General features: G+C 52.6%; 48 protein-coding genes, 3 pseudogenes and 1 riboswitch (1 of these 52 running past the window's edge). Of the genes and pseudogenes, 15 read left to right on the forward strand and 36 right to left on the reverse strand.

Translation table 11 applies throughout. The annotated features are described in order from the left end of the window. The 6 genes and pseudogenes from KYE_RS07170 to KYE_RS07195 all read left to right on the forward strand — a co-directional run. The coding region (locus tag KYE_RS07170; RefSeq protein WP_008171875.1) for a tetratricopeptide repeat protein at positions 1-733 on the forward strand (733 nt) is incomplete at its 5' end. A 194-nt stretch (positions 734-927) separates the two neighbouring features. Next, a riboswitch (cyclic di-GMP riboswitch) is annotated at positions 928-1,010 on the forward strand. Between the two features lie 41 nt (positions 1,011-1,051). After that, the gene (locus tag KYE_RS07175; protein WP_008171877.1) at positions 1,052-1,819 is read left to right on the forward strand and encodes a DUF4114 domain-containing protein; all 768 of its coding nucleotides are present in this window, start codon (positions 1,052-1,054) and stop codon (positions 1,817-1,819) included. A gap of 117 nt (positions 1,820-1,936) precedes the next feature. Next, positions 1,937-3,370 (forward strand): exosortase/archaeosortase family protein, encoded by a 1,434-nt coding sequence (locus KYE_RS07180; protein WP_039881909.1) that lies wholly within the window; start codon positions 1,937-1,939, stop codon positions 3,368-3,370. A gap of 166 nt (positions 3,371-3,536) precedes the next feature. After that, positions 3,537-4,136, forward strand: coding sequence for a PEP-CTERM sorting domain-containing protein (locus KYE_RS07185; RefSeq protein WP_202945856.1), 600 nt, complete (start codon positions 3,537-3,539; stop codon positions 4,134-4,136). A gap of 646 nt (positions 4,137-4,782) precedes the next feature. Continuing rightward, positions 4,783-4,875: pseudogene (locus tag KYE_RS22310) on the forward strand (PEP-CTERM sorting domain-containing protein); the annotation flags it as partial. 135 nt (positions 4,876-5,010) lie between these two features. Continuing rightward, positions 5,011-6,123 (forward strand): glycosyltransferase, encoded by a 1,113-nt coding sequence (locus tag KYE_RS07195; protein WP_039881910.1) that lies wholly within the window; start codon positions 5,011-5,013, stop codon positions 6,121-6,123. Positions 6,124-6,152: 29 nt separating this feature from the next. On the opposite strand, the gene KYE_RS07200 is transcribed toward KYE_RS07195, so the two are convergent. Further along, positions 6,153-7,265 carry a right-handed parallel beta-helix repeat-containing protein gene (locus tag KYE_RS07200; protein ID WP_081467511.1) on the reverse strand — a complete coding sequence of 371 codons (1,113 nt, stop codon included), beginning with the start codon at positions 7,263-7,265 and terminating at the stop codon, positions 6,153-6,155. Positions 7,266-7,401: 136 nt separating this feature from the next. Between KYE_RS07200 and KYE_RS21915 the strand changes: the two are divergent. Together KYE_RS21915 and KYE_RS07210 are read left to right on the forward strand one after the other, a co-directional pair. Beyond that, positions 7,402-8,805: pseudogene (locus KYE_RS21915) on the forward strand (DUF2264 domain-containing protein). Positions 8,806-8,908: 103 nt separating this feature from the next. Further along, a complete protein-coding gene (locus tag KYE_RS07210) occupies positions 8,909-9,820 on the forward strand; it encodes a glycosyltransferase (RefSeq protein ID WP_008171891.1) in 912 nt (303 codons plus the stop codon). A gap of 136 nt (positions 9,821-9,956) precedes the next feature. Here the strand turns inward: KYE_RS07210 and KYE_RS07215 are convergent, their stop codons facing one another. From KYE_RS07215 to KYE_RS07315, 21 genes are all read right to left on the reverse strand, one after another. Further along, on the reverse strand, positions 9,957-11,405 hold the full coding sequence (locus tag KYE_RS07215; RefSeq protein WP_008171892.1) for an oligosaccharide flippase family protein: 1,449 nt from the start codon (positions 11,403-11,405) through the stop codon (positions 9,957-9,959). A 727-nt stretch (positions 11,406-12,132) separates the two neighbouring features. Next, positions 12,133-13,374, reverse strand: a complete 1,242-nt coding sequence (locus tag KYE_RS07220) for a hypothetical protein (protein WP_008171893.1) — start codon at positions 13,372-13,374, stop codon at positions 12,133-12,135. A gap of 271 nt (positions 13,375-13,645) precedes the next feature. Further along, positions 13,646-14,932 (reverse strand): O-antigen ligase family protein, encoded by a 1,287-nt coding sequence (locus tag KYE_RS07225; protein WP_008171894.1) that lies wholly within the window; start codon positions 14,930-14,932, stop codon positions 13,646-13,648. 9 nt (positions 14,933-14,941) lie between these two features. Then, positions 14,942-16,003 carry a glycosyltransferase family A protein gene (locus KYE_RS20870; RefSeq protein ID WP_008171896.1) on the reverse strand — a complete coding sequence of 354 codons (1,062 nt, stop codon included), beginning with the start codon at positions 16,001-16,003 and terminating at the stop codon, positions 14,942-14,944. Next, positions 16,000-17,112, reverse strand: coding sequence for a glycosyltransferase family 4 protein (locus KYE_RS07235; protein WP_008171897.1), 1,113 nt, complete (start codon positions 17,110-17,112; stop codon positions 16,000-16,002). The genes KYE_RS20870 and KYE_RS07235 overlap by 4 nt, the downstream gene beginning before the upstream one ends. Next, positions 17,109-17,984 (reverse strand): glycosyltransferase family A protein, encoded by an 876-nt coding sequence (locus tag KYE_RS07240; RefSeq protein ID WP_008171898.1) that lies wholly within the window; start codon positions 17,982-17,984, stop codon positions 17,109-17,111. The genes KYE_RS07235 and KYE_RS07240 overlap by 4 nt, the downstream gene beginning before the upstream one ends. Further along, on the reverse strand, positions 17,981-19,147 hold the full coding sequence (locus tag KYE_RS07245) for a glycosyltransferase family 4 protein (RefSeq protein WP_008171899.1): 1,167 nt from the start codon (positions 19,145-19,147) through the stop codon (positions 17,981-17,983). The genes KYE_RS07240 and KYE_RS07245 overlap by 4 nt, the downstream gene beginning before the upstream one ends. 24 nt (positions 19,148-19,171) lie before the next feature. Next, a complete protein-coding gene (gene asnB / locus KYE_RS07250; protein WP_039881907.1) occupies positions 19,172-21,103 on the reverse strand; it encodes an asparagine synthase (glutamine-hydrolyzing) in 1,932 nt (643 codons plus the stop codon). 11 nt (positions 21,104-21,114) lie between these two features. Beyond that, on the reverse strand, positions 21,115-22,167 hold the full coding sequence (locus tag KYE_RS07255; RefSeq protein ID WP_008171901.1) for a FemAB family XrtA/PEP-CTERM system-associated protein: 1,053 nt from the start codon (positions 22,165-22,167) through the stop codon (positions 21,115-21,117). Further along, on the reverse strand, positions 22,160-23,143 hold the full coding sequence (locus KYE_RS07260) for a hypothetical protein (protein WP_008171902.1): 984 nt from the start codon (positions 23,141-23,143) through the stop codon (positions 22,160-22,162). The genes KYE_RS07255 and KYE_RS07260 overlap by 8 nt, the downstream gene beginning before the upstream one ends. Beyond that, positions 23,136-24,263, reverse strand: coding sequence for a glycosyltransferase (locus KYE_RS07265; RefSeq protein ID WP_008171903.1), 1,128 nt, complete (start codon positions 24,261-24,263; stop codon positions 23,136-23,138). Before KYE_RS07265 ends, KYE_RS07260 begins: the two co-directional genes overlap by 8 nt. Next, positions 24,260-25,204, reverse strand: coding sequence for a glycosyltransferase (locus KYE_RS07270; RefSeq protein WP_008171904.1), 945 nt, complete (start codon positions 25,202-25,204; stop codon positions 24,260-24,262). Before KYE_RS07270 ends, KYE_RS07265 begins: the two co-directional genes overlap by 4 nt. A 9-nt stretch (positions 25,205-25,213) precedes the next feature. Continuing rightward, positions 25,214-27,679 carry a hypothetical protein gene (locus tag KYE_RS07275; protein WP_008171906.1) on the reverse strand — a complete coding sequence of 822 codons (2,466 nt, stop codon included), beginning with the start codon at positions 27,677-27,679 and terminating at the stop codon, positions 25,214-25,216. After that, positions 27,679-28,296, reverse strand: a complete 618-nt coding sequence (locus KYE_RS07280) for an acyltransferase (protein WP_227497782.1) — start codon at positions 28,294-28,296, stop codon at positions 27,679-27,681. The genes KYE_RS07275 and KYE_RS07280 overlap by 1 nt, the downstream gene beginning before the upstream one ends. Next, complete coding sequence (locus tag KYE_RS07285) at positions 28,293-29,513, reverse strand: TIGR03087 family PEP-CTERM/XrtA system glycosyltransferase (protein ID WP_008171910.1); 1,221 nt, start codon at positions 29,511-29,513, stop codon at positions 28,293-28,295. The genes KYE_RS07280 and KYE_RS07285 overlap by 4 nt, the downstream gene beginning before the upstream one ends. Further along, positions 29,510-30,622: a GNAT family N-acetyltransferase gene (locus KYE_RS07290; RefSeq protein WP_008171912.1), complete on the reverse strand. Its 1,113-nt coding sequence runs from the start codon at positions 30,620-30,622 to the stop codon at positions 29,510-29,512. The genes KYE_RS07285 and KYE_RS07290 overlap by 4 nt, the downstream gene beginning before the upstream one ends. Positions 30,623-30,647: 25 nt before the next feature. Further along, positions 30,648-31,997 (reverse strand): hypothetical protein, encoded by a 1,350-nt coding sequence (locus KYE_RS07295; RefSeq protein WP_008171913.1) that lies wholly within the window; start codon positions 31,995-31,997, stop codon positions 30,648-30,650. 4 nt (positions 31,998-32,001) lie between these two features. Beyond that, on the reverse strand, positions 32,002-32,877 hold the full coding sequence (locus KYE_RS07300) for a hypothetical protein (RefSeq protein ID WP_008171915.1): 876 nt from the start codon (positions 32,875-32,877) through the stop codon (positions 32,002-32,004). Further along, positions 32,877-34,448, reverse strand: coding sequence for an XrtA system polysaccharide chain length determinant (locus KYE_RS07305; RefSeq protein ID WP_008171917.1), 1,572 nt, complete (start codon positions 34,446-34,448; stop codon positions 32,877-32,879). Before KYE_RS07305 ends, KYE_RS07300 begins: the two co-directional genes overlap by 1 nt. Beyond that, positions 34,448-35,086 (reverse strand): XrtA/PEP-CTERM system exopolysaccharide export protein, encoded by a 639-nt coding sequence (locus KYE_RS07310; RefSeq protein ID WP_008171919.1) that lies wholly within the window; start codon positions 35,084-35,086, stop codon positions 34,448-34,450. The genes KYE_RS07305 and KYE_RS07310 overlap by 1 nt, the downstream gene beginning before the upstream one ends. 38 nt (positions 35,087-35,124) lie before the next feature. Beyond that, positions 35,125-36,531: a TIGR03013 family XrtA/PEP-CTERM system glycosyltransferase gene (locus KYE_RS07315; RefSeq protein WP_008171921.1), complete on the reverse strand. Its 1,407-nt coding sequence runs from the start codon at positions 36,529-36,531 to the stop codon at positions 35,125-35,127. 268 nt (positions 36,532-36,799) lie between these two features. On the opposite strand from KYE_RS07315, the gene KYE_RS07320 reads away from it, so the two are divergent. Together KYE_RS07320 and KYE_RS07325 are read left to right on the forward strand one after the other, a co-directional pair. Then, positions 36,800-37,708 (forward strand): XrtA system polysaccharide deacetylase, encoded by a 909-nt coding sequence (locus KYE_RS07320; RefSeq protein WP_050898276.1) that lies wholly within the window; start codon positions 36,800-36,802, stop codon positions 37,706-37,708. 20 nt (positions 37,709-37,728) lie between these two features. Further along, positions 37,729-38,769, forward strand: coding sequence for an AAA family ATPase (locus KYE_RS07325; RefSeq protein WP_008171924.1), 1,041 nt, complete (start codon positions 37,729-37,731; stop codon positions 38,767-38,769). 206 nt (positions 38,770-38,975) lie between these two features. On the opposite strand, the gene prpD is transcribed toward KYE_RS07325, so the two are convergent. The 9 genes from prpD to KYE_RS07370 form a co-directional block, all read right to left on the reverse strand. Then, positions 38,976-40,460, reverse strand: coding sequence for a 2-methylcitrate dehydratase (gene prpD, locus KYE_RS07330; protein WP_008171927.1), 1,485 nt, complete (start codon positions 40,458-40,460; stop codon positions 38,976-38,978). A gap of 149 nt (positions 40,461-40,609) precedes the next feature. Continuing rightward, entirely contained in the window at positions 40,610-40,987 is a 378-nt protein-coding gene (locus KYE_RS07335; RefSeq protein ID WP_008171931.1) for a helix-turn-helix domain-containing protein, read from the reverse strand. Next, positions 40,984-41,241, reverse strand: coding sequence for a type II toxin-antitoxin system RelE family toxin (locus KYE_RS07340; RefSeq protein WP_008171934.1), 258 nt, complete (start codon positions 41,239-41,241; stop codon positions 40,984-40,986). The genes KYE_RS07335 and KYE_RS07340 overlap by 4 nt, the downstream gene beginning before the upstream one ends. A 147-nt stretch (positions 41,242-41,388) precedes the next feature. Then, on the reverse strand, positions 41,389-42,567 hold the full coding sequence (gene prpF, locus KYE_RS07345) for a 2-methylaconitate cis-trans isomerase PrpF (RefSeq protein ID WP_008171936.1): 1,179 nt from the start codon (positions 42,565-42,567) through the stop codon (positions 41,389-41,391). Then, complete coding sequence (gene acnD, locus KYE_RS07350; RefSeq protein WP_008171939.1) at positions 42,564-45,176, reverse strand: Fe/S-dependent 2-methylisocitrate dehydratase AcnD; 2,613 nt, start codon at positions 45,174-45,176, stop codon at positions 42,564-42,566. The genes prpF and acnD overlap by 4 nt, the downstream gene beginning before the upstream one ends. Then, complete coding sequence (gene prpC, locus KYE_RS07355) at positions 45,173-46,303, reverse strand: 2-methylcitrate synthase (RefSeq protein WP_008171942.1); 1,131 nt, start codon at positions 46,301-46,303, stop codon at positions 45,173-45,175. The genes acnD and prpC overlap by 4 nt, the downstream gene beginning before the upstream one ends. Before the next feature lie 188 nt (positions 46,304-46,491). Then, positions 46,492-47,379 carry a methylisocitrate lyase gene (gene prpB, locus KYE_RS07360; RefSeq protein WP_008171943.1) on the reverse strand — a complete coding sequence of 296 codons (888 nt, stop codon included), beginning with the start codon at positions 47,377-47,379 and terminating at the stop codon, positions 46,492-46,494. Between the two features lie 17 nt (positions 47,380-47,396). Further along, positions 47,397-48,077 carry a GntR family transcriptional regulator gene (locus KYE_RS07365; protein ID WP_008171945.1) on the reverse strand — a complete coding sequence of 227 codons (681 nt, stop codon included), beginning with the start codon at positions 48,075-48,077 and terminating at the stop codon, positions 47,397-47,399. A gap of 111 nt (positions 48,078-48,188) precedes the next feature. Next, complete coding sequence (locus KYE_RS07370) at positions 48,189-49,775, reverse strand: glucan biosynthesis protein (protein WP_008171947.1); 1,587 nt, start codon at positions 49,773-49,775, stop codon at positions 48,189-48,191. A 383-nt stretch (positions 49,776-50,158) separates the two neighbouring features. Between KYE_RS07370 and galU the strand changes: the two genes are divergently transcribed. After that, complete coding sequence (galU, locus tag KYE_RS07375) at positions 50,159-50,995, forward strand: UTP--glucose-1-phosphate uridylyltransferase GalU (protein WP_008171948.1); 837 nt, start codon at positions 50,159-50,161, stop codon at positions 50,993-50,995. Between the two features lie 16 nt (positions 50,996-51,011). Here galU and KYE_RS07380 read toward each other — a convergent pair whose 3' ends face one another. Continuing rightward, positions 51,012-51,254, reverse strand: a complete 243-nt coding sequence (locus tag KYE_RS07380; protein WP_100169470.1) for a hypothetical protein — start codon at positions 51,252-51,254, stop codon at positions 51,012-51,014. Positions 51,255-51,700: 446 nt separating this feature from the next. On the opposite strand from KYE_RS07380, the pseudogene KYE_RS07385 reads away from it, so the two are divergent. Together KYE_RS07385 and KYE_RS22150 are read left to right on the forward strand one after the other, a co-directional pair. After that, a pseudogene (locus KYE_RS07385) lies at positions 51,701-52,284 on the forward strand (RibD family protein); the annotation flags it as partial. Positions 52,285-52,296: 12 nt separating this feature from the next. Further along, positions 52,297-52,434 carry a hypothetical protein gene (locus KYE_RS22150; protein ID WP_264622579.1) on the forward strand — a complete coding sequence of 46 codons (138 nt, stop codon included), beginning with the start codon at positions 52,297-52,299 and terminating at the stop codon, positions 52,432-52,434. On the opposite strand, the gene KYE_RS07390 is transcribed toward KYE_RS22150, so the two are convergent. The 4 genes from KYE_RS07390 to KYE_RS07405 are packed head-to-tail and all read right to left on the reverse strand — an operon-like array spanning position 52,418 to position 56,701. After that, entirely contained in the window at positions 52,418-53,341 is a 924-nt protein-coding gene (locus tag KYE_RS07390; protein ID WP_008171952.1) for a lysylphosphatidylglycerol synthase transmembrane domain-containing protein, read from the reverse strand. The two genes, KYE_RS22150 and KYE_RS07390, sit on opposite strands and share 17 nt — an antisense overlap. Further along, positions 53,338-55,278, reverse strand: a complete 1,941-nt coding sequence (locus KYE_RS07395; RefSeq protein ID WP_008171954.1) for a glycosyltransferase — start codon at positions 55,276-55,278, stop codon at positions 53,338-53,340. The genes KYE_RS07390 and KYE_RS07395 overlap by 4 nt, the downstream gene beginning before the upstream one ends. Next, a complete protein-coding gene (locus KYE_RS07400; RefSeq protein WP_008171956.1) occupies positions 55,265-55,663 on the reverse strand; it encodes a 6-pyruvoyl trahydropterin synthase family protein in 399 nt (132 codons plus the stop codon). The genes KYE_RS07395 and KYE_RS07400 overlap by 14 nt, the downstream gene beginning before the upstream one ends. A 30-nt stretch (positions 55,664-55,693) precedes the next feature. Continuing rightward, positions 55,694-56,701: a zinc-dependent alcohol dehydrogenase gene (locus KYE_RS07405; protein WP_008171958.1), complete on the reverse strand. Its 1,008-nt coding sequence runs from the start codon at positions 56,699-56,701 to the stop codon at positions 55,694-55,696. Between the two features lie 176 nt (positions 56,702-56,877). Here KYE_RS07405 and KYE_RS07410 point away from each other — a divergent pair, with 176 nt between their 5' ends. Both KYE_RS07410 and KYE_RS07415 read left to right on the forward strand, forming a co-directional pair. Next, on the forward strand, positions 56,878-57,612 hold the full coding sequence (locus tag KYE_RS07410; RefSeq protein ID WP_008171960.1) for a CDP-alcohol phosphatidyltransferase family protein: 735 nt from the start codon (positions 56,878-56,880) through the stop codon (positions 57,610-57,612). After that, positions 57,599-57,671, forward strand: the 5' end (the start) of a protein-coding gene (locus KYE_RS07415; RefSeq protein ID WP_008171961.1) for a YceI family protein. The gene runs 545 nt beyond the window's last position; 73 of the gene's 618 nt are visible here — the first part of the coding sequence; the start codon lies at positions 57,599-57,601; the stop codon falls past the right edge of the window. The genes KYE_RS07410 and KYE_RS07415 overlap by 14 nt, the downstream gene beginning before the upstream one ends.

Below are 57,671 nucleotides of genomic sequence, written 5' to 3' on the forward strand. Positions count from 1 at the left end.
AGAGGCTCAGGCCGCATTGCGCTCCGGGGATTATGCAACCGCCCGCGCTAAAGCTGCCGAGGCCATTGCATTGGAGCCGGAAAACCTCGGATACGCGTTGATGCCAGCTGGTATCGCGCAAAGAGAAGGCAAACACGAGGAGGCACTCACTGCATTGGAGGCAGTGGAAGAGACGTTCGGTAATCAACCCGCCATTGTTCTCTCAAGGGCTTCGGTTTTGAATGATACCGAAGGTGCTTCCGCCGCCCATGACTACCTGCGCGAACAATGGGAAACCTCCGGTAATACTCGTATTCTGGCCCCATTGATCAGGTTGGCCAGTACTGAAGATCCGGAGTCCATTAACGGGCTCACCAACGACTGGCTGGAAGCTGAGCCGGACAGTGTGGCAGCGCACATGGCCAGAGCTGACTGGCTGATGGCCAACAATCAGGAGATTGTAGCCGCCACCCACTATGAGCAGGTTCTGGCCCGTCAGCCCAACAATATTGCGGCACTCAACAACCTGGCCTGGCTGTTAAGGGAAGATGACTCGAGCCGTGCTCTCGGGTACGCCAGCCAGGCTCGCGAGCTTGCACCCAATAACGCGGCAGTACTCGACACCTATGGCTGGATTCTTCACCTGCAAGGCAATCACGAAGATGCCCTCGCCCTGATAGAACAGGCACTGTCACTGGCGCCGGACAATGCAGACATCCAGTCTCATTTGGAAACAGTCAAAGGAGCGATGTAAAAGACTCCGACACCACAGCACAATCTTCGCAATTTAAAAGGCCGGGACGAGCAGTCTTTCCGGCCTTTCTCATCTAGATGTCGGAAACTTTTACACTAAACCTACGCGAATCCATTTTTCGTTATATTTTTCAAGAAGTTAAATTAGTGGCATGATTCTGGCTTGCATAAAGCATAGGATCGGGTACGTAGTTCCCGTTCGGGAGCCAAACCATTCGCGAGGATGGGACGGAAAGCCAAGGATCTCTAGAAGAATAAGAGACAGCCTGGTTGCAAAGCACACTACAGGGACTTAGAGCTAAACAACCGGAGAATACCCATGAAACTTAAACTCATTGCTGCTGCAGTTGCTTTGTCCGCCTGGACAGCTTCGGCTGGTGCAGTTGTAGTAAATAATGATGGCGCTGATGGTGCAGGTACAGGGCTCCAGAGCGTCCTCGATAACATCACAATCGCCCCAAGCCCAACCCCAGGCGCCTCATCTGTAGACGTAAATGCAGATCAGTTGGATGACGGATTGGATAGCTATTGGGACATTACCGCCACTGGCGGCAGTGTAACGACATTCATTATGGAAATCGCTGGTCAGTCTGGCACGAATACGTTCGGCATTTATGATCGCCTTAACCCGATGAATTACGTGGAAATCTTTTCGGGCGCTGATTCCTTCAATCAGGGCTTTAACAGCCAAAAAACTGTAGCCATCTTGAGTGATGGTTCTGTTGGGATTAATGGTGCTGACTCAAATGTTGACTTCGGCAGCGGAGTTTTCGGCTATTACCTTGGCACAGCCAACGGCCCAGTCTTTTATTCTGATAGCTCATTGAATACGAACGGTGCCGACCAGATGGTTGCCTATCAGGGCACCAATACCGACACTATCCAAATACAGGGCTTTGATGAAGGCCTCTGGACAGACAATGAGTTTGTCTTAGGTTGGGAAGATGTACTTGGAGGCGATCAAGACTTCAATGACTTGGTAGTAATGGTCGAATCTGTAATCCCTGTTCCAGAGCCGGGCACCCTGGCCCTCCTCGGCCTCGGCCTTGCAGGCCTCGGTGCAGCCCGTCGTCGTCAGAGAGCCTGATTTCGATAGGGTGCCAAAAGCCAGCTTCGGCTGGCTTTTTTCGTGCTTTGATTTGTCTTTTACCGGAGTAGCAATCACGGTATTCTTCCAAAGACCAAGTAGTCCGGCGGAAAAATGATGTTAAGGAAGACATTCGACAACCTCCCCAATTCCCTCCCCTTTCTGGTTGTTTCAGCAGTTGCCGTCGTACTTTTCTATCCAACCTGGTTTAGGCTTGGCACCATTTGGCTCGAGTTCGAGCAGGTTTTGGCTCATGGCCTTGCCACCGCCGTCATTTTCCTGGGCATGCTAATGATTCATCCGCCCAGGCCCGCAGGCGGTACAAGCGGCTTGCTCTTGAAACCATACCACCTGCTCGGCGGTATCGCGCTAATTGGGGTTACTCTCGTGTGGCTCCTGCTTGAGTTGGTGCGTATTGATACCCTCGCCTACCTGATGCTGCCAGCAGGTGTAATGGCCGTCTCCTGGACATTGCTGGGTTTGAAAAAAGCGCTTAGCTTTCTGCCCTACGTTGCCCTACTGTCACTCTCACTGCCCTTCTGGGCAGACCTGGTGCCGCCGCTGGTATCGCTTGCCAGTGTTGTTGTCGGCAGTTGGGTTCGATTGTTCGGGATGACAGCGCTGATTGAGGGAAACAGTATTACCCTGCCCTACGGCCGACTCCTGATTGCCGATGGCTGTTCCGGCATTCGTTATTTTGCCATTTCCATTCTGCTGGCCATGATGACGTCCATTCTCAATGATTACCGCTGGAAAGGCTGGCTAATCACCGTCGTCGTCGCCATGCTGATCGGGTTGGTTGCAAACTGGGTGCGGATTACCATTCTGGTTTTTGTCGCCTATGAAACCAACATGCAGAGCGACCTTCTCACCGACCACGAAACCATGGGGTGGATTGTTTTCGGAGCTTTCATTCTGCCAGCTCTGTATTTCTCGCCCGTTCGCAAAAGAAGCAAGGCCAACCAGCAGCCCACAGCCATCAAGCTGAACATCGCCAAAGCCGGCATTCCGGCGCTCATCATTGCTGTGCTACTGGGCCCCGTGGCACTGACGCTTGCACAAACAAGCGCTGGCCAACAGGCGCCCTGGGCCCTGGAACTCGATGGCTTTCAGGCACGTGGAGAAAGCGCTGAATTGCCCTTACCAATCACCCTACCTTCACTTCTCGACCAGAAAATTCTGAAGGCCGGCAATACCGCGGTTTCTCTCGCGCAAAGCCAGAAAACCACAGCGGACGATAAATTGGTACCTTACCTGCCACCCATCTTCGACAACTCCACCTGGCAGATTGAAGAGCGAATGGGTCCGGGCATCTCGCTTTACCTCAACATCCTCACCCGCGATCGTGTCCTGATGGCTCAGTGGTATCAGGTAGGAAGCAGAAGTAGCCTGAATTACCGCAAGGCCAAACTGCTCCAGATTCCCGCCACGCTGACCGGCGAGAACCGCTTCGCGCTCGTGACCATCCAGGTGCCCTGCAGAGACAGGGACTGCGGCGACGAATTATCCCGACTCGAGCGCATCAAAACGATGGTAGAAACGCAGCTGTAAACCTGGGGATACACAGATCAAACTACTCGTCGAATTTCTTTACACAAGCCGAAACGGCTTCCCCAGAAATCCCTCTAAATCAACGGCGTAGGTATTGGCACCAATCCTGCTTAGGTAAGCGTAGGCTGCATTAACGCATTCGTTTACTTTGGGAAGTTCCAATATGATGTATAAACGGTTAGCCACACTCCTCTCCGCCACGCTTTTTAGCTTCTCCGTAAGCGCCGGCGTCATTTTCCAGGACAATTTTGATTCAGAACTGCCGAATGGTGGATCACAAACCAACTACGATGACTTCCTGAAGTGGGACGTTACTCTTGGTACTGTCGATCTTATTGCCACTCCGAACGACTGGAACCTCACCTGCGCTGGTGGCGTCGGCAAGTGCGTAGATCTGGATGGTTCCAATAAAAACGCGGGCACCCTCCAAAGCATCGCTTTGACCCTTGATCCGGGCACCTACACCCTGAGCTTCGACATCTCTGGCAACCAGAGGAACAGTGCGGCTGATTCCGTGGAAGTTTCTCTCGACGGTTTCCTCACAGAAACCTTTCTTGTGTCAGCCAATGACCCCTGGCAGACCATCGTCCGCGATATAACCCTGACCAGCCAGACCACCAGCAATCTGATCTTCGAACACAATGGTGGCGACAATATCGGCATATTGCTCGACAACGTTTCTCTGGTTCCAGAGCCGGGAACAGTTGCACTGCTGGGGCTGGGCCTGTTTGGCCTAATTGGCGCCCGCAAAAAATTTGGCGGTTGAATAAGGAAAGTCAGCAGTCTTCCTCGATGGCACAAATACCCTATCCCCGAATAGCAAAGGGATAAAAAAGGAGAAAAATATGTTCAAATTTGGAAACGGAAAAAGCCTGGCGACGGGTTTAGTTGGTGCGGCAGTTCTGGGCTTGAGCTCAACGGCAAGCGCCGGATTCATTCCAACCGGTTCAGTCACCGGTGTTGACGTTAAATATGCGGGAGACCTCTGCCCTACCATGGATTGCGTCGCACTTGACTGGACAGAATACAATGTGTCGGGCGGCGCAACACTCTTTGAGAGTGAAGGTGGCGTTGCCGCCAAACCTGGCAAAGATACCAGCCCGGCTGCATTGGATCGCGTTAGTTCTTTCAGCATCACAAGCTCCAGAGACAATCCCGAAGGTGCTATTGATCCGATCGTCGTGTCCGGCCTAGAGGGCTTGTTTGATCTTTACTGGGGTTCAATAGACAGCTACAACATCATTGAGTTTTTCTTAAACGGCGATTCACTGGGCGAGTATTCCGGAACTCAGGCGCAGGCACTTGCACCCGGTTCAGACGGCACAGCCAAACAGTATAATGTCGACGGATACTTCTTTTTCCAGGGCGAATTCGACAAAGTTGAGCTCAGCAGCACTGGTGGCGTTGCTTTTGAAGTTGCACGAGTGCCTGAACCCGGTACCCTTGCACTTCTTGGACTTGGCCTCGCCGGCCTTGGCGCAGCTCGCCGCAAGAAAATGGCCTGAGACTTTCAGGGCATAACACGAGCCAGCCTTCGGGCTGGCTTTTGTTTTTCGAGATAAAGAATTAAAACTGGCTCTTATCCAGCGCTATACTATCCCCCTCGCCAGTCCACAGAACCGCTTGCAGTGCCATAGATGATGACAGAGCCAACCAAAACCCGAATTCTCCACGTCACCTTCAACATGGGCTTCGGCGGCACCGAACAAGTCATCCGGCAATTGGTCACCAACCTCGATAAAAATCGGTTTCACAACGAAATCGCCTGCATTGATGGAGAAGTTGGCGCTATTGGCCAAGCACTGGAAACCGAGCACGGCATTAAGCACCATGCGCGGCAACGAGCCTCCGGCTTTGATTTAAAAACAATCCTCTGGCTCAGAAATCTGATCAAATCTGGCAAATTCGATATCGTTCATTGCCACCAATACTCACCCTACGCCTATGGCTGGTTCGCCCACTGGGGTACGGGCACAAAGGTAGTGTTCACTGAACATGGGCGCTTTCATCCGGACCAGTACCGCAAAAAAGCGAGGTTCATCAATCCTTTCATTGCCCGCACGTCCCACAAGCTCGTCGCCATCTCCTCCGCAACGCGCGACGCTCTGGTGGAATACGAATACCTGCCCAGAGCCCGAATCAGTGTCATCTACAATGGCATCGCGCCACTGAGAGTGACTGACGAAGAACGCTCGGCATTAAAGGAAAAACTGGGAATAGAACCAGGCCAAATGGTTATTGGCACCGTCGCCCGGCTGGATGCGGTAAAAAACCAGGCCCTGATGCTGAAGGCAACGCGAAGCCTGCTCGACCAGGGATTTCAGGTACGGCTGCTCCTGGTGGGCGATGGCCCAGAACGGCAAAATCTGGAGAAGCTTGCAGATGACTTGAACCTTGAGGAGTCAGTTATTTTTACAGGCTTTCAATCGAAGCCGGCCGACTACCTGAGCCTGATGGATATATTCCTTCTCCCCTCCTTTACCGAAGGCACTTCGATGACACTGCTTGAAGCCATGAGCCTGGGAATTCCCACAGTCGCTACCCGAGTAGGTGGAACGCCTGAAATCGTAGCCGATAGCGAAACGGGAAAGCTGGTTGAGAGCGACGATCTTCCTGCCTTTACCCTGGCAATCCAGGAATTACTGCAAGACCGGAGCGCACTTTCCAAAATGTCGCAACAGGCCAAGACGCGATTTGAGGAACGATTTTCCGCAGAACAAATGGTGCAGCAATACGAACGCTGTTATGAATGATTTATCATCCTGAAAAATAATGGCCAGCGCTACTCTGTCACCAATCGGTTGCCAGAACCTTCATAACTCCCACCATCGCGGGTGCCAATCGGCGCATCCACCGTATTATTGGTCGCACTGGCCCCACTGGTATCAAACCGGAATTCAATAGAGCGATTCAGGTTTCCCCGGGTAAACACCTCATTTCCCTCTACGATGGTGCCTGGCGAACTCCACACAATAATTGCCCCATCAGATCCCCGGCGCCTTTGAGTGCTGTAAAGTCCCTCGTCATAGTCAATGCGGTTATTTCGAATGGCTCCACCAGAGTGATCCTCCGGCCGATCCAACAAACCGAACGCGATAGCTCGATCGACATTCACAAAAGTGTTGTTTTCCACAACAGTGTCGCGAGCACCGTTCCACATTAAAACAACGGGCGCCCAAAGGTGGTCCGCGTGATCCGGTGCATGAAAGTTTTCAAAGTGATTGTTCCGGATAACCCAGTTGGCACCGGCATGGACATCTACACCATTGGTATAGCCAGTGCCGCCACCCCGGTCGATCATCGGAGGCCCTTCGGTATATGCGAAAACCGAATTTTCAACAAGGCCTCCATCAACGCCATCACCAAAATCAGATGGGTTCGCTTTGATTAACTGCTTGCCGGTATCCAGAATCCGAATATTCTGAAAGGTCGGCGATTCGGCTCCCGGGTTCAAAACTATGCCATGCTGATAGAAGGCACGAATGGTGAGGTTCTGCACTGTAAGGCCAGATGCATCAGTCCAGATGCCGTGAGGGGCTCCATTGTCATCCGGGTTGTCCATGCCCGCCCCCCTTAGAGTCACATCGCCGCATCCATTACCATTACCCCTAATCGTGATATCACGAACACGAATAGCAACCGTTGAAGTGAGGTTATACTCACCAGGATCTAATAAGATCACGCTGCCGGGAGAAACAGATCGTACCACTCGAGAAAGTTCACTCGCGCTGCCAACATTTATCGTCTTTCCTGGTACGGGCTCCAGCAAACCATTTATAGAACACTGAATTGGCTGCTCAACCGCAAAGGCGACTCGAACAAATAGCAGTGGAGCTAAGCAAAAACTGAACGTTTTTTTCAAAAAGGCTGGTGTCGGCAGGTAGGAGCCCATCATTAATAGAGATTCCTTTACAAGGATATGCCTAGTAGCATGCTATAATGACTTCCACTGTTAAATGTACCCTGCATTAAATTATGATAAGTTTCAGCGCTACGTCCTTTGTCATCAACTTTTCAATAACTAACCCTTTATGACTGTTCTTCTGACCGGTCTGGCTATCTTAGTCATAACTGCAATCGCTGCAGCAATAGTTGTCAAGCGCTACTTAAAACCAGTTGATGTTTGGAACATACCTGTAGAAAACCCTGAAACCTTCACAAGCCTGGACTCAAATCTAGTCAAACTTGGGCTCAACGGCGACCTGTCCTGCAGGGATTTTGATTACATTTTCACCTATTTGCTACAGGGCATTCATAGCTACTCTTCCAAAAACCATGCTCGAATAATATACCCCGGCATCTCGGGAACTCGAGGCACGGTTGTGGAGGGGCTCGAAGGTTTCGCTCGCACTGCCGTCTTGCTAGCCACATGGCTTAAGTCCGGCAAACCCAAAAAGGTCGCGCTTTTCACCGGTGAGACGTTTGATATTGAACACCATATTCTGACAGGCTTGATCCACGGCACCTCCCCCACATCCGCAGAATACTGGGGCGATATCACGCACCTCGATCAACGAATAGTCGAAGCTGCAGATATTTCAATCGCCTTGTGGCTAATGAAGGATCAGGTAAAAAGTTGTTTATCGGAGGACCAAATTGACAATGTTCTAACGTGGCTGGCAATGGCCAATAATAAAGAAATCTACGGTTGAAATTGGCATTTATTTCTGCTCATTATCAATTGCGTCCTTCTAGATTTCGGTCGAAACGGTCATGAAAGCGAAGTGCATAATCATTACCAGGCGTTTAAACAGTTTCATGTTGGCCTTGGCTGGTTCACTGACGGTCCGCATGGCGAAATAGACTATTACAATGTATGGCAGATGCAGTACATGCTGTTCTGGGCAAACCGGATATCACCAACTCTCGATCCAGAGTTTATCGTTCAATCCTTTGGTCATTTTTTTGAGATCTATCAATATTTCATCGGGCCGAACGGAATACCGATATTCGGAAGAAGTTGTTGTTACCGGCTCGCAGCCGCGCCCCCATTACTAGCTGCGTCAATGCACCATCCAAAGCTTTGGCAAGGGAAGGCCCGGCTCGCTTTGACCAACACTTGGTCTTATTTTCTCAAACATGGCGCGCTCAAATATGGCCGGGTTACTCAGGGATACTTTCATGATGATGAAGATTTGCTAGAAAATTACAGCGGTCGAGCAAGCCCTCTATGGTCTTTACGCTCCCTTTCTCTAGCGTTTTACCTAGTACCAGATCACCATCTTTGGGAAACTGAAATAGAAAAACTACCAATTGATATTTCCAGTTATGATAGATATTTTGATAACTTAAACATCAGAATAACCGGCGACACTGTTACGGGAGAAATTGTGATATTTCCCAATTATAAAGAATCTTCTAGCGGTCAAAAACTAAACACGACCTTTAAACGGATGTCTTCGATGCGACGATTAATACAGTATTTTGTTAAATGACCTTTAAAGATTGAAAACTACGGCGCAAAGTATAGAAGAACAAGATATAGCTCGCGGAACCCGTTTTTGAATAGACTGCGTTAACAATATACAAGGAAGACAAATGTACGTTAGTGTTATAATCCCGACCTATAATCGTCTTGAAGACTTGATTCAAACCATCCCACAGATAGCGTCTATCTTGGACGACCAATCCGAATTAATTATATACGATCAATCTGACTCGTATAGGCCAGAGACTCTTGATGGTAAACTTAAGGGCTTACTAGGAAACCAAAACTATACATACATTCATAGTGAAACTCCCTCCGTAACTCTAGCCTGGAATACTGCTGCTACACTGGCCAAAGGCGAAGTATTGCTCTTTCTAGATGATGACATTGACCTTATCAGCAATATTATTGAAGATCACAGAAAGTATTATAGGGCGCAAAATAATATTGTCGGGGTTGCAGGTAGTTATTATGCTGGATCAGTCAATCGTCCCTGGGTTCCTAGTTCCAAACATGGAATTGCGACGACATGTGCTGGCGTCAATATCTCCATCAGAACGGAAACGTTTCTGAAGACTGGGGCCGCATCCGACTACATAAAGCCTTTTGCGGGCTTCGATTGGGAATTCGCGGAATTCGTCACTAAAAATTACGGGAAGCTAGCCGTCGGAAATGACCTATTCGTCATGCATCGAGCGCCTGCTTCTGGCGGTTGTGGTAATCAGGCGGAGCGCGGTATTGATTGGTACTATGGATGTTACTTCAACCATTTTTTATGGATGTTTTCTCGAAGAGGACTCTTCAAATTCAGTAGGCTACCGAGACACGTTTACTGGCTGATGAGATATTGCATTCCACCCAAGCACATACTCATGACTACCGATTTTTTCCGCCAAAGCATCTTGGAAGCATTTGTCGCTGCCCGGAAAAAACATCACAGAAACGCAAGACAGCGCAGAGCAGAGAAATCAAGATCCACCGAATATAATGTCTGCTCCGAAGTAAGACGCAGAAGTAGCTAATTCATGCCTGGCAAAAAGTTCGGAGTTCACCCTTAACCGAAGCCGTTAAATTAGTCCCTCGGATTTCTTCGGACGAACTATATAAATAGTCTTTAGACCGTAATACTTCTAAAACGTCTCCCAGTCTAGAGCGACCCTATTTCCTTATATTGAACTGAAAGCGACCAACCAGTGACATAAGGAGCGCACGTTCCCTGTCTGACAACCCGAACTTCAAATATATACTAAAAAGGAAAATTATTAGGAGAAGAGAAAAAAAACCATTAATCGATAATATAACTAAATTGAAGTCCCAAAAACCAATAGAATCTCTTAACATTACTAATGACAATGAGCATACACCAGAGGATAGGAATAAGGCGCAAAGGTTTATGAAACCGCCACAAAGGAATACTTTCTTGTATGTGTATAAATATAACGCAGCTGCAAATATAAGCTCAGCCAAAACCTTAACCAAAACTAATACATATAGATCGTAACCAGAAGCAAAGAGAAGCAAAATTACGATACCAACCGTAGAAACTAGCTCATATAAAAAGATTATTTTCGTATTGAAGGATACCATCAAAATTCTAAACGATTGAGAAATCAAAATGAAAGATAAGACCGAGACAGACAAAAAAGAAAACAAATAAGCATAATCAGTCCATTGTTTTCCAAGGAAGAAGGCGACCAGCTCATTCGCATTAACAAACATGAACGCAACAGTGGGTGCCACAAGAATCGTCAACACCTTCATGGTTAAATTTGCTTGGTATTTAAATTCCTCAAGATTGTCGCTAACTTTTCCCATTTCCACATGCAAAGGCTCTACTAGCGGACCAAAAATTTGGAGCGCGGGAATAGACGAAAAGTATTTCATATTATTATAGGCTCCCAGTGCTGCGCTTTGGAAAAATGCACTGACAACTAATGTGTCCGCATGGTTACGGAAATACCCCAACATAGATTTTGGAATCAGCCACTTCGAAAACGACCATTGTTCTCTTATATTTGATATATCTATCCGAGGCCGATAGTCAGTAATCCTATATGATAAAGACGTCACAAGAATCTCGAAGACTATTTGTCCAATTATTAATGCCCAATAATTTTTGAATATAAACGCGATTGCCACAGCGAACCCTATTGAAACCATTTTCGCAAGGACTGTAATTTTGACAATCGGCCCATACCGTTGCTGTCGCTTGAGAAGCATCAGCCCAGGATTACGTAGCATCCCAAATATAACTATGAAACCCGTAGCGCTTATGATCCACAATAATTGTATGGAATCTCTAAACCAGGCTACTATCGGGGCTGCAATCAACAGCAATGCCAAAGCGATGGACTTTAACGCTAAGTCTAATGTCCAAGCTGAATTCAACTCGCTTTCATTTACTGATTTTTTCTGTATTATATAAGACTCTGTACCCGCATCAACGATGGCCTCCACAAACCAAAGCGCCAACATTGCTATTGCCACTAAGCCAAAATCTTCAGGCGTCAATAACCTTGCGAGCACCAAAGTACTCACCAAACCTAGTGCTCTCTGGATAAATTTTTGAATAATTAGGAACGACGAACTTCTCAATACATTGATCATTTATTTATCAGGGCCTAATTCATACACGGGAATGAGTTTCATCTATACCCGAATTCGGCAAATGTACGCGACTAAAAGAGTTGTGGACAGTAAACAACCTAAAAGCTATCAGGAGATCCTTGGACCCAAATGATTTAAAATAAGTTTAGCCACTAAGCCGTAGTGGGAAATTGAAACAAATTAAGGTGGAAGCCTCTAATCTGGACCTTCTTAATAGCTTAAAAAGACATTTACCCTTACTCGAAATGATCATTTTTGTATACTGATATTAACTTATCCATCTTTTTTACGAAATTGCCGGTAAAACTACAGAGATTTATAAGCCGATCGCTAGGATAAAGAAACATATTTTTCGTTGACAATATGTCAACTATCCTGTTAAAAAAGCAATTAATTTTGCGAGCACTGAGCCGCAGTCAAGTCACAACTGTGCACCGACCTGCTACGTTGCTAATAGGCACGGCCTGTTATTGCTGCTCCACCCTTTCTTAAACTCCCAAGTATTCCAAAACCCATGCCGAGGCACTCAACCCGTCACACGCTTAAACTTACGAAAAGCCACACTGCCTCTCTCAAAAAGGGAGAACGAACCGAGAAACCTTAACTCAAATGGAAGTCTTAAGATCTGTACAAAACTCAAGCGACGACATTTTTAAAAACACCTATTCCTTTGACCGTTTAATACGAAGCCTAGTGCTCTACCGTTTAATTTCACTCAGATCCGAGTTTACTCGACAGAAATACCGCTGGGAGCAGAGGGCCGCCGACCTGTCTCAATAGAATATTTTAGAAGGATTGGCGCAGACTCATATTGATTTTGCAACGAATCAGCTTCGCCTAACATGAAATAGAGATCCTGATTCTCATAATCATAGTAAGCAGCAATCATGACCCTAGGCTTTGTAAAAGCAGCTTGTATTTCAAACGGTAACTCCAAAGTGCCGTATTCGTAGGGCCTTACGTCGTATGGCGCAACCAATCCTTGTTTTACTTTAACGAAATCTTCCACGTCCCAGAGCCAGTAATGATTGTAAATGTCTGAAGAAATATAAGGACAAGCACCACCACATAAACGGCCATCGTCTTGAGTAATCTTATACCCAATTCCGGATTCATGCCCACCGCTATTGCCAAAAACAGCATAGGTATTAGTTCCTGGGACAATAAAACCTGTGTAGGCGCTGGAAACTTCAGTCCAGAGATCATTGCTCAGAGATTTATTATAATGGTCGGGATGCAGTTGGTTGTCTATTGAAAAAGAAAGTAATTCATTAGTTTCGATCACATCACCGGATTTACTGTTCAGTAGGTTTTCTTTACTCACAGAGAATGCGCTTGGCCCCATACTGTTACGGCCGTTAATAGGAAGATTGCTTGCGAATCCGAAGATTAAATCACCTCCTAAAGACTCCTGTAGTGGTGTGGGAATCTCAGTAACCCACCCTGCAGATTTAACCTTTGGTTCGAGTTTGAAATAACCATCAATTTCGGAGGTGCCAAGGTTGTTTAGGTCTTCTAAGAAGAAACTCGTATCCGTGTTGTCTGCGTTACCGTCATAGAATTGAGCGGCGTTTACCCAGATCCCGCCATCGATTTTGTGCATGCCTGTGATAGTGTTGATGCTGTCCACATTCTCCGAGGGAACCCTGTCGAGAATTCTCGAGAAGGGCTGAACATTTCGTACCATTGGCAGTTCTGCTAAGTTTTCCGATCTAGAGAAACCCTCGATAGCAAACTCTGCTATAGCCATGTGCTGGCTGTGGCCGATCACAAATAGAGAGTTCCGAGCTGAATCTATCAGAAATGTTCCATTTGCAAAACCCATCCTACTCTCGCCGTACGTCGAAACCGGTATGCGCGATGCTCCCTCATAAACCAAGTCATTGATAGAAAATATTTTTTCCTGCGCACCGGCAATGCCAGTCAAGGGTAAAAGAACTGCAAATATCGCTATTCTATAATTTTTCATAACTCACCGTTAGCTAATAAAAATACCTTGTGACCGCCAATCTTCGAATGCTGTAAAGCCTTAAATACGCGTCTCGATGGTTTACATCGGGATTATCTTCAATGTACGAGGAGCTCGTTGTCGACACCATACAACAATTAAACCACCTTCGTTACGATCCTAAAGAATCATGCCCCTACTTACTGCTAATTAATGCATAATGCTCCGCGAATTTACACAAATCAACATTTTTTTACTTAGAACATTCCTTTATTTACAAAAATTATTTAAATTATTTTTTTATAACATTAAAGTCCCTGCCAACCAAATTATTATAAGAAATAAGATTTATTATTAACGCAATATAGAATGGCTCATAAATTATTAAGTCAAGAAATATCGAGCATATAAAAAAACCAATTATGCTGATACTTGAAGCAGTCAAAGCAAAAACGCAATTATCGTTTAAAGATAATTTCTTTTTTCTTGCAAACCTTAATCTGGAAAATGCAAGATAAATCAGCGTCAAGAACAAAACGCCAGTTATCAAACCTGTATTAGCAGCAAAGTTGATAAAGGTATTATGAGCGACATGAGGGGTTTTTCCAGGAAAATGATTGCTAGTCGCTGCCTCGAACATTTGAACACCCGCGCCGAAAATTGGGTATTCCGGAATTAATTTAAGGCCTGCTTCCCAAGATACCAGCCTTGGGTTGATCGGCTCTTCAGCGTTGACAGTTGCTGATTCTAAGGTACCTGTCGCTCTGTCTAAAAGCATTGAGCCCTGGTAAAAAAGGAATAAGATAAAAGACATCGCAATTACAATATTCGCTTTTCTAGAACGTAACACGTAGGCAAGTGGTAAGAATGAAATCAGTGAAGCCAAAAGTGCGGCACGTGAACTAAAAAGTACCATTGCATGCCATGCGAGGGGCACAACAAGAATAATCCCAGCCTTTTGTATTGGGCTTTTAACCCTGAAAAACAGCAAAATTATGAACGGCAAACACATCACAATCAAGGTTGATAATACGTTTGCATCTTGATAAGGACTTTGGCTTGGACCGACTAAACGGTTGTTAAAAAACTTGTGCCACTCTTGATTGATGTATGCTGAATTCGCCCAATAAACGTAATATATGCCGACTGCAACAAACGTATAACAAAGGTACTTGAGAGCTTTTTCATTTACAAAAAGAGGAATCATTACAAAGTACATAATAACGATGCTATTGAATGTACTCAGCACCAACTCCGGAGACACCGATGCTGGCATGCCTTTGTATGGCGAGAAATAATGTGACAAATGCATCCATGCCCAGATTATCAATATAATAAAATTTTGTTTATCCTTATAAACGACAAGATTCGCTTTTTTTTGAGCGATCGAAAACAGTAAACCCAGTATGGCGAGACCAGCTGTAATTCGGAAAATCGGTATACCGTGGAAAATCCAATGCCAGATGTATTGAGGCTGTAAAAGGCTATTTGCAACATAAGCGAGCCCGGCGATCCAGGGAGCGAACAAAAGAGACGCTCCCGCGCCAAAGATCAAGACATATAGAAGCAATCTACCCATCATTGAAACCTAAATATTTTTTTCAAATATTTTTAGAAAAGGAAATTTCAGGGTGCAAAAAAGAAATGTTTTAATAAATTTAGGGTTGGTCGGATGCTGTCTCAAAACACTCAACATCGTCGAAAGTGCTTCTTGTGCCTGTCCGTTTCGCCAAAGGTAATTATAGGATATGAGCCAAAAGCGAATGTCTGCAATTTGTTGGGTTGCCTCAGCGATGATTTCGGGTTCGTTGGTTAATTTTCTTATATCTGCCAGGCTTCGACAAAGCTCGTTTTGAACCGAAACCGCCTTGTCGATGTCGCTCTGGTTTCGATTGGTGTCTGAAAGATTGTTTGAATGCACGTTATAGATGACACCTAACCGATCCACATACCCAATTCGGTACCCCTTGGTGATCGCGGCCATCAGGAAATATCGGTCTTCGCCGATTCGATAGTCTGGAATTTTTATGTCACTGGCAAGCTTCGCCCTTACTATCGAATTCTGGAAGCCAGCGTGAATCGGCGTATTCAGCTGTGTTAATGCAAGCTCATGATTGCATTTAAACAGGTAGATATCGCCGTACTGCTCGCGATCTAGCTTCTGAAAGCTAAGCGGTTGATTTGAATTTTCATCCAGGAAGGTTGATTCATGAAGGGTGACACCTGACTCATGATCAACTCTTCGACAGGGGCAATAAACCCAGTCCATTTCTGGGACTTTTTCCAAACGGTCAATCAATGTCTCGAGATAAGTGGGCAGCCAGTAATCGTCACTATCAAAAAACGCAATAAATTCCTGCTCTTCTATAAACTGCTGTCCTGTGGCCCTGGCAGCACCCGGTCCGGCGTTGGACTGTTTCACATAAGTGATACTCTGATAGACTCCATTGACCAACCTGGTTACTTCGTCCAAAGGATGATCGCTGCTTCCATCATCTACGATGACTAGGTTCCAGTCCTGGTAGGTCTGCTCACCTAGTGATCGAAATGCCTGATCGAGAAAATGCCGTCGATTGTATATCGGCATGATAATCAGACAACGGGATTGACTAGACGACAGTTCATTAAATCGATGAATTTCCAGTGTCATTTAATTGCCTCCAGCTTCCCATAGAGTTCCCGAAACTCATCCGAGAAGCGAGTCAGGCTAAAATTCCGTGACACATCATGGTGGGCTTCTTGGCCGAGGATTCTGCGTCTATTGGGATTCTCTACGAGAAACTTAATGGCATCTGCCATAGCATTCGGGTCGTGCGCCCGGAAAAGCAAACCATTCTTGTTATGTTTGACCGCCTCCGGAATCCCGTTCACGGAAGTCGATGCAAGAGGCAAGCTAAATGCCATGGCTTCTAGTATTGAAATGGGGAACGCCTCTTCATGGGATGCACAGACGAGAATATCCAGCTCATTTAGATAGTCTCGAACATTATCGACCTGTCCGTGGAATACGAACATATCATGCAGTCCCAACTCCGCTATACGCGCTTTTAGCAAGCTTTCCCGCGACTCGCCAAAAAGATCACCACCAATTATATGTACGCGGATATCAGGGCAATCTGGATAAAGTATTGCGATTGCTTCGATGAGATCCAGGTGGCCTTTTCTCTCTTGGAGATTCGCGACAATGCCAATGTTGGTTTTGTCAGTGGGCAAGATTCTCTTTGGGGAGGAAAAAGGTTTAAAAATGTCGACATCTACACCGTTATGTATGACCTGATGAGAGGATGCCTTAAAGGCAGTCTCTACACGTTGAGAGACGGCTTCCTTCAGCTCGTGACTGCAGTACACAAAATGGCATTTGTATGGAGGCGTTTTGAAAATCCACTTTAATGCAGACGTTTCGATAGGGAAGTGAACATGGCAAACGAGTGGAATGGCCAATTTTTTCGAAGGCTGGACTAACGTTCGGGTTACGAACAGATCCCCGGTATGAATAAGGTCTATTTGATTCTCACGCAGGAATTTGAGCCAGCGTCGGTAACCTTTAATAGTTTGAATGGGCTTCTTCGCGTCCGGCTGCTGGATTTCCAGGGAGGATGCCCTTGCGCCGAGTTCCCTGGCCGCATCGAGAAAAGGTCCTTCTTCGGGCGTCACCAGGAAGGCTTGGTGTGAACGCCCATCAAGCCCTCGGATGATGTCGAGCGTAACGCGCTCTGCGCCACCGATTTTCCCAACATTGTGAACGTAAAGTATATTCATGCCTGAATCCCTGGCCTTTCACTAAACTGTTTCCTTAATCGTTTCAAAACCTTGTGACGGAAAGGCGCCACTTTTCCCAAGGCCGTAAACGTGACACCTTGTCGAAGGATATCCCGGTTAATCTCATTCATCGTTGCAGGCCACTCTGTAAATGGCAGCGCATCCAAATAAGGCTCCTGAAGCTGGCCCGCTTTGTAGCGGCATATTCGATTAATATAAAGTCGAATATCATCAGGCTTCCACGGTTTAAGACTGTCAAAACGGTAGCCAACGCCTTCCACAAACGTCACCCGAGGCTGATAATCGTCCTTTTGGTGCTCCAGGTTGTCGTTTACTAATTTGGTGATTTGAGCGTCTATCCAGCTCAAACCAATCGGTAAGCGGATTCCCTGCTGCGCCAGTCGTTGAATGAACTCGTTTTTAAGTCCATAGAGGTTCCCGAAAAGGCATGAATAACTCGTAGCCAATTCAATGTATTGCCTTATGTTACGACCGGTTTGGGGTAAGCCGGTTACCGCATTTTTTGTCGGGGAATTGATAAGCTGTTCGAGTAGCTTTGGGAAGGCCTGGTCAGTAAACGTCACATCGCTGTCGACAAAAAAGTGGACGTCGGCTTTCGGCAAATGGTGATAAACATACTCGTTCCAGGCATTACACTTATCGCCAAGAGACAGTTCGACGACTTCACAGGCAACCGCCGCGCCTTGCATTGACGCATGTGCAACCTCCACGGTCTGATCCGTGCAGCCATTGGCGACTACTGTGAGTTTCGTTATCCGATGGTCGCAATTAACGAGAATGCTGCGAATCGTCTGCGCAATGGTTTTCTCTTCGTTATAGGCGAACGTAACCACTGAATAGGATTCGCTCATAGTGCGCCTCCTTGCTGCTGGAATACTGCCTTTGCTCTCTCGGTATGCTTTCCCCACGTAAGGTTTTGCAGAACATGCTGCCTGCATACGTTTGGCTGGAAAGCTCCCTGCTCTAGCTCCTTTTTTAACGAGATTACGGCATTCGCAATCGTCTCCGGGCTCGTGCAGTCAACAACCTCTCCTGTTTTGCCAACCTCCATCGTTTCTGCGGTACCACCAGAGTCGCCGGCGATTACAGGTTTACCGGCCGCTTGGGCTTCGACCAGTACCATGCCAAACCCCTCGATGTCGTTGCCGTCGGATCGGTTTGGCAGTATGAAAAGGTCGCACTGTTGGTAGCAGCGGATCAGGTCTTCGTCTTCGATTTCATCCATGAACTGCACGTGCGCCTCCAGGCCAAGTTTCTTTACCTCGGCCACCAGATTTGGGTAGTTATCGCCCTGCCCCACTATCCCATAGAGGATGTTGGGTATTTCCTTCTTTATCTGTGGAATAGCCTCAATCATTTTGTCGTGGCCTTTACGCCGCTGGAGCCTGCCCACCGTCAGGCACACAAATCGGTCATCCCAACCAACCTTTCTCCGAAAGGCGGGATCCGGCTCTGCAGGGCAGAAGGTTTGTTCATCCACACCCGGGTTGATCACTTCAATCTTTTTGGCAGGTACATGCCAATGCTCCATAAGAAGCGACTTGGTATTCTGGCTATTACAAATCAGCCGGTCGGCCCCCCGCAAGACACGATTCACTATCCAGGTGAGTTCGCGGCTTGTGCGCGCCACTTCAATATCCTCACCGTGCACGTAACACAACAGCGGTTTGCCCAGCAGCCTGGCCAGAAGAAGGCCAATGAATCCTTCCGGAATGGTGCGCCCACAGTGAATCTGGCTTAAACCCTTGGGTTTGAGGCGCAGAACACGCATCAATGTCCGCACATAAAAAATGAGCCCAGTCACGCTCAGCAGTCCCCAACTTGGTGATGCCATCGCTGTCCGGTATATGCGCTGGGGAAATTCTGCATCCACCCTTTGGTCCGCCGGATCGGCATTGTGCTGTGTCACGATGGTTACCGTGCCGGGCTCAAGCCTGCGATAGAGTTCATAAAACCAGCGGCCACTACCCCCGTGGCGGGGCGGGAAAATTTCGCTGAGTAGTAATATCGACATTCATTCAATCCAGAGCGTGAGCTGTTAACAAGGGGCCAGAGCGGCTTGTGTTTCCGGTTGAGGCTTGTCTGCCTCGTTGCTTGCCATGTAATTCTGCCACCAGATTTCATACATCAGCATACTCCAGAGCAGCGGGGCATGATCGAACAATCCTCGCTGATGCTGGTCCCATATCAATCTTATGTGATCTTTTCGGAAGATCTGGCCAAGGCCCTGCCCTTTTTCAAAAAAATGCGCTTCCGCAATGCCCTTTAATTCTTCCCGGAACCAGGTCGCCAGAGGCGTGGAGAAGCCCATTTTTTTGCGGTTCAGAATCTCCGGCGGCAGCAGTGGCTCGAGCGCTTCGCGCAGCACAATTTTTTTATCGCCTTTATTGAATTTAAGCTCGGACGGAAGGCGGTTGGCGAACTCGATGATGCGATAATCCAGCAGTGGCGAGCGCAGCTCAAGGGAATTGGCCATGCTCATTCGGTCTGCTTTTACCAGTATGTCTCCGGGCAGAAAGGTTCGCATGTCGGTATACAGGATCTTTGCCAGATGGTTTTCGGAATCACACTGGTTGTAAACGTGCTCTGTAAGTTCACTGGGATGGTAATCGGCCAGGTCTTTCCGGAAATCCTCGTTCAGCAGGAGCTGCCAGATGTGATCATCAATGAAGGTATTGGTGACGTAGAAGGCCTTCGCCGGGTCGAGGCTCAGGCTGTGCATCAGGGAACTTGCGCGGCGCAGGAATTTTCCGGGTACTCTGCGTAGTGCCGGAGCCAGGTTACCCATGACTGCCCTTACAGACGAGGGAAACTTGTTCCTTAGCTGGTTCTCTCGCCAGTCGGTGGCGTATTTTTCATAGCCGGCGAAGATTTCGTCGCCGCCATCCCCGGTCAAGGCTACGGTTACGTCTTTCCTGGCGAGCTCGGATACCAGAAAGGTGGGTACCAGGGATGAATCCGCGAAAGGCTCATCCAGGAACCGGCAGATATCCAGCAGGCGTTCTGCAACGCCGTCCTCCACCGTGTGTTCCCGATGATCTGTCCGGTACTGGTTGGCTACGGCCTGTGCGAATTCGGTTTCGTTGAAGTCTTTCTCTTTAAAACCGATTGAACAGGTAGTTACGGTATGCCCGCCCTTGGCCATCATTGCGACCACGCCGCTTGAATCCACTCCGCCACTCAAAAATGCGCCCAACGGTACGTCACTGATCATTCGCTGCCGGGTGGCGTCTTCCAGTAGATCCAGCAGTTGGCCTTTCGCCTCTTCCATGCTCACGGACTCAGGCTCACCCATTTGCGGTGCCCAAAACCGGCGCACCTTTATCTTTCCCGTTTTGGTGCGGTGCAGGTGGCTGCCCGGCTCCAGTTTGTAGATGTATTTGAAGATGGTTTTCGGGTCGGGTACGTATTGGTAGGCAAAGAAATCGTAAACCGCGTCAGGGCGTATCTCGCGGGATACATTCGGGCACTGGAGCAAGGATTTGAGCTCTGAAGCGAACAACAGTTGGCCATCCTGTTCGGTGTAGTACAGGGGTTTTTTGCCAATGCGGTCCCGAACCAGATCCAGGGTGCCGGCCTCGTTGTCCCAGAAGGCGATGGCGAACATGCCGTTCAGTTTTTCGATGGCGGCCATGCCCTCTCTTGCCAATAGCGCGAGTACGACCTCTGTGTCGGTCTGGGTGCGGAAACCCACACCCTGGTTTTCAAGTTCTCTGCGCAGGGTTTTGAAGTTGTAGATTTCACCGTTGAACACCAGGGCGTATTGGCCATCGTTGGAGACAAAGGGCTGGTTACCGGCTTCGGAAAGATCAATGATGCTCAATCGGGCATGGCCCAGCACTGCGCCGTTGAACTGCCGCACTGCCTGGGCATCCGGGCCCCGGTGGCGAATGGAAGCGACCATGGCCTCAGCTAAATCGAGATGGCTGTCAGACTGATGAGAAGTCGTAAATCCTGCTATACCGCACACGTTAACAATCCCTATAAACGGATGTGCTTTCGCACAAGTGGCCCGAGTAAATTAACCAGCCTCAGGGGCAGACGGCGCCAGGCGTTCTCGAGCATGGGCCTGATCTTACCCGGCGCACCGGCGCCGGTTTCGCTGGCATCCATCCAGTTCTGCCACGACAGCAAATACGGCTGCGCGCCCCACTGCTTCTTGAACCGGAAGGTGCCCTCACCAAAGCTGGAACGGCCAAAATCAAAGACCCGGATGCCATTATTCGCACAATGTGACAGGAGTTCCCAGTACAGCAGCATATTAGGTGCCAGGCGGTTGTACTCGGAGAGCGACGAGGCCCAGGGTATGGCGGCATTCTGGCCGTTTTTCAGCACAATGCCCCCGGCTGCTACTTCACCTTCGAAATAAGTTACGGCAACAACGGCCTGATCACCAAAAGCCTTGCATATGGCATGGAACAGATCCTTGCTGTGCACAGGCGAACCAAGCGCATGCATATTGCGGCTGAAAACGTGGTAGAAATCTTCAACCATCTGATGGCTGTTACCGAGCTCTGTCGTGCAGCCATTTTTCATGGCTTTTTTTATCTGGCTGCGCAGTTTTGGCTTGAAAGCAGCCAACTGCTTCTCACTGTCTGCTTCCAGCTCAAGGATCATACTAACTTTCCGGTTGCCAAGCTCCGAAGCCAGGGTTTCAAAATCATAGCCCAGGCCCGTATTGTCTCTCTGCCGTACTTCCAGTTCGCGGGCGGCCATGGAATTTGCCAGTTCCACGGCTTTTTTCGTCATTAGCTCGCAATGGCCCACAGCGCCCACAGCGCCTCCTAAATCACAGAACGGTAAACTGACCATCGCCTTTTTTCGGGTCAACGGCTGTTCCATGAGTATCAACGGCAGTACCGCAACGATCCTGCCCTCTTGTTTGATGCCAATCGGATAAGGTTTATGGCCGTAGGCAGCCTCTATCGCTTCCATCCATTCAAATCTGTGGTAGGGAGTCGCAGACTCTGCACTGGCAACGAAGGTGTTCCAGTTCTCCCGTTCCTGATAATCAACCAGCACTGCCTCAGCCATGGTCTTTGAGAGCCCCCTCTTCTCTCAGGCGAAGAGCCGCTTCCGTGATGGCCAATGGTTCCACCTCACATTGGGAACGGAGAAAGTCGACCACGCTCTCAATGCGTTTCATAAGCCGATTTTTGTCCCTCTGGGACTGAACATAGCGTGTTGACCCCGGCAGAAGACTGGAACTGTGCAGATACATGTGGATCACCGGGCACTCTGCCTGAAGCATCTCTTTACACAGGGCAATCATGTCGCGGCTGGTGGAGAGTTCCGGGCTCAGATAGATTTTCCGGTGCAGCATCAGCGCCCATAGCACGCCGATCACGTGGAACCGGGCCCAGGCTGGCTGTTCAAGTGTCTTGTGTAGGCGTTGTGCCCTGGTAAACGGCCGGTGGTTGAAGCCTGCGGTTACCGGCAGCTCGATAAGTTCCGGGGTTGTCTGAAGGTAGGACATAGCGAGCGGCCAACTGTCGTAATCAGCACAGCTGAACCAGTCGTTTTCGTAAAACGGGTAGATGCTGGAATCCACGAGATAGCCCTGGTCCGCCAGTGCCCGCAGTATGTCATCGTTGATACCCCACCTCCCGGACCGAAACGACGTGGGTTGGCGGCCTGTCAGCTCGGTGATGGTGCTGGTCAGGGATTTCAGTTGCTCGCCAACAATGTCGATGGGCAGGTTTACAATGTGGGAGTCTGCTTCCGATTTAACGGGCACAATGGGTGGCGTTACCCAGGGATGGAGGTGCGACCCGTATTCGATGCCGGGATTGCTCTGGTAAAGGTCCGCCAGCAGATCCCGGGCATGGGGATTCTCCATCACCGCATAATCCAGGAAATAGCTGGTTTTGAGGCCCAGATCATTCAGCTGGCCCTGAAATGCCGGAAGATGGTCTACGTTCTCAACAGAAATTACCTTGTTCGGAAAGGGGCCATCCCAGTCCCACTCTTCTTCGGTATCCACACTGAGCACGAAATAGACTTTACGCATTACTGACCATCTGTTTTGCGCTCAGGTTCTTGAACAAGGCGGCGTACTCCTCCGCCATTGCTGCAGCAGAGAACCTGGAATAAACCCAGGACCGGCCAGCTTCAGCAAGCCTTGCCCTTGTGTCTGGGCTTTGCATCAGATTAGCCCATGCCTTTGCCAGAGAGCCTGTATCGCCAAAAGGAACCAGCACGCCGGTTTCGTCTGGTTTCACGAGCACATCAACGCCCGGAATGTCGAAGGCCGTCACGCAGACATTGGCGGCCATGGCCTCCATCAGGCAGCGCGGGATTCCTTCCAGGGATGAAGTGAGTACAAAAACATCAAATGCAGGAAGAAGTTGAAGGCGATCGTCCCGGAACCCGAGAAACTCCACTGCATCTGACAGCCCCAACTCGCTGGCCTGCTTCATCAAACGCGGTTTTTCCTCACCGTCGCCAATCAACACCAGGCGGGCATTCGGGTGTTCCCCATGAAACAGAGCAAAGGCTTCAAGGGTTGCCGCCAAGTTCTTGCGGCTGATCAACTGCCCGATATAGCCAATTGTGAAGTCCGAGGCATCGAGAGTTTTCGGGTCAGCGATCGCCGATTCAACCTCCGCAAGGTCCACGCCGTTATTGATCAGGCGAACGGATCGGGAATCAACGCCGTAATCATGCACAACGGTATTTTCGATATCTTCAGACAGGGGGCAAACCTGGTCAAACCAGTGGAAGGCTTTCCCCCCGAGCCACATGTAGGCTTTCAGACGGGTGTCTTCGGCGTTTTCAAAGCCGTGAGGCGTGCATACAGACCGCACGCCCGCCAACCTTGCTGCGACCACTCCAAGGATGTCTGATTTGTAGCCATGGGTGTGGATGATGTCTATCTGCCGCTCTTTGAGCAGCCTGGCAAGCCGGAACACAGCTAAAAGGTCGAACTTGGACGACATTCTGAGGCGGTGCTTCTGGCCTTCAGGCAGTATTGAGCGTGTAAGCACCTCATCAGACGATTCGGGCTCGTCAGTGATTGCGATGTGGTATTCAATATCATCATCCGTATTTGCCGAGACCAAGGCGTTGATCCAGCGCTCGGCACCGTAATATCCGGTAGGACAGATGAACTGCAGAACCCTGATACTCATTCCGTGAGCTTCCTCTTCAGCAAAAGCCGTGTACCCTTAACAGTACCTGCTGCGCGGGCCAGAAAATACACTGTATAAAAAAGTAGCAGAAACGGCAGCGGCTGGTCGTTTGATGGCTTGGCATACAACCTTGCGCTATAGAGACAGGCCGGCACAATCAGCATGATCGCGCCTGCAGCCCCAAATGGCCGCGAATACGTACCGGCAACAAGCACAACAAACCCAAGCACCATCCAGAACGGCAACAAAATACTCGGCCATTCTCTGACCGGCACCGTGCGACCTGCCAGCGATAGCAGGTTGTATTCAGAGCGCCAGATTTCCTTGGTAAATGTTTGTCGTAGCGATTTATCTTCGCCCAGATGCACGTAGTGGGTGCGAGAGGTGTAATAGAGCTCGCCAAGCCGGGACAGTTGTTCCGTATAGAAATAGTCCTCGCAGGTTTGCAGGTGCTCCGGAAAGCCCCCCACCTGCTCGTGGGCCGAACGTTTTACCAGAAGGTTCCTGCCGGGAAGAAACTGGACAGGCTCATCCAGACTGACATTGCTGAGCGCTGTTCTGAGACGTTCTACCCGGCCGGCGCTTTTTGAGTTTTTCTGCATGGCGCTGACCAACACCCGGTCGCTTTTTTCTGCCAGCAGGCCGGCGCAGACTTCCAGCCAGTCTTCTGCCAGGCCGATATCGGCATCCAGAAACGCAACCAGGGGCGCACGCCCGGCTGCCACGCCACGATTCCTCTGGTCAGAGATGGACGCTGCATCGGGCGCGTACAGAATGTTCAGTTTATCGTGTTCCACGAGCGGTAGCCGATGCTCGTTTTTCGTGACCACGGTTATACTTTCCACCTGCTCGATTCGGCTCTGGGCCAGAATGGTCCGAACGGTTTCCTGGAGCATTTCCGGGCGACCCATGTGGGGGATTACAAAATCAACGGTATCCATTTGTCCCCCTCATCGACCGCTCACGCGGCCCTTGAGCCACTCGATTTCGTTGGTTATCGAAAAGTCCCGCAGGATCTTCCGGAGATCCCGCAAAAAACGCTGCCTGATGCCTGATTTACTTACCCTTACCTGCTCTAGCGGCATCAGCGGGTATGGCGAACTGTCGCGTTCCAGACACCACTCACGAACACCCAGATTCTGAGCTACGATCGCCTGAATTCTGGTGGTATGGGCTTCAGGAGACTCTCCAAGCGTTTTTACACAATAGTCCCAGAACAGGTCTGCCCGTCGCCGGAAAGCTTCTGCCCTTGCCGGATTGAAATAGGCTCCGTAATACAGCACGTTGGCCTTTCTTAAATCCTGTGCAGCCCAGGTATCCGTTGGGAACTCAAGGGCATCCGGATTGGAGAGGTAGGTCTCTTCGTACTTCAGCACCCATTCGGCGTAGTGCAGGAAAGAATGGCGGGCATAGGCATAATGATGATCCGGCTGTTCGAGTTGCTCCTTGAGCAGGAGGTACCTGGCAAGTGATTGCAGGAATACGATGTAGAACCAATGCTCCTCAACGTTCGCCAGATCCCGGGCCGCAAGATCATCATCCGGAGACAATGTTTCGATGATGATGCGATGCATTTCATCCAGCAAACCGCCATCGCCCTCGATCAGGAAGGCATCGATGAGGGCACTGAGATAATTGCCTGTGCCCCGGTCAAGGGGGTATTTGTACCCTTCCTCCATGTAGCCGACGTTAGTCATTTGTCCGGCTTTAAGATCGACCGTGAGCAATCTGTGCAACCGGCCAAGTACCGTCGGTGAGCCATTATAGAAACAGCGCACCCATTGGCTCAGCCCGATGGCCGCATACTTGAATGTATCGTCGCCAGACAGGAGGTATCGTAGAGCAAGCCCCGAAGGATAGCAGTGCTGGCCGCCCGGTCCCCCACCGCCTTGGTGCCCTTCATAGGCGTACTGATGGTCTTTCGAGTAGGTACGATGAGTGGCGGTAAGCGCTGGCAGATAATGATCCGTGTGCCAGAAGAGGCCGTTGTTGTATTCAGCTTTGTCCTGATCGGTTTTATAGATGTCGATATCGACCACATGTTGCGCCAGATCGCACGCCAGTTGATGCCACCGCTGGTCTCCGGTGGCCAGATACCTTAATGAAAATCCCAGTATCGGGTCGTACTGGTTGTTGTAATGGGAGACGAAGATTTCTTCGTCAGACGAATTCAGAGCTTCATGATCGGCGTAGAGCTCGCCGAAATTCCGCCAGCCGTATTCATCACAGACTTCACGTTTTTCTTTAAACGAACCAGGCCCTGAAAGGTTGTTATCCAGCAGGTCGGTGAGCTCACTGGTTGCAACTACCCTGCGCCCCAGAATCACGCCGGTGTGGTCGATATAGCCAGGATCGTAGGTGAAACTGGCACAGGGAACTGTAAACCCGATATCACATTGCCAGGTTTTGGCTTCTCCAGGCTGCAGTTCGGTTTCCCTTGGAAACAGCCGCCAGGAAGTCTCTTTGGCTTTTACTTCAAGAGAGGATGGAAAATTTTCCCAGAAGTCGCCGGGGATCAGGTATCTCCGGGCGCTCGGGTTGTCGAACCGAACAATCGGGCTGGCACGTAAACCCTGGGCCAGGTGCCCACCCTCGTTATCAAAGAGCTTGAAGCCACGCTCGGGCACGGTTGACTGGCCATTCTTGTCAACATGAACCGGCGAATCCCAGTGTTTCCCGCCACTGCCATACTGGACTAACACACCCTCTGGATAAGACCGTTCAAACGCCGGATGCGCTGCCAGATCCTGGAGTTCCAGTCTGGTGTCGGAAGCCTTCGGGTTGGTCACTTTCACTGAAAAACTGTCGATGTATAGGCTGTTGGGATCACCCAGGTCCCAGCAACCATTGGGGTGTAGGCTGGCCCTGCGGTTATGCACTCTTGGCTTGAGCTCGATGTGTCCGGTTGCCGGCACATCGGTCACACGAAGGGAGACCTCCAGATCACGAATGCCCTCAACCTCGAACACCCACCGGTAGTCGGCACTTAGCCTTCTCCGCTCAACCTGGTTTTGTGCCAGCTTCAGTCGACGTTCAGCGCCCTCAACAGATATCAACAATTCTGCCTTGATGTCATTACCGAGAGAAAACCGGCATTTCTCACCGGCAAAATCCCCTTCAATAGATGAGGCCGGATGCTGCCTCGCCGGGCCCTGCCCCGATCCTCCGGTTTGCTGAAGGAAAACGGCGCCGGACATTTCTCCGACAAGATCCACCAGGACCCATTTGACGGAACCGTCGTGCCATCGGGTTATGGTGCTGAACTCTGCGTCGATTTTTTCCCCGCTTTCGGATGCCAACTCAAGGTACTGCGCATCCTCACACACACCTTTCTCAATCGGGAGGCCAAAACGCAGCCATTGCAAAAGGTTGTGGGGGTTATTCACCGTGCCTGCAAATACGCCGGAGCCAGCCATTATGTCGTGGCCCCCTGTGTTGATTCAGCGTATCGGCTCCGAACGACTTTACCGGGATTGCCCGCTACTATTGATCCGGGGGGAATGTCGTTGGTAACCACGGTACCTGCACCGATAATGCAATCCCTGCCAATGTTCGCCATGATGATGGCGCCATTGCCAACCCAGGTATTTTCGCCGAGAGATATTTTGGTGAATTCCCCGCCCTGCAGGCGAACCGGGGTATCCGGATCATCAAAACGGTGCTGGTTCTTGCCGCTCAACAGGTGAACGCCGCTCCCGAGGAGGCAGTTACGGTGGATTGCGGATAAGCCGATGTTGCATTGAGGGCCGATATAGATGCCGCTGTGCAATTCGGTATCCCGGTGGGAAAACAGGGTGCCAAATCCAATATAGCTGTCGCTCGCACAATGGCTCATGGCGCAGCGGTAGAAAGCGATTCTGAGATAACTGCCCAGCAGCCCCGGAAACAAGGACATGGTTTGGGAAAATCCGGCGAACAGGCTGTCCTCCCGGCTGACAGGGCGTAACAACCAGTACAGAATAACCAACGGGCTAACCGCGATGAGGGCCCCGATCCTGATTGCTTTCTTTGCGATTTCCATAATACCCGTCACGCGCAATCCTTTACTTCTATTGCCCTGGCAAGACCCTGTAGAACACTGTCCCAGCTGTATTCCCTCTGGATGAGCTCTGCTCCGTTCAGCGACAAGCTGTTGTAGAGCGTTTCTGTTTCAAGAATCTTTTTTATGGCCTCAAAGAATTCTTGTTCAGTATCGGCTACAAGAATGTCTTCTCCCGGGGTTGCATTAATTCCTTCCAACCCGAGGCGGGTTGTTATAACCGGAAGGCCACAGGCCAGAGCCTGAAGTATTTTATTCTGCACACCCCGGGCAATCCGAAACGGCGCTACGAAGATGTCGGCTTTCTGATAGAAAGGCACGATATCCTCCACTAAACCGGTAACGGTAATGCCGGGCAATTTTCCCAGCTGCTTTATTCTGGAACTCGGGTCCATGCCGGCAATAATGAACTCTGCATCCGGCCATTCTGCTCTTATTCGTTCCCAAAGCACATCGACAAACCAGAGGACGGCATCTTCGTTTGGTTTGTAATTCATGACGCCTGTGAACAAAAACGTCGGTTTACGCGCGGCGTCCTCCTCGCGGACCGGGAAAAAAGAACTGGTATTTATCCCGTTACCAAGCACACTCAGTTTCCGGTTTTCAGGCAGCTGCATGGAGAAGAGATCCACCTCGTTCGCCGAAATAAAGAAACATTCGTCAAACCGTTGGTAGCTTCTCAATTCTACCCGGTTGATGAGCCTCGCCTCCCGCCCATACACCAGTTTCATTGGTAAGCCGGAACTTGCCTGATACTGCCGCCATTTATCGGAGTCGAGATCCATAAAGTCCATAATCAAACGAAGCGGCACTGGTTTGTCCCGCCCTGTTAATTCAGGATTTCGGAAAACATAAGGCGCCATGGCGGAGCCGGTGCACAGCACTGTATCGTAATCTCCGGAACTCACCAGCCTGTCGAAAGTTTTTTGCAGTCCGGCGCTGTAAAAATACGAGAGTGTCAAAGCGTCGTTTGTTACCAAACCCCGCGCCAGCCTCAGCCACTTGGGCCGAAGCGGAAACATGATTGTTTTTATTTTCAGGCGCTCTTCCAGCGCTTTGCCGTAGCTGATTTCTTCGGCATGCTCATAAGGCGCAAGAACCGTTATTTCATGGCCGCAGTCAGCCAGATACTGGATCTGATGAAACGTTCGGATTTTTTCACCCTTGTTTGCGGGGAATGGTATCCGGTGGGACAGAACAACGATCTTCACATCAATTCCCAGCGATTCTTTATGGTTCTTGCGGCTCGCTCAGCGCGGAGTTTCCAGCGATCTCTCTGTAGTCCAGCGCGAACCAGGTATTGATGTCGAACACCCAGTTGGCGCTTGTATCTTTCTTCTCCGCCCATGAAGTCGTAAAAGTCGTAACCGCGATCGAGATAATCCTCTACGCAGAGCGCGTGGCCGAGCATACCGGGTTTCAGCCGGTTGTCCGTCTCCGATCGGATGCCTGCAAGGTAGAAGTAGATCCGGTTCCGGTAGAGAAAGTTGTAAAAGATTGCGATGACCTCTTCGCCTGCCTTGAGCACGATCAAATCCACTGCACCGGCCTTCCAGTTAGTCCTGATGAAGCTTTGGTGGAACCGCACGAAGTCCGGGTTGGCGAACCCGCTTTCTCCCGTTTTATCACCCCACCGTGCGAGGTGGTATGGCGCGATTGAACCCCATACAAGATCAGCTTCTTCGTGAGTTTTTGGTCGCACCAACGTTACGGCGCCAATTTGCTCGTAAAGCCTGAGACTGCGACGAATCTGGTGCCTACTGTTTGCAGATAACGAATCGAGATAACTTTGCCCACTGGATCTGAGAGAGGACAGATCAATACCAAAACAGGGCGCTTCCCAGCGAACATGGGAAACTAGACCTGAAGCCTCTGATACCGACTGCACGTAATTTTCATCGGCTGCGCCGATAACAAATTCATCCCAATCGGGCTCTCTCCGTTTGAGATGGTTCAGGCACGCTACCGCCACGGCGGACTCATACCCCCGGCCTGAGAGAAATCCATTGTATTCGATCCAGATCTGGTCCTCCGACTCCACGCCGGTCTGATGCAGGTACAAACACCGAGAGCGAAGAACGGCATGTCTACGCTCAATCGACCGTACTACAATGCCCAAACCAACAAGCCGGGTACCCTGTGTAACCCGCAGCACTTTGGCTTTGGGTTGGAAAACAGATAGCCACACTCCAATCCATTGCCATGAAAGGAATACGGTGTTGCTGGCCCACTGCTCGAGATCCCGCCATTCTTCAGCAAGTTCTTCTGGCTCAATGCTGCTCTCTTCGCAGCATAGTTCGGTAAGACTCGCAGCTTGCATTAGTGGCTTAACTCCATGCCTGCCGCTAACTCCCGGTGCCCATCAGAGAAAAGCCATGGGTCAGGACAAGGCGTAATGTAAACTGCTCTTGATCATTCCGTTCCAGCTTGCTTCGCAGGTAGGACTGGTTGAAGTCAACGCTGAACGATGTGTTCTCCGCCAACTGCCGGGTCCAGCGAGTGTTTAAGCTGTGGATCTGATCGATGATGGTACCCTCATCTTCGCCCGCGTCTCCCTGCCAGCTATAACCAAAACTCAGCCTTTGAAGAGACGTCAGCTGTACCCCGAGGTTAATTCCGGTCCGGTATTCATGGGTGGTAGCCCCTGTAATCTGCGACTCGAGCACGGAAGCCTCAGCCACGAGTCCCAGTGTACAAACGTCGCAAAGACGGGAGGTGTTGTGGGTTATCGAAACGGAGTCACTGACAACCAGATCCCTGATTCGAATGGAGTCTGGCAAAAAGTCCAGAAACTCCGGAATATTGAGGGACAGGTCGGTAGTACTGTCTGACAGACGGCGGTTGTATGCCACAGTGGTTTGCGATTCATCGGAAGCCCACGTGCGGTTCACGAAGCCCGTTCCCGCATCACCGTCGGATTCGGAACCATCAGCAAACTCGGTCTCAGAGCGACTGGTTCCTACACCGATGCTGAATGAACCGTTCTCCAGGGTACGGTTATAAATGACCTGAGCGGAATCTATTATCGTGTCCAGGCCGTCATCATCAGACCAGCTCCTGCTTCCTACCAGACTTGCTGAAGATCTCTCAGAAAGACGACGGGTAAGATCCGCTGATGCGGTAAACGACTCGCCTCCGTTCAGCTCACCTTCACCAAAGCTTTTGCCCGCCTGGCCCGAGAAACGCAATGTGGTTAAGTCGCCTGGAAAAAATCGGAGGCCCGCGCCAGCACTCAGCGTGTTGCGGGTATCGTAGCTCGAAGGGTTTACAACGAAACCGGTGTCGTTTCGTACTGAGCTGACAGTGTGGCCCAGGTTAAAATCAAAGCGGCTTGCCGGATCAAAATGGACGAACCGCGATGCTCCGGTCACCGAGCTACTGTCGGTTTGTCCACCTCCAAAGGTATCCCTGCGGGTTTCGAGCGTTCCACCGTACTGCAACTGGAGGGAATTGGCGCCGCTTTCCAGATTACCGCCGAGGCTTCCGGACAGGCCGACACTCGGCTCGGTATTGGTGTCTGTACCAGAGCCGGTATCTGTTCTGGTGTAGGTCAATCCGGTAAACACCGAGCCGGAACCGTAGATCGATGTTACCTTGTCACTCAGGCCCTGCCCCGAAGCATTTGCGCCCAAAATGCATAAACCGATCAAGATGGGTGCCTGGAGCCGACGTGCCCTGTCCACTCTGAGCTGCATGAGCTTACTCCTGAAAAACCAGGCCAGAGAATTTATCGGAATCCAGTACATCAACGGACTCCGAGATTTCCTCAGCGGTCACCTCTCCGAAAGGAACGCCAAACACGACCTGGTCTGCAAATCGCTCCAGAATCCGGGCTTCAGTGTTATCCCGAAAAGGTGGGGCGTTGATGATAATACACCGGTCCGGATAGCGAGCTTTAAGCTCATTCATCAGATCCCGCATACGCACCGCAGAGAATAGCTCAACAGCCGAAGATACCTGTGTGCCTGCAGGAATCACGGAAAGCCTGGCAACACCACTAGGGTATAGAATATTTTTGATTTTTAGTGAGGAATCTGCAACGAAATCGGTAACACCCGCGGTCATTGGACTGGAAACAAGGTTTGTCAGCGCTTCGTGATAGGGATCACAATCCACAAGAAGTGCGGAAGTATGCGAATCCATGGCAAAGGAAACCGCGAGGTTAAAGGCGGTCAAAACAGAACCCCCTTTATCACCCAGGCTGCTGAAGAGTACCGTGAAGTTTCCCTCACCTGCTTTGTTGCGGAGCTGAATACGCAGCTCCCGATAGGCATCCATCACTTCTTTATCCGGCATGCCGGAGTAGATGATTTTGCGCTCTCGAAGCTGGTCCCTGCTCCAGGGTTTCGGGTTGCCAATCAGAGCCAGAGAGACTGACGAGTCATAGACTGTTGGGGCGTTCTCACCATCGTCTGTATCGATTCTTACCCAGTTCGGCTTCAATCGGTCGGAACCCGCGAAAGGTCGTTCTTTCCGAAAGTTTTCCTCCGGTCTGGCCTCACCACGCTTTTGCTCAAGTAGACGCCGCTCTTCCTGACTTTTCAGCAATGCGTTGTAGAGCTTGTTATCGTCCATCAATTGCCCCCAAGACCAGTCAACTCCCTGACTCTCTCGACCAATTGGTCAGGCGTAACCCCCATGACGCTGAACAACAGCACTGCGAGATAACCAAGCATAAACACCACCAGGATGAACAGGATAAACAGGACATCTTTTCTAAGAAGCCGGTCTTTCCAAGTGCTACGGTAATGGGGGATGGTTGTAATGACAGGGATGGTCTCCGGCAGTGCCAACTGCAAGGCCCGGGGAGACCGCACCCGTTGATCAAACATTACCAGCATTGTCAGCAAGCCAAGAACGGCGGCACTGCCAAGAAAAGGACCTGCAATACCGACCTGATATAACTGCAGGCCATCCCAGGTAGTGGGATAGGATGCCGGTTCCTGGATTTTGTAACTGACCCCTTCGCCCTGAACGTCCAGAGTCATCGACAGCCGAGCTTTCTCCCGCCGTTGCAACATATCTTCGTAGACACCACGGGTAACGTCATAGTCCCGGGTGAGATCAGACAATTCAGCCTGGTTCTGTGCCACTCGCTGGGACCGCTCGAATGCTTCTTCCAGCAAACGTTGCAGGGACGCCAATCGATTTTTCTGTACCTCCAGGCGAGTTGTACTTTCAGAAAGCTGTATTTTCAGATTTTCGTACACCGGATTTTCCAGTACTTCCGTGACCGCACCCTCGCGGGCTCCATCGCCCTCCGTTGACTTCTGCCGCTCAAGATCTGCAATCTGATCCTTGATGCTGACTATATCGGGGTGTTTTTCATGGTATTTCAGTAGCAGGGAATCAAGCTCCTGGTACATGGTCGCAAGACGCCTTTCGATAGAGGACTTGCCAGGATCGACTGTAATTCGGCGTACGGGTTCTTCTTCCTGCAATTGAGCGCGGGTCAGGCGAACTTCCGACTCGGTCTGCTGGATTTCGAGTTTCAGGTTTTCGATGTCCCGACGTAGTGATTCGATCCGTCCCTGAACGCTGCCCTCCGTGCCGTCCTGATTGGCAGCCTTGAACTCCTTCAGTCTTTGCTCAGCTTCCTCCAGCTGACGCTGGTAGGACTTGACCTGCGAATCTATGAACTCAAACGCACCCTGGCTTTCTGACCGCTTCTTCCGTACCGTTCTCTCGACGAAGCGATTCAGAACCGAGCTCAGCACTCGGAAGGACTCGTCAGGGTCGCTACTGGTGTAACGCAGCTCCAGGAAGTTCCCGTTGGTAACACGCAAACGGATCTGGTTTCTGAGCTGGGAAATAATGCCGTTGCGTTTCTGGTCCGTTTCTCCTCCCATTATCAGACCAGTATCAAGACCAACTTGTTCGAGAAAAGAGCGGCTTTGGAGCATTTCGCGGGCTTCATTAATACGATCGATCTGTGTGACTTCTGCCTGTCCTCTCAACAGGGGCTGCAGGATATTCGATTGATCCGCATATAAAACGGCCTCCGAGGTGTACTGTTTGGGCATGAGATAGCCAAACGTCAGAACACCGGCGGTAACCAACATAAAAATAACAACTGCAGCCACACGTTTGCTGTATAGCTCGAGCTTCACTGCCCGCAAAATATCCAGAATGAACTGGATGTCCATCAGAGCTCACCTCGGAAAAGATCTTTTCTTGGCACGCTGATTACATCTCCTGGTTGCAGGGGATGGTTCGTGCGCATATCACCATCACTCAAGATTGCATCCAGATCGAGCGAGTAGCTCTTGTATTCGCCATCAATTTGCCGATGAAGAATCGCGCGTCCACCCGCCCCAAAATCGGTTACTCCGCCTGCCATGAGCACTATGTCTAGCACTGTCATGCCTGGCTGAAATGCAACGGACTGAGGTGAAGCGACCTGGCCGGTAACCCGGATGCGATTGCGGAACTCTTTGCTCGCCGGACTGGTGACCATAATAGTGACTTCTGGAGTACGAATATACTCGCCAAGCGCAACGCTGATTTCTGAAGCCAGCGCCTCCGGCTCTTTGCCTTCGGCTTTTACGTCTCCCATAAGGGGCATTGATATAAATCCGTCAGGTCGAACAACGATGGATTGTCCCAGTTCCGGATTACGCCAGACATGAATCGAAATGGTATCTCCAACGCCAATCTGATACGGCTCCGGTTCCAGCTCGGAAACCGGCGGCATTTCAGAAGAGGACGGAAGGCCGGAGCACCCCCCCAGAACGAGGACAAGCGCTACTATCATTACCTGCCGCAAGTAACTGAACGTACACATAAATGTTCTCCAAATCCCTGTTGTTATACTAGTCATCATCAGCGCACACCCTTTCCAAGGAGCACTACCTCAACGGTTTGAATCATGATCAAAAAGTCCATTACCAAACTGTGATTCTTGGAATAGTAGAGGTCGTATTCAAGTTTGCCTTTGGCATCCTCCACCGATGCACCATACGGATATTTAAGCTGTGCCCAGCCCATTAATCCAGGCTTCACGTAATGACGTGTGTCGTAAAACGGTATTTTTTCCTTCAGTTCAGAGACAAACTCCGGTCGTTCAGGCCGGGGACCAACGATGCTCATTTCGCCCTTGATCACATTATAGATCTGAGGAAGTTCATCCAGTCTGGTATTGCGGATGAATGCGCCAACCCTTGTTACGCGGTCATCGTTCGTAGACGCCCAACGGGGCTTACCGTCTTTCTCGGCGTCCTGCCGCATGCTGCGGAACTTATAAATCCGAAATTCCTTCCCAAGCATGCCTACACGTTTCTGGCTATAGAGTATCGGCCTTCCTGTTTCCAGGAATACCGCCAAAGCCGTGAGGATAATGAAAGGAAACATTACTGTGAGTAATGTAAGGCTGATGACGAGATCCAGGAGCCGCTTGGCAAGCGCTCTGCTCTTTGATGCCTTGAACCCCTCGGAGAAGACGATCCAGGACGGGTGTACCATATCCAGCTTCGCCTTCTTTAATTCCCTTTCATAAAATTCGAGGCCACTAGTGACTGCGATGCCCCGCAGCTTACACTCCATCAATTCAGGTACCGGAAGCCATCCTCCTTCGGCACGACGGCGCTCCTGCTGAACTACAACAATTTCGGAGACCTTGTTCTGGCGGCAGAACTCGTAAAAATCTCGCGGTGTAGGGAGAAGTTTGTCGTCTGCAACCGACCGGGTGGGAGTGTCGGCAATGCAGCCAATAATCCTTACACCCAGCGCCTTCATGTTGGTTTCATATTCCTCAAGCAGTGAGGCAGCGAAATCTCCCGCGCCAAAAATAACTACACGACGCACAACCTGTTCCGAATCCACAATCCGGAGAAATACAAGACGAAGCAGAATCACCGCCAGGGATGCAAGAATGACGGCCCAGAACAGGTTGGCACTGCCCGGATCCGCGGTGGGCATGACCATGTAGAGCACGGTCAGCCCGATCCCACCTACAAAACAGTAGGCTACCAGGGTGCGAAAAAACAGGGAGGAGAGACTTTCGTGGACCATGGCCAGATAGCCACCCATCGCGAGCGTGCCACTGCTGAGAATAACGGCGAAAAGCAGCGCAGAGACCAGATCGACAGACATCGGAGCGTGATCGATACCTGCGAAGGTCAGAAAAAGGGTGAGTAACGAAAAAATTGCGAAGAGAAGCCCGAACTCCAGTACGGCCAGTACCAGGTAGGGTATGTGCAGGTAATGTTTACGGAACCGAATATATGACACGCTGAACTTCCTTGTCGTCTGTTTGACAATCAGCGACAGACCGACTTCGAATTATCCCGGCGGCAAACCACCCTGGGCCACCGGTACCTCTTTATATACTGTGCATTCTGCGCTCAGCAAAACGCAACCTCAACACGATTGTATCTTTGTGTAACACACTTTTACATTCTTTTATGATTCGGTTGATTTTTAACACCAACTAAAATTGTATTTAACGGATAGCTGAGTGAAAATCGTCCTGTCGGTGGTGAATTGGGAAGGAGTACCCATGTCTAGCCCGGAAGCAAAATCGCCTTTGCACGCAATGAGTATTGATGTTGAAGACTATTTCCACGTTGCAGCGCTCTCAGGGGTCATCAGTGCCGAACAATGGGGCTCGCTGCCAAGCCGTGTCGAGCAAAACACCGAACGTCTTTTGGAGCTCTTTGACAATCACAACGTCAAGGCAACCTTTTTTGTTCTGGGCTGGGTCGCTGATCGCTTTCCGCAGCTCATCAGAAAATTGGCGGACCACGGTCACGAGATCGCTTCTCACGGGTACAGCCACCAACTCATTTACAACCAATCTCAAGAGACTTTTCGGGAGGAAACACTTCGCTCAAAGAAGCTCTTGGAGGACATTATCGGCCTCGAAGTAAACGGATACCGGGCGGCCAGCTATTCGATCACGAAAGACTCTCTGTGGGCACTGGATATTCTCAGCGAGGCGGGTTTTACCTGGGACTCGAGTATTTTCCCGATCCGACATGATCGTTACGGCATCCCCGGTTCGCCATCAGTGCCCTACTCCATCGAAACGGCAAACGGAAACATCATGCGGGAGTTTCCCCTGACAACCGCTAGTGTTATGGGAATGGCGATACCCGCAGCGGGTGGTGGTTATTTCCGCCAGTTCCCTTATCCGGTGTTTCGCTATCTGTTCCGCAATGCCTCAGGTTTTGGGGACCGTCCCCAGATGTTCTATCTGCATCCCTGGGAAATCGATCCTGATCAGCCACGGTACAGTGATGCCAGCTGGTTCTCTCGCTTCCGGCACTACACTAATCTTGACCGATGCTATGATCGCCTGGAACGGCTGCTTCAGGATTTCCGGTTTGGAACCGTCAGCGAAAGCTATAATGCCTTCGATTCGGATAAAACCCTTCTGCCAAGCAACCAAATGATCCGCCTGGCTTAGGCGAAGGATAGGAACTGACGATGTATTTGGAATTTTTCGGTCTCCATAGGCACCCATTTCGCATAACTCCAGAAGACGATTTCATTTACATGAGCCAGCAGCACTCACGGGCTTATGTCTACATGTCCTCAGCCATATGGAGCTCCGAAGGTTTTGTGGTCATCAGCGGGGAGATTGGCTCTGGTAAGACGACCTTGCTCAAGAAGACTATCCGCAACCTTGAGGGCGACTTAAAACTCCTCAATATTTCTTATACAAACCTCGAATCGAAGGATTTGTTTGGTCTTATCCTGCGTAAAGCCGGCATGAAGATCGAGGATGACAGCAAAGTCGCGATGCTGTTCCAGATCACAGAGTACCTGGAGCATATGGCTGCAGCTGGTACCCCGGTTGTTCTGACCATTGATGAAGCCCAGAACCTGACCCGGGAAAATCTCGAAGACATCCGAATGCTGACTGGCATGGAGAGTATGGGAGGGCCCTCTATGCGGGTTATTCTGCTCGGCCAACCGGAGCTTAAGAAGGCAGTCAGTGACATTCCTCAACTCTCTCAGCGAGTGAAACTGTTCTTCCACCTTGAGGGGCTGACTGCTGCCGAAACCGCCGAGTATATTGATTACAGGCTTCTTGTTTCCGGCCATGGTGGCAACAAGCTGTTTGATGACGATACCGTCCGTGAAATTCACAAGCTCAGCAAAGGCATACCACGCCTGATCAACAAGTTATGTGACGGCATGATGATGTGCGCCTATTCAGAGGACCGGCCATTCATCGATCCGTTCGACCTCAAAGGTATTCGGCGGGATTTGTTGGGTGAAGATACATCTACAGAAGCGCCACGCAGACAGGCCACCAGACGACAATCGGGTGGCGACGCAAAGGAAAGAAGACCGCAAAACAACCCGGCGATGCCATCAAATGATGCCCTATCGCGTATTGCGACAGCATTGGAACGTATTGACTCCCGCCTGGAGCAACTGACGTCAAGGTCTACCGAAGAGTCGCGAGAACCCGCCAGACATCCGGACAATGTGAAACCACTGTCGCCAAATCGGAAATAAATTTCCGACATAAGGTCCAGCTACAAATTCTAAATCAATCCCGGCACTGACGGAGAGGGCATGCCTGATATATGGGGCGTGGCGGCGCGGCCCCGGGTTGTCACCCGGCACCTGATGTTTCTCAATCAGGCTGATCAATACATACAAAGCGCGCCATCGCTCGATTTGAATCAAGGCCCTCGATTAAGGGCCTTTTCATTGCCTGCTCAAATCACGAATAGCTCCATAAACTGATTTACCGGAGTTATTTCCAGTTGATTCTGATCCGTGCATAACCAGCCGATCTTATGGCATTGCTGTGCCGGAAAGCGGGTGGCAAGATTGTCACGAAACTTTTCCTCCAGCAGCGGAAGACCATCCGCCCTGCGACGACGGTGCCCAATCGGGTATTCGACCGCCACCTGTTCAGTACTGCTGCCATCCTTGAAAAATACCTGAATGGCGTTGGCGATGGACCGCTTGTCTCCTTCCAGATATTCCCGGGTGTATCTCTCATCTTCAACCACTTCCATCTTTTCGCGAAGCTGATCGATGATCGGGTTTCCCGCGTGAAAGCTGTCTTCGTAGTGCTCCGCTTTCAAATGTCCAAAAATCAGAGGAACGGCAATCATGTATTGCAGGCAATGGTCCCGGTCGGCCGCATTGGCCAGATCGCCCTTCTTTGAAATTATGCGAATAGCAGATTCGTGGGTGGTGATAACAATCCGGTCAATCTCGTCCAGCCGGTCTTTCACTTGCGGGTGCAGACTAACCGCGGCTTCGGCTGCGGTCTGGGCGTGAAACTCGGCCGGGAAGGAAATCTTGAACAGGATGTTCTCCATCACATATGAGCCAAACTCCTGTGGTAAAGAAAACTGACGCTTGTCTTCAGGCTTCAGTTTTTGGTCTTTGTTGGTTTTGCTGAACAATACGTCGTAGAAGCCCCACTGCGGCGCAGTTAAGGCGCTGGGGATGCCCATCTCGCCGCGCATGGCGATATCGGCAAGCCTCACGGCTCGCGATGTGGCATCGCCTGCGGCCCAGGATTTTCTGGAGCCTGCATTGGGCGCGTGGCGGTAGGTCCTCAACGACTGACCATCAATCCAGGCGTGAGACAGAGCAGACAGCATCTGTTCGCGGTCGGCTCCCATGAGTTTTGCAGAGACTGCAGTTGAAGCCACCTTGACCAGAACCACATGGTCCAGCCCAACCCGGTTGAAGGAGTTTTCCAGCGCCAGCACGCCCTGGATTTCATGAGCCATAATCATGGCCTCCAGGACGGTTCGCATCGTTAACGGTTCTTCGCCTTCTGCAATCCGTTTTTGTGAGAGGTGGTCTGCAACGGCCAGTATGGCACCCAGGTTGTCTGAAGGATGCCCCCACTCTGCTGCAAGCCAGGTGTCGTTATAATCGAGCCAGCGGATAATACAACCAATGTCCCAGGCGGCTTTTACCGGGTCCAGCCGGTGCGGAGTCCCCGGCACCCTCGCGCCTTGAGGAACCACTGTACCTTCAACCAATGGACCCAGGTGTTTGGTGCATTCGGGGAACCGCAACGCCAAAAGACCGCAACCCAGGGTGTCCATCAGGCAGTAGCGAGCGGTATTCCAAGCTTCGTCGCTCTTTACTTCGTAGGTGAGAACGTAGTCAGCGATTTTCTGAAGGACTTCGTCGTAATCAGGGCGTTCGTTGAGATCAAATGTTGCAGACATAATGAGGCCTCCTTGCCCCAACTATAGATTCCGTTAGAGGCTGTCGCCAGGCACCCTCACCCAACCTTCCATCAAGACCCGCGCACTGCGGCTCATAATGGCTTTGGTTGCCGACTTGAGCTTTACATAGCCGACGTTATAAAAAAACATCACTCCAGCAAATCGTCGATATCAACCCGAAGGGCTTTCGCAAGTGCTTTTAGGACTTTTGTAGAAGCCGTTTTAGATCCCGCCTCGATTTGAGACACGTACGACTTTCCTATCCCAGCTACTTTGCCAAGTGATTCCTGGGTGTAGCCCCGATACTCCCTCCATATTTTAAGCGGATGCTCGTCGCCTAATAGGAGGCGCGTCGCGACCGATCCAGGAATCGCCTCATCCTCTCCGGTTGAAAGGGCCGCGAGAGCTGCATCGGCGTCTTGAATGTCACGCGCATCCTGAGCCATCTCCAGCAATTCCTGATACTCTGCGTAAGGAATCACCGCATATTCAGGTTTGCCTGATTTTTCAATAATCTGAACGCTCATTTGTAAACATCTCCTCTCGCACCAACTTTCAAAACCAATAAAACCAGCTGGCCATCATCAATACTGCAAATTGCCCTGTAACCGCCCTGACGGAGTCGCCAATAAGGCCTTCCCTTAAGGGGCTTCCAGTCTCCGTTGTAGCTTTCAGGATCCCGGGCGATCGATTCAAGTTCCGACATGATCTTTTGGGCTATGGGCCTCGGAATCTTTCGAAGCGCCTTAAGCGCAGATTTTTTGAATTTTATGGAATACATGGGGGGAGTTTACTAATTAGTTTTCTGTTAGTAAACCTTAGAGGTAGGCCGCGCTATTCTTGAGGAGAGACGAACTCTGAACATCTACCCGCCAAGACAAAGCCGGGAATACCCCGGCCTATACTTGGGAATCTTACACAATCATTGTTAAAACGAGTCGCCAGGCACCCTCACCCAACCTTCCATCAAAACCCGCGCACTGCGGCTCATAATGGCTTTGGTTGCAGTCCACTGACCATCCACTGCCTTCGCCTCAGCCCCCACACGCAACGTGCCGGAGGGATGCCCGAAGGTCACATGGGTGCGGTCGCCGCCCCCTGCAGCCAGATTCACCAGAGTTCCGGGAACGGCCGATGCCGTGGCAATAGCCACCGCCGCCGTGCCCATCATGGCGTGATGGAGCTTACCCATGGACAGAGCGCGAACCAGGACATCCACGTCCCCTGCCCGGATGTTTTTGCCGCTTGAGGATACGTAATCAGAGGGCTTTGCGACGAAGGCCACTTTCGGGGTGTGCTGGCGATTGGCGGCTTCTTCGATGTTCTGGATCAGCCCCATTTTTACCGCGCCGTGGGCCCGAATGGTTTCGAACCTTGCCAGGGCTTTGGGATCGGAGTTGATGTCGTCCTGCAGCTCGGTGCCTTTGTATCCAATGTCCTCGGCGTTCACGAAGATGGTGGGGATGCCGGCATTGATCATGGTGGCTTTCAAGGTGCCTTCGCCAGGCACTTCCAGGTCATCCACCAGATTGCCGGTGGGGAACATGGAACCTTCACCATCCGCCGGGTCCATGAATTCCACCTGCACTTCAGCGGCCGGGAAGGTGACGCCGTCCAGTTCGAAATCGCCGGTTTCCTGCACTTCACCGTTGGTGATGGGCACGTGGGCGACGATGGTCTTTTTGATATTGGCCTGCCAGATACGCACGGTGCAGGTGCCATTCTCCGGAATCCGGTCTTTGGCGACAAAGCCGCCGTTGATGGCGAAGGCGCCTACGGCGGCTGTGAGGTTGCCGCAGTTGCCGCTCCAGTCGACAAACGGCTTGTCGATGGAGACCTGGCCGAACAGGTAGTCGACATCGTGGTCCGGCTGGGTGGGTTCTGCCAGGATCACGGTTTTGCTGGTGCTGGAGGTGGCGCCGCCCATACCGTCAACCTGCTTCTGGTAGGGGTCGGGGCTGCCGATGACTCGCAGCAGGAGTTTGTCCCGGGCTTCGCCCGGGCTCTGGCAGGCGTCCGGCAGATCCTTCAGCCGGAAGAACACGCCTTTGCTGGTTCCGCCACGCATATACGTGGCGGGGATTTTGATCTGAGGCTTGTGTGTCATGCTGCACCTTCCGATTGCAGGAAATCTTCCGCAAACCGCTGCAACACACCACCTGCGCTGTAGATAGACACTTCCTCAGCGGTATCCAGGCGGCAGACAACCGGAATGCGCTCGGTGCTGCCGTTCTTGCGATGGATGACCAGCGTGAGCTCGGCACGGGGCGCCGGGGTGCCTTCCACGTCGTAGGTTTCGGTGCCGTCGATGGCAAGGGTGTTGCGGGTGGTGCCTTCTTCGAACTGCAGGGGCATCACGCCCATACCGATCAGGTTGGTGCGGTGAATCCGCTCGAAACCTTCAGCCACGATGGCTTCGACACCGGCCAGGGCAACGCCCTTGGCGGCCCAGTCACGGGAGGAGCCCTGCCCGTAGTCGGCACCGGCGATGATGATCAGTGGCTGCTTGCGCTCCATGTAGGTTTCGATGGCTTCCCACATGCGGACAACCTTGCCTTCCGGCTCGATGCGGGCCAGGGAGCCCTGCTTCACGTTGCCGTTCTCATCCCGGACCATTTCGTTGAACAGTTTCGGGTTGGCGAAAGTGGCACGCTGGGCGGTCAGATGGTCGCCACGGTGGGTGGCGTAGGAGTTAAAGTCTTCCTCCGGCACACCCATCTTGTGCAGGTATTCACCGGCTGCGCTGTTCATCATGATCGCGTTGGAGGGCGACAGATGGTCGGTGGTGATGTTGTCCGGCAACACCGCCAGCGGGCGCATGCCCTTGAGGGTTTTCTCACCCACCATGCCGCCTTCCCAGTACGGTGGGCGACGGATGTAGGTGCTCTGGGGGCGCCAGTCGTACAGCGGGTTGGTGTTGGCCTGGGCATCCCGGGTGATGTCGAACATCGGGATGTAGGTGCTGCGGAACTGTTCCGGCTTAACGCTGGATTTCACGATGGCATCAATTTCCGCATCGTCCGGCCAGATGTCCTTCAGGGTGACGGGGTTGCCGTCTTTGTCGTAGCCCAGGGCATCTTTTTCGATGTCGAAACGGATGGTGCCTGCGATCGCATAGGCAACCACCAGCGGCGGCGACGCCAGGAACGCCTGTTTGGCGTAGGGGTGAATCCGGCCGTCAAAGTTCCGGTTGCCCGAGAGCACCGCAGTGGAGAACAGATCGCGATCCATGATTTCCTGCGCGATCTTCGGATCCAGGGCGCCACTCATGCCGTTGCAGGTGGTGCAGGCGAAGGCCACGACACCAAAACCGAGCTGTTCCAGCTCCGGCAGCAGTTTGGCTTCTTCCAGGTACATCTTGACGGTTTTGGAACCCGGCGCCAGGGAGGTTTTTACCCAGGGCTTGCGGGTCAGCCCCAGCTTGTTGGCGTTGCGGGCGATCAGGCCTGCAGCCACCATGTTGCGGGGGTTACTGGTGTTGGTGCAGCTGGTAATGGCGGCGATGATGCAGGCACCATCCGGCATCTTGCCCTCTTCCTGTTCCCACTCACCGGCAATGCCGCGCTCTGCCAGCTCGGAGGTGGGCAGGTGCGCATGGGGGTTAGACGGGCCAGCCAGGGTACGAGTCACCTTCGAAAGGTCGAACTTCAGCACGCGCTCGTATTCCGCGTTTTTCATGCTGTCGGCCCAGAGACCCGTCTCCTTGGCGAATTTCTCGACCAGGGCCACCTGATCGTCCTCGCGTCCGGTCAGCTTCAGGTAGTCGATGGTCTGGCCGTCGATGTAGAACATCGCTGCGGTGGCGCCATACTCCGGAGTCATGTTGGAGATGGTGGCACGGTCGCCCACGCTAAGGCTGTCGGCGCCCTCACCATAGAACTCCAGGTATGCGCCTACCACTTTCTCCTTGCGCAGGAACTCGGTGATGGCCAGGACCATATCAGTGCTGGTGATACCCGGCTGCAGCTTGCCAGTCAGCTCTACACCAACGATATCCGGCAGGCGCATCATGGAGGCACGGCCGAGCATAACGCTCTCCGCTTCCAGGCCACCTACACCCACGGAAATAACGCCCAGGGCATCAACCATTGGCGTGTGGCTGTCAGTGCCAACACAGGTATCCGGGAAAGCTACGCGCTTTCCTTCCCCATCCGGCCGATTCTGAATCACCGGAGACATCTTCTCCAGGTTGATCTGGTGCATGATGCCGTTGCCGGGGGGAATCACGTCCACGTTCTTGAACGCAGTCTTGGTCCAGTTGATGAAGTGGAAACGGTCGTCGTTGCGGCGATCTTCGATTTGACGGTTCTTCTCGAACGCGTCTTTCTCAAAACCCGCGTGCTCAACGGCCAGGGAGTGATCCACGATCAGCTGGGTCGGAACCACCGGGTTGACCTTGGCGGGATCACCGCCCTTCTCGGCGATGGCGTCACGCAGACCCGCCAGATCCACCAGGGCAGTCTGGCCCAGGATGTCGTGGCATACCACGCGGGCCGGGTACCAGGGGAAATCCAGGTCGCGCTTGCGTTCGATCAGCTGTTTCAGGGAATCCGTCAGCACCTCAGGATCGCACCGGCGAACCAGTTGCTCAGCCAGGATCTTGGAGGTGTACGGGAGCTTGTCGTACGCGCCGGCCTGGATGTCTTCCACGGCCTGGCGAGTATCGAAATAGTCCAGGTCGGTACCTGGCAGACTCTTGCGGTATTCAGTGTTCATGGCCGCTCCTCAATCGGAACCCACTTGGCATCCGCCGGGCCGGTGTAATCGGCGCTTGGGCGAATGATGCGGTTGTTCTCACGCTGTTCTTTCACGTGGGCGGTCCAGCCGGATACCCGGGACATCACGAAGATTGGGGTGAACAATTCGGTTGGAATGCCCATGAAGTGGTAGGCGGATGCGTGGAAGAAGTCCGCGTTGCAGAACAGCTTCTTCTCGCGCCACATAACCGCTTCACAGCGCTCGGATACCGGATACAGCACGGTGTCGCCCACTTCTTCCGCCAGCTTCTTGGACCACTGCTTGATGATGGCGTTCCGCGGGTCGGACTCCTTATAAATCGCGTGACCGAAGCCCATGATCTTTTCTTTCCGCTCAAGCATGCCCATCAGGCCTTCTTCGGCCTCTTCCGGCGTCTTGAATTTCTGGATCAGGGCCATGGCCGCCTCGTTGGCCCCGCCGTGCAGAGGGCCGCGCAGCGAACCGATGGCACCGGTCACACAGCTGTGAATATCAGACAAAGTGGAGGCACACACGCGGGCGGTGAAGGTGGAGGCGTTGAATTCGTGCTCTGCGTACAGGATCAGCGACACGTTCATGACGCGCTCGTGGAGCTCGCTGGGTTTCTTGCCGTGCAGCAGCTCCAGGAAATGGCCACCGATGGAGTCCACGTCGCTCTCGGTTTCGATACGAACGCCTTCGTGGGCGAAGCGGTACCAGTAGGTGATGATAGAAGGGAACACCGCCAGCATGCGGTCGATCTTGTCGTCCTGCTCGCTAAAGTCTTCTTCGGTTTCCAGGTTGCCCAGCATGGAGCAGCCGGTACGCATCACGTCCATCGGGTGCGCGTCTTTGGGGATCTGCTCAAGCACGGTTTTCAGGGCAGCCGGCAGGCCACGGAGGCTCTGGAGTTTTTTGGTGTAGGCATCCAGCTCCTGACGGTTCGGCAGTTTGCCCCGAAGCAGAAGGTAAGCGATTTCCTCAAACTGGGCCTTCTCTGCCAGATCTGCGATGTCGTAGCCACGGTATGTCAGGCCGGCGCCGCTTTTGCCGACAGTGCACAGAGCCGTTTCGCCAGCTACCTGGCCACGGAGGCCTGCGCCACCTAGTTTTTTTGCTTCAGCCATTGTTGTCTCCCATCGTTATCTTGTTTGGGGTGTCGGATTACCCCTTGGGCCAATCCTGAATATTTGTGACTCCCCTCTCCCCGTGCGGGAGAGGGGCCGGGGGAGAGGGGAAGCTTCCGATTCTGCGGAGTGCTTCTCTACCCCCTCTCCCTGGCCCTCTCCCGCTAGGGGAGAGGGGATAAATGCTGTCAGCCTTTGCTCTGCTGGAACAGCTGGTCCAGCTTCTGCTCGAAATCGTGGTAGTTCAGGAAATCGTACAGCTCCATACGGGTCTGCATCATATCGACCACGTCTTTCTGGTCGCCCTTCTCCAGGATGTTCTGGTAAACAGTCAGAGCGGCCTTGTTCATGGCGCGGAAGGCGCTGAGCGGGTACAGAACCATGTCGGCGCCGGCTTCGGCCAGTTCCTTGCGGTTGTATAGCGGTGTGGCACCAAATTCGGTGATGTTGGCCAGGATAGGCACGTCCAGGGCTTCGGAGAAGGCCTTGTAGTGATCAAGTTCCGTAACCGCTTCGGCAAAGATGCCGTCGGCGCCGGCTTCAATGCAGGCCTTGGCGCGTTCGATAGCGGCTTCGAGGCCCTCTTTCTGGAACGCGTCGGTACGGGCCATGATAAAAAAGTCTTTGTCTTCCCGGGCATCCACGGCGGCCTTGATGCGGTCGACCATCTCCTCCTGGGACACGATTTCCTTGTTCGGGCGGTGACCACAGCGTTTCTGGGCAACCTGGTCTTCGATGTGGACAGCGGCTGCACCAGCACGCTCCATCTCGCGGATGGTGCGGGCGATGTTGAAAGCGCCGCCCCAGCCGGTATCAATGTCGACCAGCAAAGGTACGTCGGTAGCTGCGGTAATCCGGCGAACGTCCTCAACCACATCGTTCATGGAGGTCATGCCCAGATCCGGCAAGCCGTAGGAGGCGTTAGCAACGCCGCCACCGGAAAGATAAATGGCCTGATGACCCACTTTATCGGCCATCATAGCGGCGTAGGCGTTGATGGTGCCGACGATCTGCAAGGGCTGGTTGTCTTTGAGCGCCTTGCGGAAGCGGGCGCCGGGGCTGAGTTTGTTGGACATGGTGTTGGCCTCTTTCGTTAAATGGAGATGTCGCCTTCCTGGATCTTTTTCTCGATGTTCTGTCTTGCTGCGTTGATATGGCGTTTCATCAGAAATTCGGCGAGTTCCCCATCGCGCTGGGCGATGGCCTCGACGATACGGCGGTGTTCACCCAGGGCCCGCTGGGGGCGCCCGGTGGAGGTGCTGAGACGGTAACGGTACATCCGTACCATGTAATAAAGATCACCCAGCAGCATCTGGGCAAGTTTGGTATTGCGGCTACCGGTGGCGATCCTGTGATGGAAGTCGTAATCCCCTTCGGCCTGGTAGTAGGCCTGGCCCTGAGCTTCATCGATCATGCGTTCGTGGGTGTCGAGGGTGGCCTGAAGGTCGGCAATTTCCTGGTCGGTCATGCGCTCGGCGGCCTGTCGAGCGGCCAGCCCCTCCATGACTTCGCGTATGCGGTAGAGCTCCATTAACTCGGACGCGCTGACTGAAACCACCTTGACGCCGGCGTGGGGGCGGCGCACCAGAAGCCCGCGGGATTCAAGGCGGCCCAGCGCTTCCCGAAGCGGGCCGCGGGTAAGATCGAACCGGGAACACAGCTCCAGTTCGCCGATTTTTTCGCCCGGCGCCAGTTCACCTTTCACGATCGCCGTTTGCAGACAATCGAAGGCCTCATCGGCGCGGGTGTAGGTAGGAGACAGTAACTCAGACATAGTTTGTCAACAAAACCCAGGTTATTTTGAGCAAAGCTACGCCTGGGCGGACATATTGTCAACAATATTGGCTAAATTGACCCTTAGATTGTTTACAATAGCTGCAGTCAATCAATAGAGCTGTCGTTCAGCGACCGGTGGCGGGGTGTACTGATAAAGCCAGGTTTCCGTAAGCGCCTGGCCGCCCAGCCTGAGGTACAGGCGGATATTAATGGGTTCAACCGAGTCGTCCGGCACCAGGTCAAACATGGCCCGGTAGCCATCGATTGCAGACAATGGTCTGGCGGACGTGATTTCGACCTCTCCCCTGCTCACACTGAAAACCGGCTCCACATCCGCATCCTTGCCCAGCATCGCCAGCGCGCCGCCGGCGAAATCAACGGCAAAGCGCCGTGAAAAATAGGTCCGCTTCTGGCCCACGACACCGCCCAGCCCGGTCCTGGTTGCCTGCACCGTGGCTAACTCATAGGGCCGTAACGGCGCTTGCTCACCCCAGTGCAGACGGTAGCTGTAGAGGTATTCCCGGCCTGGCAACAGAGGTTCCTGCGGATGCCAGAAGGCGACAATGTTGTCGAAGGTTTCATCCACGGTAGGGATTTCCACCAAATCAACACTGCCCCGCCCCCAGTCTCCGCGGGGCTCCACCCAGAGGCTGGGCCTGCGATCGTAAAACACGCCATCATCCTGGTAGTGGTCGAAATCCCTGTCCCGCTGCAGCAGGCCAAAGCCAACGGGATTGTTATCCTGAAAAGTGTTGAACCGGAGATTGGCGGGATTCACCAGTGGCCGCCATAACCACTCGCCGTTGCCGTTGCAGATGGCCAGGCCGTCAGAATCGTGTATTTCCGGCCGCCAGTCGTAGCCCATGCGATCATCATTTTCGCCCACCTGGTACATGCTGGTCAGCGGTGCAATGCCCGCCCGGGTAATTTCTGTTCTCGGATAGAGTGCCGCATCCACATCCATGACCATGTTGCGCCCCGGGTCGAGCACAAACGAGTAGGCGCCGGTGGTACTGGGGGAGTCCAGCAGAGCCCATACCCTGAGTAGCTGGCTGCCCGAGGCCGGTTTCTCCAGCCAGAACTCGGAAAACCGGGGAAACTCTTCTTTACGATCCATGCCGGTATCAATGGCCAGCCCTCTGGCCGACAGGCCGTACTGCATCTCCGAGCCCACCGCGCGGAAATAACTGGCGCCCAAAAAGGCAGCCAGGTCCAGGGCGAAGTTGTTGTGGTAGTGAACGCGGAAACCGGCGTAGCCCAGATCTTCTGGCAGATCGCCAAGGCGCTGCTCTCCATTGTACCGGAACAGATCCTGGCGATAGGCCAGTTCAGTTGCCTCGCCATCAATGACTTCATGGATTCTGACGGGTTGCTGGAAGTACAGGCCAAGATGGAAGAGCTGGATCTGGAAAGCGGAATCGTCGTCGCGCCAGAGCGCCCGGTCGGACCTGAAGGCGATGGCCTGATAGTCATCCCAGGAAATGGATTTCAGTGATTGGGGCAATTCATCCTGATGAGAGACATACGCCGCAGCGGCCAATGCCCGGGCCCGACCTTTGAGCCAGGCGTAGTTGAAGGCACGGGGACTGCTACCAGCAACTGGTTGGAGGCCGGCACCGTTCACCAGAGGCGACAGTGGTAACGCGCCGGCACTTACCAGTGCTCCGAGCCCCTTGATCAGCGTTCGTCTGTCCATTGGTCTCGCCCCTCCTGTGCCGGGCCATAGATTGCCATAGAGAAGATCACGTGGACTATGTACGAACAATAAAAGGTAGAGAGCCTATCCGGGCAAGGAACCCACGCCGCCGGAAGCGCACCAAAATAGTGCAATCAGGCAAGGAGGATCGCACTAAGAGACCTCTGATCAGAGAAATTTTTGGTGATGGTAAACCTGAAGAACCCTCCTCTAAAGGGCCATAGCTCTTTGCTAGAACGTACAATTTCCATCACGCCCCTGCATTTGTCGTTACAACTTGGGTAAACTCGGCACACTTTGTGATAGAACACTTGTTAATAGGCTTACGCAAAGGCGTTAAGCAGCCCACAGGCCGTGAAACCGACCATCAAAGGACGAATAATATGATCAAAAAATGCCTGTTTCCCGTCGCCGGCTACGGCACTCGTTTTCTTCCGGCAACCAAGGCGATGCCCAAAGAAATCCTGCCGGTGGTGAATAAACCCCTGGTTCAGTATGGCGTCGAGGAAGCCGCGGAGGCCGGTATTCACGAGTTCGGTTTTGTGACCGGCCGGGGCAAACGGGCCATCGAGGACCATTTCGACATCAGCTACGAGCTTGAACATCAGATCGCTGGCTCTGGCAAGGAAGACCTGCTGACCTCAATCAGGGATCTGATCGACCACAACAGCTTCGCCTTTACCAGACAGAATGAAATGAAGGGCCTCGGCCACGCCATACTGACCGGCCGCAACCTTGTGGGCGACAGTCCCTTTGCGGTGGTGCTGGCTGATGACTTCTGCATTGGCCCCGAAGGTGAAGACGGCGTACTGGCGCAGATGGTCAAGCTCTATAACCAGTTCCGCTGCTCCATTGTTGCCATTGAAGAAGTGCCGGCCGACGAAACCCACAAGTACGGGGTGATTGCCGGTGAATCCATGAAAGATGGTCTCTACCGGATCACCGATATGGTGGAAAAGCCGGCCCCGGAAGATGCCCCTAGCAACCTGGCGATTATTGGACGGTACATTCTCACGCCGGATATTTTCGACATTATAGAAAAGACCCCTGCGGGCAAAAACGGTGAAGTCCAGATTACCGATGCCCTTCTTGAGCAGGCGAAAAACGGTTGCGTGCTGGCCTATCAGTTCAAGGGTCGTCGGTTCGACTGCGGCAGCATTGATGGCTTTGTGGAAGCCACCAACTACGTCTACGAGAATATCTACAAGAAAGGCAAGTAAGGCATCTTGGGCGGGATCAGCTGCCCAGGATCTGAAGAATCATTCGCCGGTTTTCCGCGCTTGTCCTGCGGAACCGGCGAAGCAGTTCCACCTCTTCCCCGCTCAGCTCCACCTTTTCCAGCGCTTCCTCCAGCTCAGCCAGCGACTCCAGAAGCTCATCGCTCTTGTCCAGGGCAATACCGGGAAGCTCAAGTTGCCCATGGTCCTCGGGCTTCTCTGGCTCCCAGTGTTGAATGGGTTGCGCATGTTGCATGGCCATTTACCTCGTCATTCAAATCGGGATACCCGTCCCGATAATGCCCTGCGAAGTGAATCAATCTGGAAATGTAACGTACATATAGCTTTGCACACAATCTGCCTATACTAAAGGAGCCTCTGAATGCCTCCGAAGCACCTCTGAAGAACCCGGAGGGCGTACTCTGAGGACTTCACATGCTGTGTTGCAGCTCTTGCTAAGGGCTACGGCCATTAGCTGCGAACTGCGCCTTGCATCTGAAGCCCTCAGAGCACGCAGAGGCGCTCCGGAGGCATCCAGAGGCTCCTAGGCAACAACCAAACAGGCTATTTATGGCGGCAAGAACTCTGGATATCGACTCGGCATGGGAGTTGGTGCTTAGCGCAGTTAACCGCAGCAATGTGACACTGCCATTGCCGGGAACCGACAAAGAAGCGGTAAAACTTAACGGCCACGGGGCCTGGCACCTGATGCAGCCGGCCACGGGTGAGGCGAAGGATCTACTCTCGGTATTCCTACCCCTTTGTCGTCCCGTGCCAGATAACGGCAGCCCCAAAGTTATTGGTCAGTTGGGCCAAAGCCTGGACGGACGCATTGCCACGGTTACCGGTCGCTCCCGTTTCATCAACGGCGACGATGGAATTACCCATCTGCACCGGATCCGCGCAGTGTCGCATGCGGTTGTTGTCGGAGCCGGAACCGCCACTACAGACAATCCCCGTTTGACCGTTCGCCGCACCAGTGGCCGCAACCCCGTGCGCGTGGTCATTGACCGTCATCATCGCGTACCAGACAGCCATCACCTGTTCACCGATGGCGAAGCTCCCACCCTGCGGTTGGTGGCAGGTACTTACGATAAAGCGGAGAATCCATCGATCGGTTCCGGGGTTACTGAGATTCCCTGTCTCGGGGATGCCGAATCCGAAGATGCCGTCGATCCGAGAGTGATCCTCGAGGTTCTCGCAGACCTGGGGCTGAAAAAAGTTTTTGTGGAAGGGGGGGTGTTACCGTTTCGTGCTTCCTGAACGCTGGCTTGCTGGACCGCCTTCACGTGATGGTCGCACCCATGATCATCGGCAGCGGCAGACCAGCCTTCTCACTTCCCGAGATCGACTTTCTGGATGATGCCTTGCGGCCGCGCGCCCAGCTTATAAACCTCGGCAGCGACATGTTGTTCGACCTCGACTTTACCCGTGATTTGTAGGTCGAAAAAAAGCAGCCCCTGGCAAACTGGACACCAAAACCAACGCCCCGTACCCAACGCTCAGTGCCACGCCCTGCTCCGCGGGCAATCCCGCCATCGGCCACAGCAAGGCTGCCGCGCCCTCGCGGATGCCCCAACCGGCAACCGTCAGCGGTACCACCATGCTGAGCAACAGGATACTGCCCAGACTGACAATAATGGCCGCCGACTCTGTGCTTTCGATGTAGCCTGCGCCCCAGGCCAGACAGAGAAACACCCCAAGATAGCTTGCCAACACCAGTAAAGATGAGCCAATCTGAACCGGCAACACCGTTCGGTTTAGCAAAGACTCATAGAGATCCCGCCTGAGCCGCTGAAGATAAGCCGCCAGCCCGGTTTTCAGGGCCAACCAGAGTGCAAGAAACACCCCAATAACGCCGGCGCCCAACCAGAGGCCGCCTTTCAAGTGATCAACCGTTACCCGTCCGGAACCGAGCAGCCAGCTGCCCGATATGACAACCACGAGCGCCAAAACCAATTGGCCCGAAAGTCGCTCGATGGCCACCCCGTGCACAGCGGAGAGGCGCTCTCCGGCGCCGCTGCCATGTCGCCAGGCCCGGTTTACGTCGCCGAGCACACCTCCCGGCAACACCTGGTTCAGAAACGTCGCCAGATAGTACTCCCGCACCGCTACTCCATAGGCCAGGGGCAGCCCGAGCCGTTCGACGGTGTAACGCCATCGCCAGGCAGACAACGCCACCTGAAAGACCGTAAGTGCCAGTGCGGGAACCAGGACATAGGGAGAAAAGCGGGCAAGCTCCTGCCAGAGCTCACCCGAATCAATCGAGCGGATCACGAATCCGATAACCAGAACCGTGAATAACCAACGGGCCGCCAGCTTCACCTGCCGTTGACGCAGTTCGGTCAAGGCAATGCCTCGGGTGGCAGTGCCAGCAGATCCAGATGTCTCACAACAATCGTCAGATCCCCTTCGGATAACTGCTGATTGCGTGTCTCCAGCCAGCGTGACAATCGGTCCGCCTCGTGAGGTGACTGCTCAATGGCCGCGTCGATCCAGCCCTGCATCAGCATTTTGGCCAAGGCGTGATCCGCGCCATCCAGTATCCAGGGGGATTCCGCCAGTTCAACCCGGTAACCTTCGGCAACCAGCAGGCCTTGCAAGACAGTGCTGGCCTCCGGCCCGAGCGCGGCACCAATTCCCTTGTCGCCGTGCTGGTGCCGATTTACCAATGTCTTCACCAGCTCATCATCAGGATGCTCGGGAGACAGCTCAAAGTGACCGGCGTAGCTCAAAACAATGAGCATCGCGGACTTCCTTCCTGCGGCTGCGAGGGCTAACGTATCCAGCCATGGCTCGGAAACCAGATCAATCAGTGCTGACGCTGTTATCAGGTCCGCCTCCCGGGGCAGTTGTTGCTCCATGTTTTCCGACGTCAGCTGAACCGGGCGGGTTTCAAACGGCACATCCAGGCAGTCCACACGCTGTCCGGCCTCCCGCAATAATGCAGAATCCTGATCCAGTGCCAGCCAGGTTTGAGGCACCTGCAGCGCAGGCACCAGGAAAACCGCGTTTGAGCCACGACCGGTTCCAATGTCGACAATTTGCATCGGGTAGTGGCTCTCGGGCGACAAGCCATCATAACGATTCAACAACCAGTGATTGAGCTGATCGGTCAGGCCTTGTGAGCGAGCCCGGTGATCCGCTGCTTCCCGGGCTGCCAGCCATGTGCTCTCGAATTCCGAATGCTGGTGCAGATGCGTGGAAAGGCCACTGAAGTAGTGCAGCGCTTCTGAGACATCTTTGCCGGTATCCGCCCATGAGCGGATTCGGCGGGATTCCCTTGCGGCAAGTTTACGGGCGTGCTCAAGCTGTTCCGGATGTTCCAGCCAGTTCCTGAGGCGCGCCTCAAGGGCTCTGACATCGCCCGCACAATACTGAACTACACCAGGCTTGGCTGAGGTGTTGGCAAGGGCGCCGCCATCGGAGGAAATAACGGGCAGCCCTTCCGCCAGCGCCTCATCAATCACCATGCCATAGCCCTCGTACAGGGAGGGCAGTACAAAGAGATCCGCCTTGCGGTAGAGCTCGGCCAGCCCGGCTTCTTCGACCTCCCCTGCCAGCGCAATCCTGTCTTCAAGGCCCGCTTCTGCAATCGCCCGGCGAACCTGCTGGCTATATTCCGGATCACGACTGTCAGACCCTGCCAACGTGCATTGCCACGACACGCCCTTCAGGTTTTCCAGCGCCTCCACCAATTGATGCTGGGCCTTTCGGAGTGACAGATGAGCAACGCACAGAATGTGAGGGGTACCAGTTTGCGACGACTGATCACAGCCTCTGGGGTTCGCGGCTCGGGTGACGCCCGGCTCGGCAACCCTGATCCTCTCAGCCGGCACCTCGTAATCCGCCAGGCGAGCGGCGGTATATTGGCTGGTGGTGATCACCCCGTTTACAAATCCGAGCGCGCGCGTTTCTGAATCAAAAAACCACTGTCTATTGGCTTCGCTGATCCCCGTTTCATCAGCCAGGGGGTGGTGTACCAGCGCGATCAGATTGAGGCGTGGAGAATGCTTTTCAACAATGTCCGGCAGCCCCCCCATGGCAAGACCATCGAGTACCACAGAGGCGCCATCAGGCAGACTCGCGAGCTTCTTATCCATTCCACTACGGGCAACCCTGTCCGGGCGTGGAAACTGCCCGGCCAACCCACTGACCCGGGCTCTGCAACCGGCGTCGCTCAGGGCCTCCACGAGCTTGCGGACATACCGATAGCCGCCCGTGTTTTGTTCCGGATCACCCGGAACAATAAACTCCAGGAAGCCCGGTTTGTCAGATTCCGGCATGATAGCTTGCCCAGGCAATGTGGGATTCCGAGAGGGTGACTTTCAGGCTGACAATCCCTTCTCCTGTCTCGCCAAGACGGCCACCGTGAATGGCTGCCGCCATACGATCGAAAACCAGTTTGGCCATGAATTCGGTGGTGGTATTCCGGCCACGCAGTTCCGGCAGCTCGTCCAGGTTCTGCATATTGAATTCGGAGAGAATGCTTTTGAGAAGCTCGGAAGCCAAACCTATGTCGACGACCAGGTCGTCCTTATCCAGTTGGTGACGCTCAAAGGTCACGTCGACCACATAGGTGGCACCATGAACCTTCTGAGCAGGACCAAAGATCTCTCCGTTGAAGCTGTGGGCAATCATCATGTGGTCCCGGACCGTCAAACCGAACATAGTTTCTCCTTAGCAGGCAATTTTGGATTTTCAGTAAACAACGCGATGGCACAGAGTATCCCGGCCATCAATCAGAATTCGCGCCATGGATTTTGGTAGATCATCAAACTTGCACTCGCCGGTAATCAGCACATCCAGCGCATCGTCCTGGAGCAATTCCAATGAAAGCGCCAGGCGTTTGCGATAGTCCCACCGTGGGACTCGAGATGGCACTATCTGGCCCACCTGGCTGGATTTCAGGGTCAGACGCCGCGGATGGAATGCGGCCCCCAACGGTGCAGATACCAGCTGATCCCCGTACCAGCTCATTTCCACAATGGTCGCCTCCTGCCCTGCCAGCCCAAGGGCGGTCTCCAGGCCCGAGGGGTGGCCACTGGCATGGATAACAAGGTCGTGATCATCAGGGGCCGACTCACTGCTGAAGGTCAAACCGAGCTGTTCGGCAACGGCCTGTCTCTCTGGATTCGTATCGATCGCGGTGACTCGGGCTCCCGGGATACGACTCGCCAGCCAGGCGACGAGCAGGCCAACAACACCAAGACCAACCACGGCAATGCGGTCACCGACTGCTGGCGCTCCATCCCAGAGGCCGTTTACAGCGGTCTCCATGTTGGCGGCAAGTATTGCTCGCTCGGCGGGCAAGTCTTTGGGCAAAGGCGTCAACGCCGACGCCGGCACCCGGTAGCAATTCTGATGCGGATAAAGGCAGAACACCGTTTGGCCCACTAACTCTGCAGGCCCTTCCACTACTTTGCCGACGCTGGCGTAGCCGTACTTTACCGGCCAGGGAAAATCTCCCTCCTGAAACGGCGCCCGCATGGCTGCGTATTCGCTCTTTGGTACCCGGCCATGGAAAACCAGTGATTCCGTGCCCCGACTGATACCCGAATACAGCGCCTGAACCGTAACCGATTCGTCCTTCTGCTCGTCATCAGAGGTAACCAGTGGTGTTTCCAGAATCTCGCCCTTGCCGGCGCCGGTTACCCACCAGGCTCGTGCCATCGATTCGGTGTTCGGCTCATCAGGGTCGCGATGCAAAAGGATCTCCTTTTTGGCAGTTTTTCAAACGTGCTGGTCGTCGCCCTGTCAGGGCTGAACCTTCAGGTCTGAACACGGTCTATGCTCGTAAGCATGTTCAGTTATACCAACTATAGTCAGTGTACAGCGCATCCGAGGTCTTTGATGCCTGCAATTCTATACGCTGGAGTTCATTGATGGATTCTAACGGCCATTCAGCTTCGCAAAGGATGCCACTTGCCCTGGATCTCGTCTGGGGCTCTGGGCTTGTCGCCCTGTTCTGCGCAGCCACCGGCTGGTTAACCCAGCCCCCCGTCCTTTTCTACTTCTTGGCAGCGGCGCTTTACCTGGCCGCTTGTGCCCTGATCATCCGGTTCTGGCCCGAAACCCGGGATTTCGGGTGGGCAAACCGGGCGACGCTGCTGAGAGGCAGTCTAGTGATAGTCCTGGTGGCTCTGGCCCCGTTTGCCGACCACCTCACTGACAACCTCTGGCTCTACGGCTGGATGGCATTGCTGGCGCTGATTCTGGATGGCGTAGACGGCAAAGTCGCCAGGGCTACCGGCTCCCAGAGCGACTTTGGCGCTCGCTTCGACATGGAACTGGATGCTCTGTTTATTCTCGGTCTCAGCGTGGCTGTCCTGGCGCTCGGCAAGGCGGGTCCCTGGGTTCTGGCCCTGGGCCTTATCCGCTATGCCTTCGTTGTTGCCAGTCATTTCCTCGATTGGCTGAATGCCCCGCTGCCGGAGAGTTTCAGACGCAAGACGGTTTGCGTTTGGCAAATCGTTACCCTGCTGGTGGCCGTTTTGCCGCCGGTCAATGCGCTATTCGCCAGTATCACGCTTGCAACTGCCCTCGCACTGCTTGTGTGGTCGTTTTTCCTGGATATTCACTGGCTTTATCAGAGGAGACATCACCATGATGTTCATTAAACGGAAAACCCTTACCCGTTCTGCCATTGCCCTGCCTGCTGCGCTCGCACTGAGCCCGG

The sequence above is a fragment of the Marinobacter manganoxydans MnI7-9 genome (assembly GCF_000235625.1).
Lineage (GTDB): Bacteria > Pseudomonadota > Gammaproteobacteria > Pseudomonadales > Oleiphilaceae > Marinobacter > Marinobacter manganoxydans.

Excerpts from the sequence above, each read along its gene's own strand:
- KYE_RS07305 (WP_008171917.1), bottom strand. The coding sequence starts at position 34,448 with ATGGACATCCAGTTCATTCTGGATATTTTGCGGGCAGTGAAGCTCGAG.
- KYE_RS07290 (WP_008171912.1), bottom strand. The coding sequence starts at position 30,622 with ATGCAAGCTGCGAGTCTTACCGAACTATGCTGCGAAGAGAGCAGCATT.
- KYE_RS07200 (WP_081467511.1), bottom strand. The coding sequence starts at position 7,265 with ATGATGGGCTCCTACCTGCCGACACCAGCCTTTTTGAAAAAAACGTTC.
- KYE_RS07300 (WP_008171915.1), bottom strand. The coding sequence starts at position 32,877 with ATGGACGATAACAAGCTCTACAACGCATTGCTGAAAAGTCAGGAAGAG.
- KYE_RS07225 (WP_008171894.1), bottom strand. The coding sequence starts at position 14,932 with ATGGGTAGATTGCTTCTATATGTCTTGATCTTTGGCGCGGGAGCGTCT.
- KYE_RS07245 (WP_008171899.1), bottom strand. The coding sequence starts at position 19,147 with ATGTCGATATTACTACTCAGCGAAATTTTCCCGCCCCGCCACGGGGGT.
- KYE_RS07240 (WP_008171898.1), bottom strand. The coding sequence starts at position 17,984 with ATGAGCGAATCCTATTCAGTGGTTACGTTCGCCTATAACGAAGAGAAA.
- KYE_RS07275 (WP_008171906.1), bottom strand. The coding sequence starts at position 27,679 with ATGGCTGGCTCCGGCGTATTTGCAGGCACGGTGAATAACCCCCACAAC.
- KYE_RS07270 (WP_008171904.1), bottom strand. The coding sequence starts at position 25,204 with ATGGATACCGTTGATTTTGTAATCCCCCACATGGGTCGCCCGGAAATG.
- KYE_RS07400 (WP_008171956.1), bottom strand. The coding sequence starts at position 55,663 with ATGTTCGGTTTGACGGTCCGGGACCACATGATGATTGCCCACAGCTTC.
- KYE_RS07180 (WP_039881909.1), top strand. The coding sequence starts at position 1,937 with ATGTTAAGGAAGACATTCGACAACCTCCCCAATTCCCTCCCCTTTCTG.
- prpC (WP_008171942.1), bottom strand. The coding sequence starts at position 46,303 with ATGGCTGAAGCAAAAAAACTAGGTGGCGCAGGCCTCCGTGGCCAGGTA.
- KYE_RS07320 (WP_050898276.1), top strand. The coding sequence starts at position 36,800 with ATGTCTAGCCCGGAAGCAAAATCGCCTTTGCACGCAATGAGTATTGAT.
- KYE_RS07335 (WP_008171931.1), bottom strand. The coding sequence starts at position 40,987 with ATGAGCGTTCAGATTATTGAAAAATCAGGCAAACCTGAATATGCGGTG.
- prpF (WP_008171936.1), bottom strand. The coding sequence starts at position 42,567 with ATGACACACAAGCCTCAGATCAAAATCCCCGCCACGTATATGCGTGGC.
- prpB (WP_008171943.1), bottom strand. The coding sequence starts at position 47,379 with ATGTCCAACAAACTCAGCCCCGGCGCCCGCTTCCGCAAGGCGCTCAAA.
- KYE_RS07410 (WP_008171960.1), top strand. The coding sequence starts at position 56,878 with ATGGATTCTAACGGCCATTCAGCTTCGCAAAGGATGCCACTTGCCCTG.
- KYE_RS07175 (WP_008171877.1), top strand. The coding sequence starts at position 1,052 with ATGAAACTTAAACTCATTGCTGCTGCAGTTGCTTTGTCCGCCTGGACA.
- KYE_RS07325 (WP_008171924.1), top strand. The coding sequence starts at position 37,729 with ATGTATTTGGAATTTTTCGGTCTCCATAGGCACCCATTTCGCATAACT.
- acnD (WP_008171939.1), bottom strand. The coding sequence starts at position 45,176 with ATGAACACTGAATACCGCAAGAGTCTGCCAGGTACCGACCTGGACTAT.
- KYE_RS07395 (WP_008171954.1), bottom strand. The coding sequence starts at position 55,278 with ATGCCGGAATCTGACAAACCGGGCTTCCTGGAGTTTATTGTTCCGGGT.
- prpD (WP_008171927.1), bottom strand. The coding sequence starts at position 40,460 with ATGTCTGCAACATTTGATCTCAACGAACGCCCTGATTACGACGAAGTC.
- KYE_RS07295 (WP_008171913.1), bottom strand. The coding sequence starts at position 31,997 with ATGCAGCTCAGAGTGGACAGGGCACGTCGGCTCCAGGCACCCATCTTG.
- KYE_RS07365 (WP_008171945.1), bottom strand. The coding sequence starts at position 48,077 with ATGTCTGAGTTACTGTCTCCTACCTACACCCGCGCCGATGAGGCCTTC.
- KYE_RS07310 (WP_008171919.1), bottom strand. The coding sequence starts at position 35,086 with ATGTGTACGTTCAGTTACTTGCGGCAGGTAATGATAGTAGCGCTTGTC.
- KYE_RS07195 (WP_039881910.1), top strand. The coding sequence starts at position 5,011 with ATGACAGAGCCAACCAAAACCCGAATTCTCCACGTCACCTTCAACATG.
- KYE_RS07255 (WP_008171901.1), bottom strand. The coding sequence starts at position 22,167 with ATGGCTGAGGCAGTGCTGGTTGATTATCAGGAACGGGAGAACTGGAAC.
- KYE_RS07380 (WP_100169470.1), bottom strand. The coding sequence starts at position 51,254 with ATGGCCATGCAACATGCGCAACCCATTCAACACTGGGAGCCAGAGAAG.
- KYE_RS22150 (WP_264622579.1), top strand. The coding sequence starts at position 52,297 with ATGATCATCGGCAGCGGCAGACCAGCCTTCTCACTTCCCGAGATCGAC.
- KYE_RS20870 (WP_008171896.1), bottom strand. The coding sequence starts at position 16,003 with ATGACACTGGAAATTCATCGATTTAATGAACTGTCGTCTAGTCAATCC.
- KYE_RS07220 (WP_008171893.1), bottom strand. The coding sequence starts at position 13,374 with ATGAAAAATTATAGAATAGCGATATTTGCAGTTCTTTTACCCTTGACT.
- KYE_RS07210 (WP_008171891.1), top strand. The coding sequence starts at position 8,909 with ATGTACGTTAGTGTTATAATCCCGACCTATAATCGTCTTGAAGACTTG.
- KYE_RS07340 (WP_008171934.1), bottom strand. The coding sequence starts at position 41,241 with ATGTATTCCATAAAATTCAAAAAATCTGCGCTTAAGGCGCTTCGAAAG.
- KYE_RS07265 (WP_008171903.1), bottom strand. The coding sequence starts at position 24,263 with ATGAGTATCAGGGTTCTGCAGTTCATCTGTCCTACCGGATATTACGGT.
- KYE_RS07235 (WP_008171897.1), bottom strand. The coding sequence starts at position 17,112 with ATGAATATACTTTACGTTCACAATGTTGGGAAAATCGGTGGCGCAGAG.
- galU (WP_008171948.1), top strand. The coding sequence starts at position 50,159 with ATGATCAAAAAATGCCTGTTTCCCGTCGCCGGCTACGGCACTCGTTTT.
- KYE_RS07260 (WP_008171902.1), bottom strand. The coding sequence starts at position 23,143 with ATGCGTAAAGTCTATTTCGTGCTCAGTGTGGATACCGAAGAAGAGTGG.
- KYE_RS07185 (WP_202945856.1), top strand. The coding sequence starts at position 3,537 with ATGTATAAACGGTTAGCCACACTCCTCTCCGCCACGCTTTTTAGCTTC.
- KYE_RS07370 (WP_008171947.1), bottom strand. The coding sequence starts at position 49,775 with ATGGACAGACGAACGCTGATCAAGGGGCTCGGAGCACTGGTAAGTGCC.
- KYE_RS07215 (WP_008171892.1), bottom strand. The coding sequence starts at position 11,405 with ATGATCAATGTATTGAGAAGTTCGTCGTTCCTAATTATTCAAAAATTT.